General features: G+C 66.5%; 42 protein-coding genes, 1 tRNA gene and 1 pseudogene (1 of these 44 only partly in view). 16 read left to right on the top strand and 28 right to left on the bottom strand.

What is annotated here, in order from left to right:
- Window positions 1–16: 16 nt before the first annotated feature.
- Together D4765_RS07535 and D4765_RS07530 are read right to left on the bottom strand one after the other, a co-directional pair.
- Entirely contained in the window at window positions 17–1,384 is a 1,368-nt protein-coding gene (locus tag D4765_RS07535) for an aldehyde dehydrogenase family protein (RefSeq protein WP_136641673.1), read from the bottom strand.
- Window positions 1,381–2,337 carry a gamma-glutamyl-gamma-aminobutyrate hydrolase family protein gene (locus tag D4765_RS07530; RefSeq protein WP_136641672.1) on the bottom strand — a complete coding sequence of 319 codons (957 nt, stop codon included), beginning with the start codon at window positions 2,335–2,337 and terminating at the stop codon, window positions 1,381–1,383. The genes D4765_RS07535 and D4765_RS07530 overlap by 4 nt, the downstream gene beginning before the upstream one ends.
- Window positions 2,338–2,548: 211 nt before the next feature.
- Between D4765_RS07530 and D4765_RS07525 the strand changes: the two genes are divergently transcribed.
- Complete coding sequence (locus D4765_RS07525) at window positions 2,549–3,073, top strand: hypothetical protein (protein ID WP_136641671.1); 525 nt, start codon at window positions 2,549–2,551, stop codon at window positions 3,071–3,073.
- 99 nt (window positions 3,074–3,172) lie between these two features.
- Here D4765_RS07525 and D4765_RS07520 read toward each other — a convergent pair whose 3' ends face one another.
- The 9 genes from D4765_RS07520 to D4765_RS07485 form a co-directional block, all read right to left on the bottom strand.
- Window positions 3,173–4,546 (bottom strand): glucose-6-phosphate dehydrogenase, encoded by a 1,374-nt coding sequence (locus D4765_RS07520; protein ID WP_136641670.1) that lies wholly within the window; start codon window positions 4,544–4,546, stop codon window positions 3,173–3,175.
- Between the two features lie 9 nt (window positions 4,547–4,555).
- On the bottom strand, window positions 4,556–6,052 hold the full coding sequence (locus D4765_RS07515) for a glycoside hydrolase family 1 protein (RefSeq protein WP_136641669.1): 1,497 nt from the start codon (window positions 6,050–6,052) through the stop codon (window positions 4,556–4,558).
- Window positions 6,049–8,394 carry an alpha-xylosidase gene (yicI, locus tag D4765_RS07510; RefSeq protein WP_136641668.1) on the bottom strand — a complete coding sequence of 782 codons (2,346 nt, stop codon included), beginning with the start codon at window positions 8,392–8,394 and terminating at the stop codon, window positions 6,049–6,051. Before yicI ends, D4765_RS07515 begins: the two co-directional genes overlap by 4 nt.
- Before the next feature lie 29 nt (window positions 8,395–8,423).
- Window positions 8,424–9,305 carry a carbohydrate ABC transporter permease gene (locus D4765_RS07505; protein ID WP_136641667.1) on the bottom strand — a complete coding sequence of 294 codons (882 nt, stop codon included), beginning with the start codon at window positions 9,303–9,305 and terminating at the stop codon, window positions 8,424–8,426.
- A complete protein-coding gene (locus D4765_RS07500) occupies window positions 9,305–10,297 on the bottom strand; it encodes a carbohydrate ABC transporter permease (protein WP_136641666.1) in 993 nt (330 codons plus the stop codon). The genes D4765_RS07505 and D4765_RS07500 overlap by 1 nt, the downstream gene beginning before the upstream one ends.
- Before the next feature lie 87 nt (window positions 10,298–10,384).
- Complete coding sequence (locus D4765_RS07495) at window positions 10,385–11,713, bottom strand: ABC transporter substrate-binding protein (RefSeq protein WP_136641665.1); 1,329 nt, start codon at window positions 11,711–11,713, stop codon at window positions 10,385–10,387.
- A gap of 271 nt (window positions 11,714–11,984) precedes the next feature.
- Entirely contained in the window at window positions 11,985–13,193 is a 1,209-nt protein-coding gene (locus tag D4765_RS07490; protein ID WP_136641664.1) for an ROK family transcriptional regulator, read from the bottom strand.
- A 51-nt stretch (window positions 13,194–13,244) separates the two neighbouring features.
- Complete coding sequence (locus D4765_RS19950; RefSeq protein ID WP_272898614.1) at window positions 13,245–13,373, bottom strand: hypothetical protein; 129 nt, start codon at window positions 13,371–13,373, stop codon at window positions 13,245–13,247.
- Between the two features lie 161 nt (window positions 13,374–13,534).
- Window positions 13,535–13,610: transfer RNA gene (locus D4765_RS07485), tRNA-Lys, on the bottom strand.
- A 95-nt stretch (window positions 13,611–13,705) separates the two neighbouring features.
- On the opposite strand from D4765_RS07485, the gene bcp reads away from it, so the two are divergent.
- Complete coding sequence (bcp, locus tag D4765_RS07480) at window positions 13,706–14,188, top strand: thioredoxin-dependent thiol peroxidase (RefSeq protein ID WP_136641663.1); 483 nt, start codon at window positions 13,706–13,708, stop codon at window positions 14,186–14,188.
- Between the two features lie 69 nt (window positions 14,189–14,257).
- Here the strand turns inward: bcp and D4765_RS07475 are convergent, their stop codons facing one another.
- The gene (locus D4765_RS07475; RefSeq protein ID WP_136641662.1) at window positions 14,258–14,698 is read right to left on the bottom strand and encodes a hypothetical protein; all 441 of its coding nucleotides are present in this window, start codon (window positions 14,696–14,698) and stop codon (window positions 14,258–14,260) included.
- 300 nt (window positions 14,699–14,998) lie between these two features.
- On the opposite strand from D4765_RS07475, the gene D4765_RS07470 reads away from it, so the two are divergent.
- Window positions 14,999–15,247 carry a WhiB family transcriptional regulator gene (locus tag D4765_RS07470; protein ID WP_136641661.1) on the top strand — a complete coding sequence of 83 codons (249 nt, stop codon included), beginning with the start codon at window positions 14,999–15,001 and terminating at the stop codon, window positions 15,245–15,247.
- 50 nt (window positions 15,248–15,297) lie between these two features.
- Here D4765_RS07470 and D4765_RS07465 read toward each other — a convergent pair whose 3' ends face one another.
- A complete protein-coding gene (locus D4765_RS07465; protein ID WP_136641660.1) occupies window positions 15,298–16,791 on the bottom strand; it encodes a sensor histidine kinase in 1,494 nt (497 codons plus the stop codon).
- A 242-nt stretch (window positions 16,792–17,033) separates the two neighbouring features.
- Between D4765_RS07465 and D4765_RS07460 the strand changes: the two genes are divergently transcribed.
- The gene (locus tag D4765_RS07460) at window positions 17,034–17,489 is read left to right on the top strand and encodes an Rv3235 family protein (protein ID WP_136641659.1); all 456 of its coding nucleotides are present in this window, start codon (window positions 17,034–17,036) and stop codon (window positions 17,487–17,489) included.
- A gap of 59 nt (window positions 17,490–17,548) precedes the next feature.
- On the opposite strand, the gene secA is transcribed toward D4765_RS07460, so the two are convergent.
- The 6 genes from secA to mtrA all read right to left on the bottom strand — a co-directional run bounded on the left by secA (window position 17,549) and on the right by mtrA (window position 26,290).
- Window positions 17,549–20,428 carry a preprotein translocase subunit SecA gene (secA, locus tag D4765_RS07455; RefSeq protein ID WP_136641658.1) on the bottom strand — a complete coding sequence of 960 codons (2,880 nt, stop codon included), beginning with the start codon at window positions 20,426–20,428 and terminating at the stop codon, window positions 17,549–17,551.
- 161 nt (window positions 20,429–20,589) lie between these two features.
- The gene (hpf, locus tag D4765_RS07450) at window positions 20,590–21,294 is read right to left on the bottom strand and encodes a ribosome hibernation-promoting factor, HPF/YfiA family (RefSeq protein ID WP_136641657.1); all 705 of its coding nucleotides are present in this window, start codon (window positions 21,292–21,294) and stop codon (window positions 20,590–20,592) included.
- Between the two features lie 103 nt (window positions 21,295–21,397).
- A complete protein-coding gene (locus D4765_RS07445; RefSeq protein ID WP_136641656.1) occupies window positions 21,398–22,126 on the bottom strand; it encodes a ComF family protein in 729 nt (242 codons plus the stop codon).
- Window positions 22,127–22,224: 98 nt separating this feature from the next.
- Window positions 22,225–23,895, bottom strand: a complete 1,671-nt coding sequence (locus D4765_RS07440) for an LpqB family beta-propeller domain-containing protein (protein ID WP_161580383.1) — start codon at window positions 23,893–23,895, stop codon at window positions 22,225–22,227.
- The gene (gene mtrB, locus D4765_RS07435; RefSeq protein ID WP_338054629.1) at window positions 23,888–25,567 is read right to left on the bottom strand and encodes an MtrAB system histidine kinase MtrB; all 1,680 of its coding nucleotides are present in this window, start codon (window positions 25,565–25,567) and stop codon (window positions 23,888–23,890) included. Before mtrB ends, D4765_RS07440 begins: the two co-directional genes overlap by 8 nt.
- Window positions 25,568–25,603: 36 nt before the next feature.
- Window positions 25,604–26,290, bottom strand: a complete 687-nt coding sequence (gene mtrA, locus D4765_RS07430; protein ID WP_136641654.1) for an MtrAB system response regulator MtrA — start codon at window positions 26,288–26,290, stop codon at window positions 25,604–25,606.
- Between the two features lie 77 nt (window positions 26,291–26,367).
- On the opposite strand from mtrA, the gene D4765_RS07425 reads away from it, so the two are divergent.
- The 6 genes from D4765_RS07425 to D4765_RS07390 all read left to right on the top strand — a co-directional run bounded on the left by D4765_RS07425 (window position 26,368) and on the right by D4765_RS07390 (window position 33,095).
- A complete protein-coding gene (locus tag D4765_RS07425; protein ID WP_161580382.1) occupies window positions 26,368–27,327 on the top strand; it encodes an aldo/keto reductase in 960 nt (319 codons plus the stop codon).
- A gap of 112 nt (window positions 27,328–27,439) precedes the next feature.
- Window positions 27,440–28,735, top strand: a complete 1,296-nt coding sequence (locus D4765_RS07420) for a hypothetical protein (RefSeq protein ID WP_136641652.1) — start codon at window positions 27,440–27,442, stop codon at window positions 28,733–28,735.
- Window positions 28,732–29,430 carry a DUF4129 domain-containing protein gene (locus D4765_RS07415; RefSeq protein ID WP_201799255.1) on the top strand — a complete coding sequence of 233 codons (699 nt, stop codon included), beginning with the start codon at window positions 28,732–28,734 and terminating at the stop codon, window positions 29,428–29,430. Before D4765_RS07420 ends, D4765_RS07415 begins: the two co-directional genes overlap by 4 nt.
- Window positions 29,427–30,728, top strand: coding sequence for a DUF4350 domain-containing protein (locus D4765_RS19155; RefSeq protein WP_161580381.1), 1,302 nt, complete (start codon window positions 29,427–29,429; stop codon window positions 30,726–30,728). Before D4765_RS07415 ends, D4765_RS19155 begins: the two co-directional genes overlap by 4 nt.
- A complete protein-coding gene (locus D4765_RS07395) occupies window positions 30,725–31,702 on the top strand; it encodes an AAA family ATPase (RefSeq protein WP_136641651.1) in 978 nt (325 codons plus the stop codon). The genes D4765_RS19155 and D4765_RS07395 overlap by 4 nt, the downstream gene beginning before the upstream one ends.
- Window positions 31,703–31,787: 85 nt before the next feature.
- On the top strand, window positions 31,788–33,095 hold the full coding sequence (locus D4765_RS07390) for a DUF58 domain-containing protein (protein ID WP_136641650.1): 1,308 nt from the start codon (window positions 31,788–31,790) through the stop codon (window positions 33,093–33,095).
- A 33-nt stretch (window positions 33,096–33,128) separates the two neighbouring features.
- On the opposite strand, the gene D4765_RS07385 is transcribed toward D4765_RS07390, so the two are convergent.
- Complete coding sequence (locus D4765_RS07385; RefSeq protein ID WP_136641649.1) at window positions 33,129–34,124, bottom strand: stage II sporulation protein M; 996 nt, start codon at window positions 34,122–34,124, stop codon at window positions 33,129–33,131.
- Between the two features lie 17 nt (window positions 34,125–34,141).
- Here D4765_RS07385 and D4765_RS07380 point away from each other — a divergent pair, with 17 nt between their 5' ends.
- Window positions 34,142–35,014: an RDD family protein gene (locus D4765_RS07380; protein ID WP_201799254.1), complete on the top strand. Its 873-nt coding sequence runs from the start codon at window positions 34,142–34,144 to the stop codon at window positions 35,012–35,014.
- Here D4765_RS07380 and D4765_RS07375 read toward each other — a convergent pair.
- On the bottom strand, window positions 35,011–35,223 hold the full coding sequence (locus tag D4765_RS07375) for a DUF3499 family protein (RefSeq protein WP_136641648.1): 213 nt from the start codon (window positions 35,221–35,223) through the stop codon (window positions 35,011–35,013). The two genes, D4765_RS07380 and D4765_RS07375, sit on opposite strands and share 4 nt — an antisense overlap.
- 61 nt (window positions 35,224–35,284) lie before the next feature.
- Between D4765_RS07375 and D4765_RS07370 the strand changes: the two genes are divergently transcribed.
- The gene (locus tag D4765_RS07370; protein WP_136641647.1) at window positions 35,285–35,725 is read left to right on the top strand and encodes a metallopeptidase family protein; all 441 of its coding nucleotides are present in this window, start codon (window positions 35,285–35,287) and stop codon (window positions 35,723–35,725) included.
- A gap of 32 nt (window positions 35,726–35,757) precedes the next feature.
- On the opposite strand, the gene D4765_RS07365 is transcribed toward D4765_RS07370, so the two are convergent.
- The 3 genes from D4765_RS07365 to D4765_RS07355 all read right to left on the bottom strand — a co-directional run bounded on the left by D4765_RS07365 (window position 35,758) and on the right by D4765_RS07355 (window position 41,209).
- The gene (locus tag D4765_RS07365) at window positions 35,758–37,359 is read right to left on the bottom strand and encodes a DUF5719 family protein (protein WP_136641646.1); all 1,602 of its coding nucleotides are present in this window, start codon (window positions 37,357–37,359) and stop codon (window positions 35,758–35,760) included.
- On the bottom strand, window positions 37,334–40,813 hold the full coding sequence (locus tag D4765_RS19445) for a glycosyltransferase family 2 protein (RefSeq protein WP_136641645.1): 3,480 nt from the start codon (window positions 40,811–40,813) through the stop codon (window positions 37,334–37,336). The genes D4765_RS07365 and D4765_RS19445 overlap by 26 nt, the downstream gene beginning before the upstream one ends.
- Window positions 40,814–40,891: 78 nt before the next feature.
- Window positions 40,892–41,209, bottom strand: a complete 318-nt coding sequence (locus tag D4765_RS07355; protein WP_136641644.1) for a WhiB family transcriptional regulator — start codon at window positions 41,207–41,209, stop codon at window positions 40,892–40,894.
- Window positions 41,210–41,403: 194 nt separating this feature from the next.
- On the opposite strand from D4765_RS07355, the gene D4765_RS07350 reads away from it, so the two are divergent.
- The gene (locus D4765_RS07350; RefSeq protein WP_136641643.1) at window positions 41,404–42,357 is read left to right on the top strand and encodes a GlxA family transcriptional regulator; all 954 of its coding nucleotides are present in this window, start codon (window positions 41,404–41,406) and stop codon (window positions 42,355–42,357) included.
- Window positions 42,358–42,415: 58 nt separating this feature from the next.
- On the opposite strand, the gene D4765_RS07345 is transcribed toward D4765_RS07350, so the two are convergent.
- Window positions 42,416–43,690, bottom strand: coding sequence for a type I phosphomannose isomerase catalytic subunit (locus D4765_RS07345; RefSeq protein ID WP_136641642.1), 1,275 nt, complete (start codon window positions 43,688–43,690; stop codon window positions 42,416–42,418).
- Between the two features lie 125 nt (window positions 43,691–43,815).
- Between D4765_RS07345 and D4765_RS07340 the strand changes: the two genes are divergently transcribed.
- The 3 genes from D4765_RS07340 to D4765_RS07330 all read left to right on the top strand — a co-directional run bounded on the left by D4765_RS07340 (window position 43,816) and on the right by D4765_RS07330 (window position 47,476).
- Complete coding sequence (locus D4765_RS07340) at window positions 43,816–45,018, top strand: acyl-CoA dehydrogenase family protein (protein ID WP_136641641.1); 1,203 nt, start codon at window positions 43,816–43,818, stop codon at window positions 45,016–45,018.
- Window positions 45,019–45,083: 65 nt separating this feature from the next.
- On the top strand, window positions 45,084–46,472 hold the full coding sequence (locus tag D4765_RS07335; RefSeq protein WP_136641640.1) for an O-antigen ligase family protein: 1,389 nt from the start codon (window positions 45,084–45,086) through the stop codon (window positions 46,470–46,472).
- Window positions 46,473–46,519: 47 nt separating this feature from the next.
- Window positions 46,520–47,476, top strand: a complete 957-nt coding sequence (locus tag D4765_RS07330; protein ID WP_161580380.1) for an FkbM family methyltransferase — start codon at window positions 46,520–46,522, stop codon at window positions 47,474–47,476.
- 51 nt (window positions 47,477–47,527) lie between these two features.
- On the opposite strand, the pseudogene D4765_RS07325 reads toward D4765_RS07330, so the two are convergent.
- From D4765_RS07325 to D4765_RS07315, 3 genes and pseudogenes are all read right to left on the bottom strand, one after another.
- Window positions 47,528–48,271, bottom strand: a pseudogene (locus D4765_RS07325) (ABC transporter ATP-binding protein); the annotation flags it as partial.
- Window positions 48,271–49,215: an ABC transporter permease gene (locus tag D4765_RS07320; RefSeq protein WP_136641637.1), complete on the bottom strand. Its 945-nt coding sequence runs from the start codon at window positions 49,213–49,215 to the stop codon at window positions 48,271–48,273. The pseudogene D4765_RS07325 and the gene D4765_RS07320, both read right to left, overlap by 1 nt.
- Before the next feature lie 67 nt (window positions 49,216–49,282).
- Window positions 49,283–50,309, bottom strand: partial view of a glycosyltransferase gene (locus D4765_RS07315; protein ID WP_161580379.1) — the 3' portion only. Its footprint extends 443 nt past the window's final position; 1,027 of the gene's 1,470 nt are visible here — the last part of the coding sequence; its start codon lies off the right edge, out of view; the stop codon is at window positions 49,283–49,285.

Here is a 50,309-nt window from a genome sequence, read left to right as displayed (position 1 = left end):
GGAGGCGGGGGTGGGATCAGGAGGTGGGCGGCAGGGAGATGAAGACGTTCTTGGTGTCGGTGAAGGCGAGCGGAGCATCCGGGCCCAACTCACGACCGAACCCCGACTGCTTGAACCCGCCGAAGGGGGTCGAGTAGCGCACCGAAGAATGCGAGTTCACCGACAGGGTGCCCGATTCGACCGCACGGGAGACACGCAGGGCGCGGGCGAGGTCGGTGGTGAAGATCGATCCGCTGAGGCCGTAGTCGCCGCTGTTCGCGAACGCGATGGCGTCGGCTTCGTCGTCGAACGGGAACACCGAGACGACCGGGCCGAAGATCTCCTCGGTGGCTGCGCGGCTGGCGCGGTCGGGGGTGAGCACGGTGGGGGCGAACCAGAATCCGGGGCCGCCTGGCGCCGTGCCGCGAAACGCGAGGGTGTGGTCGTCGGGCACGTAGCTCTGAACCTTCGCTCGGTGCGCGGCCGAGATGAGCGGGCCCATATCGGTCTTCTCGCTCACCGGGTCGCCCACGGTGAACGCCTTCACGGCCGGTTCGAGCAGCTCGAGAAAGCGGTCGTACACGCTCCGTTCGACGAGGATGCGGCTGCGCGCGCAGCAGTCCTGGCCGGCGTTCTCGAACACGGCCGAGGGCGCCGAGGCGGCTGCCAGCTCGAGGTCGCTGTCGGCGAAGACGATATTGGCGCTCTTGCCACCGAGTTCGAGCGTGAGGCGTTTCACCTGGTCGGCGCAGCCCGCCATGACGGCTTTGCCCGTTCGAGTGGAGCCGGTGAAGACCACCTTCCGCACGTCGGGGTGCGACACGAACCGCGCGCCCACCACGGGGCCGGCACCCGGCAGTACCTGCAACAGCCCGTCGGGCAGCCCCGCCGCCAGCCCCAATTCTGCGAGGCGCAGCGACGTGCGCGGGGTGTACTCGGCCGGTTTCAACACCACCGCGTTCCCGGCGGCGAGCGCGGGCGCGAAACCCCACGAGGCGATGGTCATGGGGTAGTTCCAGGGCGTGATGATGCCCACCACGCCGAGAGGCTCGTGAAAGGTCAGGTCGATGCCGTTCGCCACGGGAATCTGCCGGCCGAGCATCCGTTCAGGGGCCGCGGAGTAGTACGTGAGCACGTCGCGCACGTGGCCGGCCTCCCAACGCGACTGGGTGATCGGATGCCCGGAGTTCTGCGTCTCGAGCCGGGCCAGATACTCGGAGTCGGCGTCGACTGCCGCGGCGAACGCGCGCAGGTGGGCCGCGCGCTCAGCCGGCGCCAGCCGTGCCCACCGCCGCTGGGCCTGCCGCGCGCGCTCGATGGCGTCGTCGACCTGCTCGAGCTCCAGGTGCTCAATCTGCTGCACCAGTGTCTCGTCGGCTGGGTTGATAATGCTGAAGCGGCTCATCCGTGCCCTCGTTCTGCGCTGTCGACCACTGCTGTGGAGTCGTTTTTTGCTGCAGAATCGGCTTTGTGCAGCAAATTTCGACTCCACGATGGGGCGGGGGCGGTGGGCGGTCGATTCGTGGGTGAGGCTGCGGCGCGGTCGGCGGCGAAGGTGCGAGCTGCCGAAACGAGGCCGGCGAAGAGGCGCAGGTCGTCGGGTGACTCTTCGGGGTGCCACTGTACGGCGAGCGCGAAGGCCGCGCCGTCGAGTTCGATGGCCTCGACGATTCCGTCGTCGGTGGCGGCGGTGACGCGGAGTCCGCGGCCGAGGCGGTCGATCGCCTGGTGGTGGTACACCGGCACGTCGAGGGTGAGGTGGTGGGCTGCAGTGGGATGGGCCAGGAGACCGGCCAGTCTCGAGGTGGGGTCGATGTCGACGCCGACGCGCGAGAAGGTGCCACCGCCGGCCTGGTAGCGGCGACTGCCCGCGAGGTCGGGGAGGTGCTGGTGCAGGGTGCCGCCGAGGGTCACGTTCAGCAGTTGGGCTCCGCGGCAGATGCCGAGAAACGGCAGCGAGCGTTCGAGCGCGGCCGTGAGCAGCGACTGCTCCCACGCGTCACGGTCGGGGCGCGGCTGGTCTGTAGCACTGTGGGCCGCCTGGCCGTAGCTTTCGGGCGCAATGTCTGTGCCGCCGGTGATGATGAGCCCGTCGAGACGGTCGAGCACGCACCGGGCGATTTCGTGCGAGGCCGGCTGCGGGGGCAGCAGCACGGCGATGCCGCCAGCACGGTTCACCGCGTCGAAGTACACCTTCGGCAAGAAGGCGGCCTGAACATCCCAGACCCCCGACTGCGCCTGCTCGAGGTACGTGGTGAGGCCGATCAGCGGGCGTGCGCCGCTGCCGCCGCCATTGCTGTCGTTGTTGCGGCTACCGTCGTTGTCGTTGTCGCTGTTGCGGCTACCGTCGTTGCACATCTCGCTCACAATCGCACAACGGGACGGTTCACGCGCAGCTCATTTCTAAAGGTAGCGCGAGCATACCTATAAACGCAGCGCCGCCGGGCACGTTGTGCACTGCGATTCTGCGATTCTGCGGGATGTTGGGGTGCGCATCGGCGTGTCAGACCGCCAAATTCGCGGCACAGCGCACACTGTAGCTAAGTAAGCGGCGTGAGAGGTGCTCAACATGATGGGATGGCGGCGGAAGGCGAAAGCCGAGCGCGAGAAATCGATCAGTTCGGAACGACTGTACGACCTCGTCAACCAGACCCTTCTGAGCAATTTCGGGCCTCTGGGCTCCTATGCGATCACTCGCCGCGAGGCATCTGACAGTGACGATATCTTTCACACCATGCTGGCATCCTCTGTTGCGCACAACATTGTGACGAGCCTCATCGAGCACAATGCCGTCGTGGTGACCATGCCGTCGGCGGTGCCGGTCTCACTGGCTCCGGTCGATGCTGTGCCCGTGTCGGCCGAACTCGCCGCCGCCGTCAACGCACCCTCGTATCTCCGGCCTGCCACGACGGAGGAGACCGTAGCTCCGGCGTGGGCGCCTGCCGCCGAGCTCGCCCTGGCCCACGCACACCACGCGGTAGCCGAGCACGCCTTCACCCATGCCGATCTCGCGGTCGCCGAACTCGCTCGCGCCGAAGCGGCCGCCGCCCAGCTCAGCCCGGCCACGTGGGCAGAACCCGCTCGCTCGGCCTGACGCCTGCACCGCTCCGCACCACCGCCACGCACCTCGCCCGCGCCAGCGCCCGCGAGCAGTGTGCGCAGGGCGCGCGCGGAGGCACCAGCGCAAAGCGCCTTAGATGCGCGGCCAGAACGTGGGGCCCTCAGAACCGGCAGGGTAGCCGTCGATGGGAACCTGGTCGTCGTGCCACGCCTTCACGACGGGGGCGACGATGCGCCAGCCCTCGACAGCCGAGTCGCCGCGCACCGAGAGCGACGAGTCGCCATCGAGGATGCCCGCCAGCACTTCGCGGTACGCCAACAGCTGCCCGTCGCCGAAGTGCGCGTCGAGGCTGATGCGTTCGAGTTCGTAGGGGTCGCCGGGCCCGTTGATGTTGATCTCGAGCGACATCTCGTCAGGAGCCAGGAACACCCGCAGCACCGTGGGGTCGTTGTGCCCCTTGAGCCCCACCGGCAGCTGCCGGGCGGCCCTGAACGTGATGACGATCTCGCGCCGTCGCTCGGCGAGCGCTTTGCCCGAGCGCAGGGTGAACGGGATGCCCGCCCAGCGCCAGGTGTTGATCTCGAAGGTGACCTCAGCGAGGGTCTCTGTCTCCCGCGACGGGTCGACACCGGCCTCGTCGACGTACGACGGGAGCTGGCGGCCCTGCACCTCGCCCGCGGTGTAGCGCGCACGACGGCTGGCCGCAATGGCGTCGCCCTGCCACACCTGGGTCGCCCGCAGCACGAGCTGCTTGGCGTCGCGCAGGTCTTTCGCGTCGAGGGTCGACGGCGGTTCCATGGCGACAACGGCCATGACCTGCAGCAAGTGGCTCTGGATCATGTCGACCAGCGCCCCCGCGCCGTCGTAGTAGCGCGCCCGCCCTTCGAGCGCGAGCTGCTCGTCGTAGATGATCTCGACCTTCTCGATGTGCTCGGCGTTCCACACCGGCTCGAAGATGCGGTTCGCGAACCGCAGGCCGAGCAGGTTGAGTACGGTCGAGCGGCCGAGAAAGTGGTCGACGCGGTGAATCTGCTCTTCGGGCACGAGCTTCAGCAGCAGTGCGTTGAGGTCGATGGCGCTCTGCTCGTCGGTGCCGAACGGCTTCTCGAGCGCGAGCGTCGTGCCCTCGGGCAGCTTCACCTTCTGCAGCGCGGCACAGGCTGCAGCGGCGATGGCGGGGGGCAGGGCGAAGTAGATCGCCGGCACCCCGTCGCACGCGTCGATGATCTTCTGCAGGTCGGCCGGCTTCGTGACGTCGGCCTGAAAGTAGTGTGAACCCTTCAGGATGCCCGCGACGGTGTCGCCCGTGGCATGCACCTCGGCGAATGAAGACGTGATGACCTCGTGCCACTTCGCGTCATCCCAGCTCTCGAACCCCGCGCCCACGAGCGTCAGGGCGCGCTCGGGCTCCGAGGTGAGGAGCTGCGCGAGCCCTGGGAGAAGCAGGCGCGACGAGAGGTCTCCGCTCGCTCCGAGAATGACGAGGGTGCCGATCAACTGACTCATGACATCACCCTAGGGCAGTCGGTTGGTGGCGGCCAGCCGGCTGTACCAGTGCGCGCTGTCTTTGGGCAGGCGCTCGAGCGTCTCGTAGTCGACCCGAACGATTCCGAAGCGTTTGGAGTAGCCGTAGCTCCACTCGAAGTTGTCCATCAGCGACCACACGAAGTACCCGCGCAGGTCGACTCCCTGCGAAAGCGCCCGGTGGGCCGCGGTGAGGTGCCGGCGCAGGTAGTCGATGCGCGGGGCGTCGTGCACGGCAGCAACGCGCGCACCCGCCGCACCCGCCGCGCTCCCGCCAACGTCAGACGAGACCCCGTCAGACGAGACCGCATCGTACGAGACAACATCGTCGAACGCCGCCCCGTTCTCGGTGATCATCAACGGCTGCGCCGGAAACTCGTCACGAACCGCGAGCAGCAGCTCTTCGAGCCCCGACGGCTCGATGTTCCACCCCATGTCGGTGTACGGGCCGGGTTGCTGCACGAACTCGACCCGGTCGGCGCCCGGCCACGGCGAACCGAGAGCGTCTCGGTGGCCGTCTGCGCTCTCGCGGGGGCTCACCCCATCCCACACGCGTACGAGGTTCGTCGCGTAGTAGTTCACCCCGAGCACGTCGATGGGCTGGTTGATGATGTGCAGGTCGTTGCTGAACACGAACGACCAGTCGGTGACGTCTTTCGTGTCTTCGAAGAGGTCGGCCGGGTACGCCCCGTGCAGCAGCGGCCCGGTGAATGCGCGATTGCCCAGGGCGTCGATCTGGCGAACGGCGTCAGCGTCGGCGGCGCTGTCGCTGGCCGGGCGCACCACGTGCAGGTTCAGCGTGATCGAGTACTCGGGGTCGTTCGTCGCCACTTCGCGCAGCGCCATGATGGCCAGCCCGTGCGCGAGGTTCAGGTGATGAACCGCCTTCAAAGCACCCTCCGGCGAAGCGAGCCCCGGCGCGTGGGCCCCCGAACCGTACCCGAGGTACGCCGAGCACCACGGCTCGTTCAGCGTCGTCCACGTGTGCACGCGGTCGCCGAACGCTGTGCCCACGATGGTGGCGTAGTCGCCGAAGGCTTCGGCTGTCGAGCGCACGCGCCAGCCGCCCTCGTCTTCGAGGGCCTGTGGCAGATCCCAGTGGTAGAGCGTCGCGACCGGTTTGATGCCGCGCGCGATGAGCCCGTCGATGAGCCGCGAGTAGAAGTCGAGCCCGGCCTGGTTCGCCTCGCCGCGACCGGTCGGCTGAATGCGCGGCCACGCGATGGAGAACCGGTAGGCCTGCAGGTTCAGCGACTTCATCAGATCGAGGTCTTCTTCGAGCCGGTGGTAGTGGTCGTCGGCCACGTCTCCCGTGTCGCCGTTGACGACGAGGCCGGGCGTGTGGCTGAACGTATCCCAGATGGAGGGGCCGCGCCCGTCTTCGTTCGCAGCCCCTTCGATCTGGTACGAGGCCGTGGCAGAACCGAACGTGAAGTCGGCCGGAAACTCAAGGCCGCTGTCTCTGTAGTCGGGCGAATTCGTACTCACAGTGTGAAAACTGCCTCTCCGTTTGTCGCAACAATCAGACGATCGTGTTCGACGACCCTAATGCTGAACGGCTGTGACGACGATGACGTCACGCGAACCTGTGAACTTTCGCGCTCGATCGTGAACTGTGCAGAACTCCCGTCGGGGTTCGTCACCGTCACTTCCTTCACGCGATCTGCGGATGCCCCACTCGGGTACACCAGCAGGGTCAGCCCCTCGAGGTAGTCGTAATCGGGCCTGTCGGTGCGAGCCCCCAGCGGCAGCACAGCGCCCTCCCGCACGTACAGCGGAACCGTGAGATACCCGTGCTGTTCGGTACGCCAGCCGCCGCCCACGACACTCTCTCCGGTGAAGTAGTTGGTCCAGAGCCCTGCCGGCAGGTAGAACGAAACCGAACCGTCGGCGGTGAAGACCGGCGCGACCAGAAGGTCAGCCCCGAGCAGGTACTGCGCGTCGAGATGAGCGGCGCCCCGGTCATCCGGAAACTCCAATTGGGTGGGCCGGAGAACGGGCACGCCCGTCGCCGAAGCCGCGAGGCCGGCGGAGTAGAGGTAGGGCATCAGCGAGAGCTTCAGCTTGGTGAAGACGCGAGTGACATCGACGGCCTCCTCATCGAAGACCCACGGCACGCGGTACGAGTCTGAGCCGTGAAAACGGCTGTGCGACGACAGCAGGCCGAAGGCGGTCCAGCGCTTGAATACCCCAGCGTCGGGCGTACCCTCGAAGCCGCCGATGTCGTGGCTCCAGAAGCCGAAGCCGCTGAAGGCGAGCGAGAGGCCGCCGCGGAGGGTCTCGGCCATCGAGTCGTAGGTCGAGGTCGAATCGCCACCCCAGTGCACGGGCAGCTGCTGGCCGCCGGCGGTGGCCGAGCGGGCGAAGAGCACGGCGTCGCCGACCCCGCGGGCTTCTTCGAGCACCTCGAACACGGCCTGGTTGTAGAGGTGCGTGTAGTAGTTGTGCATGCGCTCGGGCGATGAACCGTCGAAGTAGTCGACCTCGAGCGGGATGCGCTCACCGAAGTCGGTCTTGAATGCGTCGACGCCCTGGTCGAGCAGCACGCGGAGCTTCGACTGGTACCACTTCGTGGCGGCCGGGTTCGTGAAGTCGACGAGGGCCATGCCGGCCTGCCAGAGATCCCACTGCCACACGCTGCCGTCGGGGCGCTTCACGAGAAAGCCGAGGGCCGCCCCTTCGGCGAAGAGCTGCGAGCGCTGGGCGATGTAGGGGTTGATCCAGACGCAGACGTGAAGGTTCTTGTCGTGCAGGCGTTGCAACATGCCGGTGGGGTCGGGAAAGACCCGTGCATCCCACTCGAAGTCGCTCCAGTTGAATTCGCGCATCCAGAAGCAGTCGAAGTGAAACACGCTGAGCGGCAGGTCTCGTTCGGCCATCGCGTCGATGAAACCGTTGACGGTCTCTTCGTCGTAGTCGGTGGTGAACGAGGTGGTCAGCCAGAGGCCGTACGACCACGCGGGAACATGCGCAGGGCGGCCCGTGAGCGCCGTGTAGCGTTCGAGAATCTCTTTCGGCGTGTCGCCGTAGATCAGAAAGTATTCGAGCGATTCTCCGGGCACAGAGAACTGCACGCGCTCGACGTTCTCAGAGCCGATCTCGTACGAGACGTGCCCCGGGTGGTTCACCAGAACTCCGTAGCCGCGGTTCGTCAGGTAGAACGGCACGTTCTTGTAGGCCTGCTCGCTCGAGGTGCCGCCGTCGGCGTTCCACACATCGACCACCTGGCCGTTCTTGACGACCGGCCCGAACCGCTCGCCCAACCCGTAGACGAGCTCACCGACGCCGAGCGACAGCTGGGCGAGAGTGAAGGTGAGCGGATGCCCCTGCGCACTGATCGGGGTATGAGCGCTCGCTGCGGCCCGGGCGTTACCCACAATGCCGCTCGGTACCTCGGCATCCGCGGTGAGCTCCATGTGCGCGAGCGACTTGTCGCCGCTGGTCGTGAGCACACGCCCGCCGGCCGAGAATTCGAGGGCGAAGGGCGCCCCCTTCGACACCGTGGCGGTGAGGGCTCCCGAGGTGAGGGTTCCCCGGTCGCCGGTCACCTGCACTTCGCCGTGCCCCGCCTCAGCACCGACCAGGTCGAAGCCGAACTGGGGCAATCCACCCGTGAAATGTTCCACCTTCAGGCCGACGATGTTCGGCAACGGCGACGTGAGCGTCACCGTCAGCAGCGCCCGGTTCAGGGTGTCACCACGGGTCTGGATGACCTTGGTGGGCGCCGAGACGACAAGGGAGTTCTCGCCCGCTTCGAGGTCGTACACTTCGGCCGCGTACAGAGGGGTGACACCTGGCCGAAGCTGCCAGAAACCGTCGGTGAATTTCATGAAAGTCCTTTGCGTTGGTGCGTTTGCTGCTACTTGACCGCGCCGGCAGTGATGCCGCGGGTCAGCGTGCGCTGGAAGATGAGGAAGAAGACGAGGGTCGGAATCAGGCCGAGCAGTGCTGAGGCGCTCGTGGTCGTGACATCCATCAGCCGGTCGCCCTGCAGCACAGCGATGGCGACGGGCACGGTCTGGTTCGCATTGCTCACCAAGAAGGTGAGCGGGATGAGGAACTCGTTCCAGGTCCAGATGAAGAAGAAGATCACGATGACGGCAAGCGTCGGGCGGCTGATGGGAACAATGACGCGCCAGAGAATGGTCCAGCGGCTGGCGCCGTCGAGTGCGGCGGCCTCGAGGATCTCCTTCGGAAAGGTGCCGTACACGCTCGAAAGCAGGTAGGTGCCGAAAGCGCTCTGAATCACCGTGAAGATGATGATCACCGACCACACGTTGTCGTAGAGGCCCACCTGCTTGAACATGAAGTAGAGCGGGTAGAGCAGGGCCTCCTGCGGCAGAACGTTCGCCAGCAGAAACAGCACGACGATCCAGGTGCGCCCCCGAACGCGACCGATACCGATGGCGTAAGCGTTCAGCACCGAGATGACCACGGCGAAGATGGCGACCAGGCCCGAGATGAAGAACGAGTTCCAGAGCTTCTGGGGGAAAGCGACGCGGTTCCAGAAGTTGATGATGCCGTCGAAGTTGAGCGCTGCGGGCCACTGCAGCGGGCCGCCACTGGCGTAGTCAGAGGGCGACTTGAACGAGTTGATGAGAATGAGGTAGAACGGCACCGCAATGGCGAGGCCGACCACAATAGCGCCGGTGAGCAGCAGCCAATCGGCCACGGTGCGCTTGGATTTCTTCTTACGCGGAACGAACTTCGTGGTTCGCCCGATGCTGTCGATGGTGGCCATCAGCGCCCACTCTCCGCTCGTTCTGCCCGGTTCTGGACTTTGATGAAGAACACAGCCACGACGATGGTCACGATCGTGAGCGCCGTCGCGATGGTGGCGCCGTAGCCGACTTGCTGGCTCTGGAAGAACTCGCTGTACGAGTAGTAGCTGGGCACGATGGTCGCCGTGCCGGGGCCGCCACGGGTCAGCGTGTAGATGGGGCCGAACACCTTGAGCGCGGCGATGGTGCTGGTGAGCGTGACGACGAAGATCTCTGGCCGGATGATCGTGACGGTGATCGAGCGGAACCGCTGGAACCAGTTCGCCCCGTCGAGCTCTGCTGCCTCGTACAGCTCGGGGTCGACCCGCTGCAGTGCTGCCATGAAGATGACGACCGGGTAGCCCAGCTGCACCCACACCATGACGAACATGATGCTGAGAAGCGCCGTGTCGGGGCTGCCGAGCCAGTTGTGCTGCAGGCCCCCCAGCCCGACGGCGGAGAGCACGTCGTTGAGGGCGCCGTTGTCAGGGCGCAGGATCCAGCCGATCACGACGGCCGCGATGGCCACGGGCAGAATCTGCGGCAGATAGTAGGTGGCCCGCAGAAAGCTGGCCACACGGCCGCCGAACTTCTTACCGACCAGGTCGAACAGCATGGCGGCGAGAACCAGGCCGAGCAGCGTGGGAACGATCACCATCGCCACAATCATGGCGATGCTGTTGCCGAAACTGGTCCAGAACTTGGCGTCGCCCATGAGCTCGACCCAGTTGTCGAGACCGATGAACTTGGGCGGCTTGATACCGCGGTACGACGTGAAGCTGAGGTAGATGTTCCAGATCAGCGGGATGACCACGATGACGGTGAGCAGAACGAAGCCGGGAATCAGGTAGAGCCAGAAGCCGCCCCCGCCTTTTCCGCTGTTGGGCAACAACGACTCTTCATGCACCCGGGTCTTCTTCACTCGGGTGGTGCTGACTGTCGACGGCTTCGTCGACGTCTCTATCGTCGCCATGGCTCTGCCTTTCAAAATGACAACTGGATGATGAACAGAGGGCTCGGGGGAAGAACCGCCGATGAGCGGCGCCTCCCCCGAGTTCTGCTAACCCTTTTTGATGGTGTCGACGCCGGTCTGGTACTGGCCGCCGATTTCGGTGAGGAAGTCAGCGGGCGTCTTCGATCCGTTCACGAGCTCCTGCAGGCCGCCGTTCAGCTGGTCGTAGAAGGTCGGGGTGGGCCAGTCGGGGTAGAACGCCAGACCGTCGCGAGCCGTGAGCGTGTTGAAGTTGTCGATCAGCTCTTTGCTCTTCGGGTCGGTGATGTCACTGGCCGTCGCGGCGACAGGAATGCCACCGTTGTTGCCGATCAGGGCCTGGATGGGCGCGCTCATCGTGATGTCGATGAACTTGTAGGCCAGGTCTTTGTTCTTCGAGTTCTCAGGCACGACCCAGAGGTTTCCGCTCGAGCCCGGCGCCATTGTTGAACCGGGGAACAGGAACGATGACCACTGGAAGTTCGTGATCTCCTTCGTGAAGCGGCCGTACCACCACGAACCCGAGTAGAAGATCGGGTTCGTTCCCGCCTCGAACGCGGTACCGGCGTCTTCGGCCTTCAGGCCGGTGACACTGCTCGAGATGTAGCCCTTGTCGACCCAGTCTTTGATCGTGTTGGCTGCGAAGGTGAAGTCGGCGTCGTGGAAGTCGACGGTGCCGGTGTACGTCTGGTAGTCGGTGACCCACTTGCGCGTCGCGTTCGACAGGGCGAGCTGGTAGAACAGCTGGCCGAGCGGGTACTCGGCGGCCGATTCGGCCAGCGGCGTGATGCCGTTGTCTTTGAACGTCTTCAGCGCAGCCTCGAACTGGTCGAAGGTGGTGGGAACCGTGATGTTGTACTTGGCGAACATGTCTTTGTTGTAGTACACGTCGACGAACTCACCGTAGTTGGGAATGCCGTAGTAACTGCCAGAGCCCATGATGCCCTTCTCGTCGTACTTGGCGGTGGTCTGCAGCGACGGGGCGAGTTTCTTGTCCCAGCCGTAGGCCGCAACAGCGGAGTCGAGGTTTGACAGCAGGCCCTGGCTGGCCAGCAGGCCGGCCGTCGCGTTGCCCTTGTTGTACTCGAGAATGTCGGGGGCCGCATCCGAGTTCAGCACCTGGCTGGCGGTCGAACGGATCCCCTCGAAGCTCTTCGCTTCGAACTTCACAGTCGCGCCGGTCTCTTTCTCGAATTCGGCGATCGACGCCTTCCAAGCGATGCCCATTGCGCTGGTGTCGTCTTCGTAGTCCCACAGGGTGATCGACTTGCCCTTTCCGTCGGGGCTGGTGTTCACACTGTCGGTGCTGCTCGAACTGCTCGAACCGGCCGAGCAGCCAGCGAGCAGTAGTGCGCTGGCAGCCATGATGGCTCCCGCGGCGAGAAGTCTCGTGCGCATCAAATACCTCCTTGTAAGTGAAGCGGAGGCCCATGGTGCTGGGCAGCCACTCCGATGCCATTTGTTTACATCCACAACATACGCAATGTCCAGGTCATTTTGCAAGAGCGATTCCGGATGCCCGCGACACCTTCACGCGGCTTGACCCCGGTAATCGCAGCGAACGCGCGAATTTTCGCCGACATGGTGTCGCGTATCGAGATTAGTTTGTTACAAACACAAACAACCCGAAGCGGGCTCGACGAAGGCTCGGTGACGGCTCGGCGCGAGACTAGACCGACAGAATTGCGGCCGGATCGAACAGGAGTTCAGAGAACACGAGCTCACCCGCCCCGATCAGAAGCTGCTCCGCACCGAGCACAGCCGGTGCGATGACGAGATGCTCCCGCGACGCCGCGATCGACTCGTTGGCGACGGTCGCGATCGCATTCTCACCCTCACCGACCAGGGCCGACAGAAATCCACCCACGATCACGAGGCTCGGATTGAACAGGTTCACGGCGTTGCGCACGGCGATGCGAAGCAGTGCGCGGTCGTGTTCGACGAGGGCTGCCACCCGAGCGTCGGTCGACGACGCGACCGCCTCGACCAGCAGGTCGGCCTGCGAGGGGTGAAGGCCCACCGACTCGAGCAGTGCCGCCTGCGTGACCTCGGCTTCGAAGCATCCGGTGGCCCCACACGGGCAGAGAGCACCGTTTGAGGCGACGAAGGTGTGGCCGAATTCAGAGGCGTACCCCTCGGCGCCCACCAGCAGCTGGCCCCCGATGATGACGCCACCGCCGATGCCGCTGGCCCCTCCGATGAAATAGACCAGATCGTCGACTCCCCTGCCGGCACCGAAGACGCCCTCGGCGCGCATGCCCAGCTGGGCTCCGTTGGCCGCGACCGTGCGGTATCCCGTTGCCTGGGCCATCATCTCGGTGAGCGGTTCGTCTACCCAGCCGAGGTGGTCGGCGCTTCGCACCTGGCCGTCGCTGAGGCGCACCAGGCCCGGAACAGCGAGCCCGATGCCGACAACCCGCAGTTGGCCCTCTTCGCCCGCCAGCAGCCCGGCAACGGCCGCGCGAGTGATCTCCACGACCTCGTGAGACGACGGTCCCCCGCCTGTCTCGATGCGTACGCGCTTGATCAGCAGCCCGCCCAGACTCACGAGGCCCACGTGAATGGCGTCGACCTCCGGGTTGACGGCGATGGCGACGACCGAGCGCGACGGATGCACGATGGGGCTCGGGCGACCTGCGCGGTTGCCCGGGCCGATCGCGGGCATGCTCTCGTAGACGAGTTCGAGGTCACGCAGTTCACCGACCAGCACGCCCACCGTCGAGCGGTTGAGGCCGGTCAGCCGGGTCAGCTCCGCCCGCGAGAGATGGCCTTCGCGGTGCACAAGACCCAGGATTCGGGCGAGGTTGGTGCGCCTGAGTTCTTCTGTCGTGCCGCTCGCTACGCCGGGCCGTTGCGGGAGGTCGGCTGGCTGGGACATGTCACGACCCTACCGGGCCGCCGAAGCTCTCGGAGCTGACAGAGCGCGAGGTCAGTGCAGTACAGCGACGATGACCAGCACCGCGGTCACTGCGGTGAGCAGAGAAAGGCCCGTTGCCGTGAGTGCGCGCTTCGCCGCAGCGTTCGGGTCAATGGAGCGCGAAACTTCGGTTTGTGTCATGACGATCTCCTTCGACCAGTCTGTCGGCTTGCCCACAGAATATCAGCCGTGCCTGCTCTGGGCAGGTGAATCACCGCCCCAGAGCAGGGGGTGGGCCCGCAATCGTCGGCCCTTCAAACGAAGAAATCCCGCCGTCGGCATTTCTGCAGGCGGCGGGAGGGTGGTGCACCCCCCGGGACTTGAACCCGGAACCCACTGATTAAGAGTCAGTTGCTCTGCCAATTGAGCTAGAGGTGCTTGGCGGCTCAGTGAACAACCCGAGCCGACGACAAACATTACCATGAGTCTGACGGGCCGTTCGACCCGCACCGCAAACCCCGAGGAGTACGACCGTGCCCGATGTTTCGAACCGCCTCACCGCGGGCCAGGCTGCGCCTGATTTCACGCTGAAGAACGAAAGCGGTACCGACGTTTCGCTGTCGCAGTTTCGCGGACAGAAAGTTGTCGTGTACTTCTACCCGGCAGCGAACACGCCGGGTTGCACCACTGAAGCGTGCGATTTTCGCGACAACATCAATTCGTTGAAGGGCGCCGGCTACCAGGTGCTCGGCATTTCGAAAGACTCCCCGAGCGTGCTGGCCGGGTTTGCCGAGGCGCAGGGGTTGAACTTTCCGCTGTTGTCAGACACCGACCTCGAGGTGCACAAGGCGTACGGCGCGTACGGCGAGAAGTCGCTCTACGGCAAGACGGTCACCGGGGTTCTGCGTTCGACCTTCGTCGTCGACGAAGAGGGCGCCATCACGTTGCCGCTCTACAATGTGAAGGCCACCGGCCACGTGGCGTCGCTGCGCAAGAAGCTGAAGATCGACGCGTAGCAGGCGCACGCCCGGTCACGCCGCGACCACGCCTGCCGGCAACCGGGGCTGGCGCCAGGGCTGGTGTTCTCACACGTCGCGACGCGTGACCGCCACAACAGGGGGCGACAGCAGCAGGGCGACACCCAGAAGCGCGACGACCAGTAACGGCCATCCGTCTGCCGGCTCGGCGAACAGACCCTGAAAGCAGCAGATGGCGATGACGATCTGCAGTGCCTGCCAGGTGAGCGCTGCGCCACGGGTCCAGCTGCGCATGCGAAAGGTTCCGATGGCCACAACCAGCACCCACAGCCCCGCCGCGAAGACGAGAACGATGAGGGCCACGGCCGTGGCGACGGAGTCGGCGGTAGCGAGGGTGAGCTCGGCCACCAACCAGGCCCCTGTGCCGAGCAGCCCGATGGCCTCGATGAGCAGCACGACGCCCAGCAGCACAAGCAGCACGGGCCGACGAAAAGGGGCGACCGGATGCCCGGATTCAGGGCTGGCGGCCCCATCGGATCGATCGCTCATCAGTGCCCGCCTTCAGAAAAACCTTGATTTGCCACTACCAGTATGCGACCATATTTGAGGTCGATTGTTGCTCACAATGTCGTGGGGGTGCGACGTGAGATTAATCCCAAGCACCCAAATGCTGGTCTGTACACTACCCGTGCGTCAACGCACAGGTATGTGAGGCACTGACATCGAACCGGTGAATACCCACGCCGGTTCGACTCGTTGTGTGCAGTGAAGCAGAAGAGCGGTCGAACTGAAAACCCGAATCTTAGGTCGTTCGACCGAAGCATCCGCAACACCCAAGGAGTACCCCCAATGGATTGGCGCGACAAGGCCGCCTGCTTGACAGCAGACCCCGAACTATTCTTCCCCGTCGGCAACACCGGCCCGGCCGTCGACCAGATCGACAAGGCGAAAGCTGTCTGCTCTCGCTGTTCCGTCACCGAGATCTGCCTGCAGTACGCCCTCGAAACCGGTCAAGACTCCGGCGTCTGGGGTGGCCTCAGCGAAGACGAGCGCCGCGCCCTGAAGCGCCGCGCCGCACGCGCCCGCCGCGCTTCCTGATCGATCCGCCGGCTTCCCTGAAGGGCGAGCCGGCGGTGTTCAGCCTTTCGCTAGCGCTTCTTGAGCCAGCGGAACGGAATCTCGATCGTCACGACTGTTCCGCTGCCCACCATGGTGTGCCAGTCGATGATTCCGCCCAGTTCGCCCTGGATGAGGGTGCGCACGATCTGCGTACCCAGCCCCGAACCGACCTTGCCCTCTGGCAGGCCTGAACCGGTGTCACGCACCTCGACAGTGAGCGTCTCTTCTGAGCGGCTCGCCACAATCGCGACCTCGCCCTCCTGTCCGGCCAAGCCGTGCTCTACCGCATTCGTGACGAGTTCGGTGAGCGCCAGGGCCAGAGGCGTGGCGTATTCGCTCGGCAGCACGCCGAAACTACCGCTGAACTTGGGGTGCACCGTCGTATTGTGCGCCGACGCGACCTCGGTCACGAGCATGAGCACGCGCTCGAAGACCACGTCGAAGTCGACCTTCTGGCTGAGGCCCTCTGACAGGGTGTCGTGTACGACCGCGATGGCAGCCACCCGTCGCATCGCCTGCGACAACGCGTCTTTGGCATCGTCGGAGTGAGTGCGCCGCGCCTGAATGCGCAGCAGTGACGCCACCGTCTGCAGGTTGTTCTTCACCCGGTGGTGAATCTCGCGGATCGTCGCGTCTTTCGTGATCAGCTCACGTTCGTCGTGACGCAGTTCGGTCACGTCTCGGCAGAGCACAATGGCGCCGAATCGCTGGCCCCGCGTGCGGAGCGGAATGGCGCGCAACGACACCGTGACACCCTTGGCCTCGATGTCGGTTCGCCACGGCGCACGACCGGTGACCACCAGGGGCAGCGATTCGTCGACCACGAGCGTGCCATTGAGCAGCTGAGTGGTGACCTCGGCCAGCGACTGGCCTTCGAGTTCTTCGACGAAACCCATTCGATTGAAGGCCGAGAGGCCGTTCGGGCTCGCGAACGTGACTATTCCGTCGGTATCGAGCCGGATGAGACCGTCGGATGCCCGGGGGGCGCCCCTGCGCGGCCCTGTAGGTGCACCCAGGTCGGGAAAGTCGCCTGCCGCAATCATCGCGAACAGGTCGTTGGCGCACTCGTTGAAAGTGAGTTCCTGACGGCTCGGAGTGCGGGCCTCGCTCAGGTTGGTGTGGCGCGTCACGACGGCGATGGGCTTGTCAGTGGTCTTCATGTCGCTCTGCGAGATTCGACGCAGCACCGGTACCGCACGAACACGCGTAGGCGTCTCTTCGTACCAATCGGGGGCGGCGGTGTCGACGATCTGCGAACTCTCGTACGCATCGGTGACCTGCTTGCGCCACTCGGCCTTCACGTTCTGGCCCACGAAGTCGCGGTAGAACAGCGTCGCCGAGCTGGATGGCCGGGCGTGGGCCACGGCGACGAAGCTGCCATCGCTCGAAGGCACCCACAGCACGATGTCGGCGAACGCCAAGTCGGCCAGCAGCTGCCAGTCACCGACCAGGAGGTGCAGCCATTCGATATCGGCTTCGGTGGAATTGCCCTGCGCCAGGACGAGATCGCTCAGAGTGGACACGCGCTCTAGCCTACGGCGAAACGAGACGGCCCTCTCTCCACGCGGGTAGGGCTCCACCCCAACCCGCAGCCACAGCGTCTTATCCACAGAGCAGTCCAGATGCTTTACACCCTCGTGCGCACCTGCTTTAGTTACAGCACCCGAGTTTTCTGAGAACCTCTCACATCTATCCAGCCAGTTCTTCGACGGCCACACACCCAGCGGCCACCGGGCAATTCGGCGTCGTCACCGGAAGTCACACAATGAGCCAACCCCTGACCATCACTGCCACTGCATCGGTCACCGCCACCGCATCAGCTACAGCCCCCGCACAAGCCACCGAGCAGGCCCACCAGCTGTACGCGGTCGACACACCGGTGCCAGTGGCGGTCGAGCAGTTTCTCGAAAGCCTGACCCGCTGTGTGCTCGAAGTTCTGGCCGGAGTTCGAGACCTCGACCAACTCGCCCGATGGGTTTCAGACGACGTCTACCAGAACCTCACGCGAAGGGTGGTTCTCTCTTCGCGGGCGAGGCAGGTCAAGGGCCAACGGCTTATTCGCCCGACCTTCAGCATCGGCCGAACGGTGGTCAGCGAACCGTCGCCCGGCATCATCGAGGGCGTCGTCATCGTGCACGGTAAAGCCCGAACTAGAGCGGTGGCTCTGCGGCTGGAGCGCCTCGGCGCCAGGTGGCGCGCCAGCGCCGTCACCGTGCTGTGACGGCGCATCAGCGAGACAACGAACTAGAACTCGAAGTCGACGTCGACGTCGAACTCGAACTACTTCTTCTTGGTCTGCGAGCGACGGTCGGCGCGATTCACAGGCGCGGCACCGGCCGGTGTCTTCTGCCCGAAGGCTCCCGTGACGGTGGCTGCGGGCGGTGTCGGCGCTCCCGAACGGGGTGACGAACCGCCAGAGCGACCATTCTGAGCCGCGGGCGGCACCGAACCGGCTCCGGGGGCACCGGGGCCCTGTTCGTCGGCCTGCTGCGCACGCTGGGCGCGGGCGGTGGCAGCCTGCTCGAGTTGGCCTCGCTGGTTGCGAACCTCGACTCCGCCGGAGTCGCTCGGTGCGGTGTAGCTGAGCTCTTCGACCTCGGCGCTGCCGGTTTCGAGCCCTTTCGCCTGAACGGTAGGAGCATCGACTGAGCCGGCCGGAGTGTTGACCTCGACCTCGAGGTTGAAGAGAAAACCGACAGCCTCTTCGCGAATCTGACCCATCATCTGCTGGAAGAGAGCGAAACCCTCGCGCTGGTATTCGACGAGTGGGTCACGCTGGGCCATTGCTCGCAGCCCGATGCCGTCTTTGAGGTAGTCCATTTCGTAGAGGTGGTCGCGCCAGCGACGGTCGATCACGGTCAGCACGACACGACGCTCGAGTTCGCGCATGGCCGACTCCCCGAGGGTGTCTTCGCGCGCCTGATAGGCGATCTGGGCGTCGGAGAGCACTTCGCGCGCTACGAAGTCGCGGCTGATCTTGCCGCGGCTGCCGGCCTCAGCGATGACCTCATCGATGCTGATCGAGATGGGGTAGAGGGTTTTCAGCTCAGTCCACATCGCGTCGAAGTCCCAGTCGTCGCCGTTGCCTTCGCCCGCATGGGTCTCGAGCACGTCTTCGATGACGTCGTGCAAGAACTTCTGTGCGCGCTCGTGAAGATCGTCGCCTTCGAGAATGTGACGACGGTCGCTGTAGATGGCCTCGCGCTGGCGGTTCAGAACGTCGTCGTACTTCAGAACGTTCTTGCGAATCTCGGCGTTGCGCCCCTCGACCTGCGACTGGGCGCTGCGAATGGCACGGGAGACGACCTTCGACTCGATGGCCAGATCGTCGGGCACATTGCCCCGGCCCATGAGGCTTTCGGCTGCCCCCGCGTTGAAGAGGCGCATGAGGTCGTCGGTGAGTGACAGGTAGAAGCGGCTCTCGCCCGGGTCGCCCTGTCGGCCACTTCGACCGCGCAGCTGGTTGTCGATGCGGCGGGACTCGTGGCGCTCGGTGCCGAGCACGTAGAGGCCACCGGCCTCGACCACCTTCTCTGCCTCTTCTTCGACACTGCTCTTCACCCCGGCGAACACGTCATCCCACGCCGCTTCGTACTCGTCGGGTGTGTCGTTGGGGTTCAGGCCACGGGAGTTCATCTCGGCGACGGCCAGAAACTCTGTGTTGCCGCCGAGCATGATGTCAGTGCCTCGGCCGGCCATGTTGGTGGCCACGGTGACCGCACTGAGTCGGCCCGCCTGCGCGATGATGGCGGCTTCGCGTGCGTGGTTCTTGGCGTTCAGAACCTCGTGGCGCACGCCCTTCTTCGCCAGCAGGCGTGAGAGGTACTCGCTCTTCTCGACGCTGGTGGTGCCGACCAGAACCGGCTGCCCGGTGGCGTGGCGCTCGGCGATGTCTTCGACGACCTGCTCGAACTTCGACTGCTCGTTCTTGTACACGAGGTCGCTCTGGTCTTTGCGCTGCATGGGCCGGTTGGTGGGTATGGCAACCACACCGAGGCGATAGGTGCTCATGAACTCGGCGGCCTCGGTCTCGGCCGTACCCGTCATGCCGGCGAGCTTCTCGTAGAGACGGAAGTAGTTCTGCAGGGTGACCGTGGCGAGGGTCTGGTTCTCGGCCTTGACCGTGACACCCTCTTTCGCCTCGATGGCCTGATGGATACCCTCGTTGTAACGGCGCCCGGCGAGGATGCGGCCAGTGTGCTCGTCGACGATCAGAACCTCGCCGTTCATCACGACGTAGTCTTTGTCTTTCTTGAACAGCGCCGAGGCCTTCAGCGAGTTGTTCAGGAACGAGATGAGCGGGGTGTTGGCCGACTCGTAGAGGTTGTCGATGCCGAGGTAGTCTTCGACCTTCTCGATGCCGGGTTCGAGAATACCGACCGTGCGCTTCTTCTCGTCGATCTCGTAGTCTTCTTCGGGCACGAGGCGCGTGGCGATCGAAGCGAACTCGGTGAACCAGCGGTTCGCCTCACCCGACGCGGGGCCCGAGATGATGAGCGGGGTGCGAGCCTCGTCGATGAGAATGCTGTCGACCTCGTCGACGATGGCGAAGTTGTGGCCGCGCTGCACCATGTCGGAGGCCTGCCAGGCCATGTTGTCGCGCAGATAGTCGAACCCGAACTCGTTGTTGGTGCCGTATGTGATATCGGCGGCATACTGCTCGCGGCGCTCTGGCGGGGTCTGGCCGCTCAGGATGACGCCCGTGGTCATGCCGAGGGCGCGGAACACGCGGCCCATCAGCTCGCTCTGGTAGTTCGCGAGGTAGTCGTTCACCGTGACAATGTGCACGCCGGTGCCCGCAATGGCATTGAGGTAGGCCGGCAGCGTGGCGACCAGCGTTTTTCCCTCTCCGGTCTTCATCTCGGCGATGTTGCCGAGGTGAAGGGCGGCGCCACCCATGAGCTGTACGTCGAAGTGACGGAGGCCGAGGGTGCGGCGAGACGCTTCGCGCACCGCCGCGAAAGCCTCTGGCAGCAGGTGGTCGAGACTCTCGCCCTCGTCGAAGCGTTCTCTGAGGCGAGGAGTCTCGTCTTTGAGCTCGTCGTCGGTGAGGTGGGTGAAGTCTTCTTCTAGTGCATTGATTGCCTTCGCGTAGTTCTCGAGACGACGAAGAACGCGGCCCTCGCCTACACGAAGAACCTTTTCTAGAACTGAAGCCACAGCGAATCTCCTACAACAGTCGCGGCCATGATCCAGCCGGTGATCGTAGTAATACTAGTTCTCATTTCTGAATGTCTTCAGAACACATACTGTGCCCGAAACAGAAGCGGGGGCGCGATGCGCCTTCGCGCACCGCACCCCCGCTTCTGAAGAAGCCTCCGTTACGAGAACGCCCGTTCCGGCTCCCGGCTGACGGCAGCCATCGGTGAGGCGTGCTCGTCGAGGCCGATGACTCCGTAGTCCCACCCCTTGCGCCGATAGACGACACTCGGGCGCAGGGTCTCCTGGTCGATGAAGAGGTAGAAGTCGTGACCCACGAGCTCCATCAGGTAGAGCGCGTCGTCGACCGTCATCGGCGATGCCGCGAACACCTTCTTGCGAATGACCACGGGCGACCACTCTTCTTCTGCGAGTTCGGCTGCCGTTTCGACCTCGGCATCGGCGAGAACGGGAACAGCACCGGTCGTCGCACGGGCGAGCACGTCGGCCTCTGCCGGCACGACATCGATCACGGTGAAACCGTCTGAACTCGCCTCGCGCAGCGAAACAGGCCGGTGCTGCCCGCGGTGCACCTTCTTGCGGTCTTTCGCGCGGCGCACCCGCTCCATCAGTTTGGCCAGCGCCAGATCGAACGCGACGTACTTGTCACTGCCCGCACTCTCGGCACGCACGATCGGGCCTGGCCCGATGAGGGTGAGCTCGACACGGTCGTCTCCCGAGGTGCCCTGCGAACTGTGTCGGCACACCTTGATCTCGAGCGCCAGGGCCCGGTCGGCGAGGTGGGAGACCTTTTCGCTCTTCTCGGTGGCGTAGCTCCGAAAACGATCGGTGATCCCTAGGTTTCGGCCTGTGATGTTGATCTCCATGGCAATCTCCTAGTCTCAAAAAGACGCGCCGCCGTGGGGTCAGGGCGAGTTCTTCCGCGCCTTTTCCCCGAGCGTAGTCCCCTCACCCGGGTCTGTCACGGCGCTACCCTGAATGCTCCCCCGGATCAGCTGAACGCTCGACGGCAGAGACACCCGCACGCCGCTCGGCGAACGCGAGGGTGGCCGCCCCGCGCACCCGCACTCCCCCGTGTTCGAGGGCCCGGCGGCACTCGAGCAGGGTCGCTCCGGTCGTGACGACATCGTCGATGAGCAGTACGTCGCGGCAGGAAAACCCTGCTGTGACTTTCGTGCGAAGTCGCACCGAGCCGGCTAGGTTCGCCTGTCGAGCCGCGACGCCGAGACCCGCCTGGTCTGCGACGCGGCGCCCCACAGAGAGGGCCGCAACGCTCGAGCGCCCACCACCGGCACGCTCTGCCAGGAGAGACACCGGGTTGTACCCGCGCAGACGGTTGGCGGCCCGCGACGACGGGGCCGGTACCAGAACGGCGTCTGCGGGCAGACCGAGCGCGAGGGTTGCGGCCATGACGGCTTCGGCGAGAGGCCGCGCGAGCGCCCGTGTTGCATCAGTGCGGCCGTGCTCTTTGAAGGCGGAGAGTGCCTCTTTCACCACCCCGTCGTAGGCAAGGGCCGACCACACGAGCAGCGGCGGCCTGGCGGCTTGGCGCACCCGCAGTGCCACCGCGCCGCCCCTGCCAAGGCTCAACCCTGGCAGGCAGACGTCACAGACCGCCCGGTCGGCTCGGTGGCACGCCACGCACTCGGTGGGAAACAGCACGCCGAGCGCGTCGGCCAGCGGAGAGAGGATGTTCATGCGCCCATGCTGCCCCGGGCATCCGGAACCGCACCGAGAGACAGAGAACTCTGTGGAGAAGTGAGCGCACGGAGAGCCTGTGCACAAGCGCGCAGAAGCTACATCTGCGTGGCGATGAACCCGATGTTCTTCGCGGTGGTCTGCCAGCCGCTGCCTCGCTGCTGCTGCAGTTCGCCGTCTTTTGTGAGCAGCCAGAGACCCGACACATCGTTGCCGCCGACGATCGACACCGCATTGTCGGGAACCGCGAGCGGCGCACTGCTGCCGCCGATCTGCTGCAGCACCAGATGTTCGCCGCTCGGCGAGACGGTCAGCGACGCCACATTCGACTGATCGACCCAGGTTGCGTCGACCGGGGTTCCGGCCCCTGTGGCGAGGGTGACCGGGCTGCCGAGCCGCACCGGGGCACCGTTCTTATCGCGGAGAATCGCAGCGACCAGCAGGCGCGGCACCCCGTCGGCGACGGTGAAGGCGAGCACCCGGGTTCCGTCGCGCGAGACGTTCAGCGAGGTGATGCCCGTCGCGCCGTCCCAACTGGCAGCGACCGGATGCACGGTGCCATCGCTCCCGTACGCCTGGATGTCTCCGGGCGAGGCTCTGGGAACCGTCCACACGAAGCCCGACGAATCAAGTGACGGCGGTACGAGGCCCGGCCGAGTGTCGACCAGCACGGGCGCGTTCGACCCGGGCTGCACGGCATACACACCCGCAGCGGTGCCCACCGCCGACACCGTGGCCGACGAGGTCGCCGACACCGGCGAGAGCGCCTGTACCTTGTCACTCACCGAGGGCACGGGAATCAGCGAGCCACTCGAGAGATTGCCGAACTGGTTCGCCGTCTCGACGAGCGGCCGTGAATCGACGCGCGGATTCGTGACCGGCGCGAACCCCGGCGCGATCGTGACCGGGTTCTGGTTGACGGTGATCGCCACACTCGCCACACTCGCCACGGTGCCGAGGCTCTCGTCGAGCTGCGCCTGCATGCGCTGCAGGGTCTGCTGCGACTGGGAGAGCACCTGGTTCGACAGGGGCACGTTCGCCGTGCCAGAGCTCACGACCACAGAGGTGGTCTCGGTGCCGTCGGGGAAGGCCGTGACCACCGCGCCCTGGCCGAGCCACGGCGTGGGGCCGACGAGCAGCGCCCGCACCACCCGGGTACTCGTGGTTTCATCTTTGGGAAACCAGCGAATGTCGGGCACCAGAAAGCTGTAGGTCGGGTCGAAGAAATACAGCGCGTGCGAGCTGAACACCTGCTCGAAGCGCAGCTGCTGCAGGATGATTCCCGGGTTGGCCAGGCTGATGCGCCACTGGCCACCCTCCTGGCTGAAGGTGAACGGCAGGGTGACCGACGACGACGACGCGCTCTCCTGGTACTCGCCCGTTGCATCGATTTCGGCCTGGGGCGTGACGCCCACCGTCATGGTGGTGTCGGAGGTGACCGTGAGCGCGGGCTGGCCGGCGTCGATCAGCACGCCTGCATTCGGATCCCACTGCTTCGAGAAGTCGCGCGTCAAGAACTGCCGGGCGACCTTGTAGTCGTTCTGCGGGCTGGCGGCGGCCTGCAGAAACCCGCTCAGAATCTCGGCCTGGCTCGCGTTTGTGACGGGGCCCGACGGCAGCAGAATGAAGTCGCCGTCATTGGGCGTGGCGCTCACGGTCTGCGAGTGAACGTCGCCGGTGTCGGGGATGCCCGTGCAGCCGGCGATCGCGAGAACGACGAGAGCGGCGGCGGCCAGGGCAGGGCCGAGGCGGCGTGAGCGGTCAGCCACGGGCATCCGGCACCCCCGCATGGCCGGAATCGGCGTCTCCCTCGGCATCGAGCGGCGGCAGCGGAAGCGGCGACGTACCGGCCCGCTGCCCGTGCACCCGCGGGAGGGTGAGCCGGAAGCAGCTCCCCGCCCCGCTCTCAGACCACACTTCGAGTGCGCCGCTGTGCAGCGCAGCGTCTTCGAGGGAGATGGCGAGGCCGAGGCCCGTACCGCCGATGGTGCGTTTGCGCGACGGATCGGCCCGCCAGAACCGCTCGAATACGCGCTCAGCCTCGAGGGCGCTCATACCGATGCCGTAGTCACGCACCGAAAGGGCGATGGCCGAGACGTTGCTGTCGATCGAGACCACGATGGGGCGGCCCTCGCCGTGCTCGATGGCGTTGCCGAGAAGGTTGCCCACGATGCGACGGATACGCCGGGCGTCGATCTCGACCTCGACGTGCCCGCCCGGTGCGTCGATGAGCAGCTCAGACCCGGCCGAGTCGGCCAGGGGGCGCATCTGGTCGATGGTGTCTTCGGCGAGACGCACGAGATTGGTGGCCTCGACGTTGAGGTCGGCCGAGCCCGCGTCGAAGCGGCTGATCTCGAGCAGGTCGTTCAGTAGCAGCTCGAATCGCACGGTCTGGGTGTGCAGCAGCTCGGCGGTGCGACCAATGGCCGGCTCGAAGCTGTCGCGCTGGTCGAAGAGAACGTCGCCTGCCAGACGAATGGTCGTGAGCGGGGTTCGCAGTTCGTGCGATACGTCAGAGACAAATCGCTGTTGCAGCTGCGAGAGGTCTGCCAGCTGCGTGATCTGCCCCTGCATGCTGTCGGCCATGCCGTTGAACGAGCGGGCCAGGGTTGCGATGATGTCGTCGCCCTTCTCTGGTATTCGAACCTCCAACTCGCCGCTTGCGAGCTTCTGGCTGGTCTCGGCGGCCACCCGAATGGGTTCGATGACGAGCCGAACGATCACCCACGCGACCATGGCGATGAGCAGGGTGAGCAGCAGGCCCGCCACCCAGAGGGTCTGCTGCACGAACTGCAGCGTCTGGTCTGAGTCAGAGAGGTTGTAGCCGAGGTAGAGCAGATACTGCCCCGAACTCGGAATGGTGAGCGGTGTGCCCACGATGATGCCCGGGTCGGTGCCGCCGTCACCGTTGCTCAGCGGGCGCGACTGCCAGTACTGCGTCTGCGTGCCCGAACCCGCTGCCACTTCGTCGCGCAGCTGGGTCGAGATGACGCCCGTCGTCAGTTCGGGGCTCGCGAAGGGCAGAAACGACGTGGCACCCTGGTCTTGGCCGGGGGCCGCATAGATGGCGATCAACCGCGACGACGAGGATGCCCGAATGCTGGTCTGCGCCGAATCGAGCAGTGTGCTCGCCGATGCCTCGCTCGACGCGTCAGATGCGTCGAAGATGTTCTGCGCCGCCGTGGCCGCACGGTTCGCGTCGAGCAGCACCTGGTTCAGCCGCGAGTGGAACAGGTCGTTGCCGATGCTGACCGACGTGTAGATTCCCGCGCCGAGCAGAGCCACCATGGTGAGCGCGATCGTGATGGTGATGGTGCGAAACTGCAGCGACCGGCGCCACCAGCCCGCGAGTTGGCGCGGCCACGCGCGCCACTCCTGCGCCAGAAAGGGACCGATGCGCGTGTGGCCGGGCGGGCCGAGCGGCGCGACCGAACTCACCACAGCACACCGTCACTCACAACTTCACCGCGCAACACCTCAGACCACGGCGCCGGCCCGGTAGCCCACACCGCGCACCGTCATCACGATGCTCGGGTTGTCGGGATCTTCCTCGACTTTGGCCCGCAGTCGCTGCACGTGCACATTGACGAGTCGGGTGTCTGCCTTGTAGTGGTAGCCCCACACCTGCTCGAGCAGCATCTCGCGGGTGAAGACCTGCTGCGGCTTCGACGCGAGCGCGTGCAACAGGTCGAATTCGAGCGGCGTGAGGTTGATGCGGGCTGCGCCCCGACGCACCTCGTGCCCGGCAACATCGAGCTCGAGGTCACCGATGCGCAGGTGCTCCGAGGCCGATGTGGCCGCAGCCGCCGGCCGCAGCCGGGTGCGGATGCGCGCCACCAGCTCCTTCGGATTGAACGGCTTCACGATGTAGTCGTCGGCGCCCGACTCGAGCCCCTTCACCACATCGGTGGTGTCTGACTTTGCCGTCAGCATGATGATGGGAACGCCCGATTCGGCGCGGATCAGCGCACACACCTCGATGCCGTCGATGCCCGGCAGCATGAGGTCGAGCAGTACCAGGTCGGGCTTGGTCGCCTGAAAGACGCCGAACGCCTCAGAGCCGTCGGCACAGAAGATCGGTTCGAAATTCTCGGTGCGCAAGACGATGCCGATCATTTCAGCGAGCGCCGGATCGTCATCGACCACGAGTATGCGAGCATCCATAGCTCATAGGGTAGTCGAGGGTGCACTCTGCCCGCCGCTGGCCGACTACGAACATGCTCGAAGAAGAGGAACAAACGATGCAGTCACGGCTGTTGGCCGGCAGAGCGGTGTCGGCCGTGCTGTTCGGCGGGGCGTCGCTCAGTTTTCGAACCGAGCTGAGCGAAGACGAGCGCCGGGCCGGCCTGCGACTCGCGCTCGATTGCGGGCTGACGTTCGTCGACACCGCGCTGGCGTACTCGACGACCGATGAACCGCATTCGAGCGAGCGGATGATCGGCGAGGTGCTGCGCGAACGCGGGTGGGTCGGGGGTGTGGCTGGCGCTGGTTCTGGTGCTGCCGAACCGGGCTTCGCTGGTGCTGCCGAACCGGGCCTCACGGTCGCGACGAAGGGCGGCCACTACCGCGACGGAGAGCGTTTTCCTATCGACAACCGCCCGGAGAAGCTCGAGCGCGATGTGCACGGCAGCCTCGAGGCGCTGGGCGTCGACCGCCTCGACCTCTACTATCTGCACCGGCACGACGAGAACGTGCCCATCGAACACAGTATCGAGGCGCTGGCCGCGATGCAGGTCCAGGGGCTCATCCACCGCATCGGAGTGTCGAATGTCGACCTCGCCGAGCTGAGGCGCGCGCAGAGCGTGGCAGCGATCGCCGCGGTGCAGAATCCGCTACGGCACGCAGCCGACTCTGGTCAGCGCGAAGTGGTGGCCGCTGCAGAAGCGGAGGGGCTGCTCGTACTGTTCTATTCGCCGCTGTCGGTGATGAACTCGTCGGCAAACCCGTCGTCTGCAGTCGATTCGTCTGCCGCGACGGGCGCAATGGGCTTTGCGAACGCGCCGCGAATTCGCGAACTCGGCGAGCGCCTCGGCGCCACGCCCCAGCAGCTGGTGCTCGCGTGGGCGTTGGGCATCAGCCCCGCCGCGGCGGTTGTCAGCGGCGCAATGTCGGCGACGAGCATCCGGGAGTCTGCCGCGGCGGCCTCGCTGAGTCTGAGTCCGGATGACCGGCTGAGCATCGAGCGGGCGCTGCCGGAGTGAATACTGCTCAACTTCTCGCCGGGTGCCACCGCAGTGTGCGAACATGGTGGCGTGAAAGTGCCGCGAGGCACGGCGTGGGTGGGCACGCTTCGAAACGGAATGAGGAACACCGTTGAGTGACGATCACAGCGAGCAGGGTGCTTCGGCGAGCGCGGGGGGTGCGCCGGGAGCCGCAGCGGATGTGCCGCGGTACGGCGAGTACGCGCAGGCTCCGCCGTCTGCCGCTGCACCGGGGTATGAGGGGTATCCGCCGCCGGCGCAGCCGGGGTACGGGGCGCCGCAGTATGCGTACGCGCCAGGCGCGACGCCGACCGGTGCGACGCCGACCGGTGCGAGCAGCGAGCAGTGGGCGCCGCCGCCGAAGCCCGGGCTGATTCCGCTGCGGCCGCTGGGGTTCGGAACACTGCTCGGCACCCCTTTTCGAGTGCTGCGACGCAATGCTGGGCCCACGTTCGGAAGCGCCCTGATCATCCAGTTCGTGATCGTGCTGATCACGGCGCTCTTCGTGGGGGGCGCGACGTTCTTCGCGATCACCCGGGTGTCGTCGGCGAGCGCTGCCGATCGCAACTCGATCGTGGCCGGGTCTGTGGCGATCGTCGCCCTCTCGACCATCATTCCGCTCGCGTTCGCACTCGTGTCGAGCGCGCTGCTGCAGGGCATCCTGGTGTTGGAGGTGTCGCGCGAGGTTCTCGGCGAGAAGCGCCGCATGGGCGAACTCTGGAAGGCCGCCGCCAAACGGCTCTGGCCGCTGGTGCTGTGGATTCTGCTGCAGGCCGTGGTCGCGGTTGTTGCGCTCAGCATTGCCGTGGGCATCGTGGTGCTGTTGACATTCATCGGGCCCGTGGGTGTCGCGCTTGCCGTTGTCGCGGGCATCCTGTTCGGGCTGGGCCTCGTGGTGCTGGCAGCGTGGCTCACCACGAAGCTCTCGCTGGTGTCGTGCGCCATCGTGCTCGAGGGGCTCGGCGTGCGGGCGGGCATTGTGCGGTCGTGGCGGCTGACGAACCGTTCGTTCTGGAAGACGCTCGGAACCGAGTGGCTGGTCAACGCCATCGTCTACATTGCAGCGCAGGTGGTCACGCAGCCGATCTCATTCATCTTCGGCATCGTCATCGGCGTGGTGTTTCCGAACGGTGTCGGTGGGTCGAACGGGTCGGGAGGGTCGGTGAACACCGGCTCCATCGGGCTCGCGGTGGCGCTGTACGCGCTGGTCGTCGTGGTGCAACTGGTGTTCGGCGCGATCGCAGCGGTCGTTCAGGCCGCAACCGTCGCTGTCATCTACATCGACCTGCGTATGCGCACGGAGGGTCTCGACATCGAACTCGTTCGGTTCGTCGAGGCTCGCCAGGCCGGTCTGAGTACACCCGACGACGACCCGTTCAGGGTCAGCGTTCCCGCTGGGCGGGCATGATCGCAACCGGCCTCGGGGTTCTGACCGACATTCCCCTCGATCCCTCTGCTCCGGATGCCCGGCAGTGGCTGATCGACGAGCTCGCCAAACCCGAATACCAGGCCGCCAAACCCACGTGGCTCGACCAGGCCGCGTCGGCCGTGCGCGACTGGCTCGGCTCGCTGTTCGTTCCGTCGAGCGGAAATCTCGGCGGGCTGCTGCCGGTCGTCATCGTCACCATCGCGGTGGGGCTCGTCGTGGCGGCGTTCATCGTGTTCGGTCGCCCGCGGCGCAATCGATCGGCGGCCGAGCCGCTCGAGGCCCTGTTCGGGGTGGATGACCGGCGCAGCTCATCGCAACTGAGAGCATCCGCTGCCGCGGCCGCCGCGTCGGGCGACTACCGTACCGCGGTCGAGGAGCTGTACCGGTCGATCGCCCGGCGGCAGTCGGAGCGCACGGTGGTTCGGGTCTCCCCCGGCACCACGGCGCAGGAATTCGCTGCCCGCGCAGCGCTGTCGTACCCCGCAGAGGCGGGAGCCCTCGTCGCGGCAGCCCGCGTGTTCGACGAGGTCAGATACCTCGGCGCCACGGCCACGAAGGCGGCCTATGAGCAGCTGGCCGCGCTTGAACGCCAGCTTCGCGACCTCGCGCCGGTCTCGCGCGAACCGGTCGGAGTCGGCACTCCGGGTGGCCCCGGGGCAGGGCTCCGCGCGTGAGCCAGCTCGCAGTAGCCTCAACGCCGACCGTGCGGCAGTTCTTTCGGCGCTCGGCGTTCTGGATCGGCGCCGCGGTCTTCGTGCTCGCCGCCAGCCTGGTGCTGGTCGTGGTGAACGGCGGGGGCCAAAGCGTCGACAGCGGAGCGCTCTCGATCACGAATGCGGGCCCGGGCGGAAGCAAGGCTCTCGCCGAGGTGCTGCGGCAGCAGGGCGTGAGTGTGTCGGCGGCAACGACCCTCGACGAAGCAGTGGCGGCCGCCCGTGACGGCTCGAGCGCTGGCCCGGGCACAGGCACAGGCACCGGCACCGGCACCGGCACCACGCTCGTCGTCTACGACCCCAACGGCTACCTCCCGACCGACCGCCAGACAGAGCTGGTCGGCGTCTCGGATCGGCTCGTATTGATCGACCCCGGAGTGTTCGAACTGGGCGACCTCGCCCCCGGTGTCGGCGCGGCCGGCAGCGTAGACGCATCGGCACCGCTCACCGCCGGCTGCAGCCTGCCCGCGGCCCAGCGCGCCGAAACCATCACGGCAGCGGGCTCCACCTATCGCGTCACCGGCGCGGGCCAGATCAGCTCGAGCGGGTGCTTCGAGTCGTACGGCGATGCGTACTCGGTGGTGCGGGTGACGGAGGCCGGGCATCCGGTGACCGTCGTCGGGTCGACAGAGGTGTTCGACAACGAACACATCGTCGACGCCGGCAATGCCGCGCTGGCGCTCGGGGTGCTCGGCGAGGGCAGCCGCGTGGTCTGGTACGTGGCGAGTGCGGCCGACGTGACGGCCGACGGAGCTCCGAGCCTGGGGCAGCTGACGCCCGACTGGGTCACCCCGCTGATTCTGCTGCTCATAGCCGTGTTCGTGGCGGCCGCCGTGTGGCGTGGGCGGCGGCTCGGGCCGGTCGTCGTCGAGAACCTGCCCGTGATCGTGCGGGGAAGCGAGACGGTCGACGGCCGCGCGCGCCTCTATGCACGGTCGGGTGCCCGCAGCCGCGCGCTCGACGCGCTTCGCATCGGAACCCTCTCCCGTCTCGCCGGTCTGCTCGGCCTGCCGCGCAGAGCGTCGGTCGACGACATCGTGGCCGCCGTCGGCGAGGCGACCGGGCAGAAGGCCGATGGCATCGCCGCAACGCTGCTCAGAACGGTTCCCTCCTCCGAAGCTCAACTCGTCGAACTGTCGACGCGGCTCACCGAGCTCGAGAACGCCGTACGGCTCGCACTGGGCCGGCCGGCGACTCCCGCCTCGCCCCGACACACCTCCGCCCCCACCCCACCCCCTCCGAACGAAGGCATCAGATGACCGACCCCGCCCAGCCGAGAACGAACGACGAGCTGCGCCTCGCCCTCTCCCGCGTGCGCACCGAAGTCGGCAAGGCCGTCGTCGGGCAAGACGGCGCCGTGACCGGGCTCATGGTGGCGCTGCTCGCGCGCGGGCATGTGCTGCTCGAGGGTGTTCCGGGCGTCGCCAAGACCCTGCTCGTGCGCTCGCTCTCGGCTGCCCTCAGCCTCGACACGAAACGCGTGCAGTTCACGCCCGACCTGATGCCGGGCGACGTGACGGGTTCGCTTGTGTACGACGCCCGCGCCGGCGAGTTCGAGTTTCGGGCCGGGCCGGTGTTCACGAACATCCTGCTGGCCGACGAAATCAACCGCACACCCCCGAAGACCCAGTCGGCGCTGCTCGAGGCGATGGAAGAACGCCAGGTCAGCGTCGACGGCGTCAGTCGCCCGCTGCCCGACCCGTTTCTGGTGGCCGCCACCATGAACCCCATCGAATACGAGGGCACGTACACGCTGCCCGAGGCGCAGCTCGACCGCTTTCTGCTGAAGCTGACGCTCGAGATTCCCGAGCGCGACGCCGAGATCGCGGTGCTGGCCCGACACGCCGCCGGCTTCAACCCGCGCGACCTGGCCGGCGCCGGTGTCACGGCCGTGCTGGGTGCCGACGAGTTGCACCAGGCGCAGGCCGCTGTGGCGCGCGTCGGTGCGGCCCCGGATGTTCTCGCGTACGCCGTCGACCTCTCGCGTGCCACGCGGCAGAGCCCCTCGGTGAAACTCGGGGTGAGCCCGCGCGGCAGCACAGCGCTGCTCGCCGCGGCCAAGGCGTGGGCCTGGCTGAACGGATTCGACTCCATCACCCCCGACCACGTGCAGGCGATGGTGCTGCCCGTGCTGCGGCACCGAATCCAGCTGCGGCCAGAGGCCGAACTCGAAGGGGTGTCGGTCGACACGATTCTGCGCGGCATTCTCGCGCAGGTGCAGGTGCCGATCTAGTGGCGCTGCCGCTTGCGCTGATCTCGTCGCTCGCACCGCGAGCACGCTTCGCACCGCTCACCGTCATCGACGCTGGGCCGCGCTGATGGCCGTCTCGGGCCGTTTCGTGCTGCTCGTCGCGCTCGGCGCGGTGCCCATCGTGCTGTTCGGGCAGCTCTACGGCCTCGCGCTGCCAGCGCTCGGCTGGTGGCTGGCGCTCGTCGTTGTGCTGGGCATCGTCGACCTCATCGCGGCAGGCTCGCCGCGGGCCCTCGCCCTCGAACGCGCGCTCCCGGCCCGGGTGCGACTCGGAGAGACGACCGCGGGCGAGCTGTACCTCACCAATACGGGCCGTCGCCCGGTGAACGGCACGGTTCGGGATGCCTGGCAGCCGTCAGCCGGTGCCCTCACGACACGGTTCGCGGTTCGGGTTCCCCGCGGCGAGCGGCGCATGGTCACCGTCGTTCTCCGGCCGTTCAGGCGGGGTGAGCGCCGGGTAGAAGAGGTGGGCATCCGGTCATTCGGGCCGCTCGGGCTCTGGGCGAGGCAGGCCACCCTGCGGGCACCCGGGCGCATTCGGGTGCTGCCGCCGTTCACCTCGCGCAAGCACCTGCCGTCACGGCTCGCACGGCTCCGCGAACTCGACGGTCGCACCAGCATCATGATCAGGGGGCAGGGCACCGAGTTCGACAGCCTGCGCGAATACGTTCGGGGCGACGATGTGCGTTCGATCGACTGGCGTGCGACGGCCCGGCACAACGACGTGGTTGTTCGCACGTGGCGGCCCGAGCGAGATCGCCGCGTCGTGATTGTCATCGACTCAGGCCGTACGAGTGCCGCCCGCATCGACAACGAACCGCGGCTCGACACCGCGTTCGAGGCGGCGCTGCTGCTCTCGGCACTCGCCACGCGCGCCGGCGACCGGGTCGACGTCATCGCCTACGACCGCCGCGTTCGCGCCCGCGTGAAGGGTGCGACCGGCGCTGCACTGTTGTCGGGACTCGTCGACGCGCTGGCCCCGGTTGACCCTGAGCTGCTCGAGACCGACTGGGCGGCCATCCCGGCCCAGGTGCGCCAGGTGACGAACCAGCGGGCGCTCGTCGTGCTGCTCACGTCGCTCGAGACACCCGGGTCATCGCGCGGGCTACTGGCGGTGCTTCCGCAGCTCACCCAGCGCCACCTCGTGCTCGTAGCGTCGGTGACCGACCCCGAGACGTTTGCGCGGGTCAGCCGGAGATCCGACCGCGAGGAGACCTACACGGCGGCCGCCGCTGAACGCGCGCTGCTCGATGTGGCACGCGTGGCCGCTGCTGCCCGCCAACAGGGTGCGGATGTCGTCACGGGCGCCCCTGCCGACCTGCCGCCCGCGGTGGCCGACCGGTACCTGGCTCTGAAGGCAGCCGGTCGGCTCTGACCCGCCGCACGCGCGAGCTGGGCGAGCGGGCTCTCAGACCGCGACGAGCTGCCGCGCGCCGGCGTCGAACTCCGCCAGGTCGCCCGTCTGGCCGGCCCGAAAGGCCCGGCCGCCCACGAACACCATGTAGAAGACGAACGCGCCCACCGCAACGGCACCGATGGCGATCTTCACCGGCCACGGCCACGTCTGCGGCGTGACGAACCCCTCGAGCACACCCGACACGAGCAGCACGAACACGAGACCCACGGCGACCGTGAACAGGGCCCGCCCGTCGTCGGCGAGCGCCTGGCCACGGGTGCGGGCGCCCGGCGCGATCCACGCCCAGAAGATGCGCAAGCCCGCGGCCGCGGCCACGAAGATGGCGGTCAGTTCGAGCATCCCGTGCGGAAGGATGTACTGAAAGAACACGTCGCCCTGCCCGTAGTGAAAGAGCACCGCCGCGTCGACGCCGATGTTCTGGGCGTTCTGCAGCAGCAGGTACGGCACGTAGACACCCACAATGCCGAAGGCGACGCACTGCGCGGCGAGCCAAGCGTTGTTTGTCCAGACCTGCCCGGTGAACGAGGCGGCGGGGTTGTTCGAGTAGTAGTCGACGAAGTCATGCTGAGCGACCTGGCGGAGCTCGGCATCGGTGCCGAAGTTGGCGAGCACCTGAGGGTCGTTCAGCGCCCACACGGCGAACAGTGTGCTGACAACCACCGTGGCCAGCGCGACCACCAGCACAATCCACCGGAGCCGGTACAGCGCCGCCGGCAGCTGCAGTTGGAAGAAGGCGGGAATCTGGCTGAGCACATTGCTGCTCGCCCCGGTGAACCGCAGGCGTGCCCGCGACAGCGACACCGAAAGGCGGTCGCCGGCGACACTCGAGCCGACCGAGGTGCTGATGGCCGAGAGGTCGGTGGCTCCCGACTGGTAACGGTCGATCAGTTCGTCGGCTTCGGCACCCGAGAAAGTGCGGCGTCGCCCGAGAGCATCGAGACGACTCCATTCGTCTCGATGGGCGGCAGTGTAGGCGTCGAGATCCATCTGCTTAGATGATAGCCATGGCAGCGCCCCTTCTCGCCCCCACACAGGCGACACACTCCCTCGAGTACAGCGGCGACATGCTCGTCACGGGCGAGGCGGTCGCGCTAGACCTGCGCCCCGCGAGTTTCATTCTGCGGGGGGCAGGCGCCATGATCGACGTGCTGTTCTCTGTGGGGTTGTTTCTCGCGGCCCTCTACCTGCTGGGGGTCTGGCAGCAGGCGACCGGCGCAGACGACGCCCTTCTGCGCGCGTTCACTGTGGCCAGCGTTGCGTTCTGTCTCGTCGTGGTGCCCACCGCCGTCGAGACCTTCACGCACGGGCGCTCTCTCGGCAAGCTCGCGGTCGGCGCTCGCATCGTGCGCGACGACGGCGGGTCGATCTCGCTCCGCCACGCACTCATCCGCTCGCTCACCGGAGTGCTCGAGCTCTACTTCACTCTCGGCGGCCTGGCCGTGTTCGTGTCGCTGCTGAACCCGCGCTCGAAGCGCCTGGGCGACCTCGTGGCAGGAACCTTCTCGCAGTACGAAAGAGTTCCTCGCCTCGTCTCGCATGCCCAGCCCCTGCCGCCGGTTCTGTTCGGCTGGGCCCAGGTGGCCGACGTCGCGCGGCTGCCTGACCGCCTGGCCCGGCGCATCGCCCAGTTTCTGGCCGAGGCACCGCAGATGACTCCGGATGCCCGGGGCCGGCTTTCTGCGGCTCTGCTGGCCGAAGCGGCACCCTTCGTCTCACCGCTGCCCTCGTCGCCGCCGTTTCACCCCGAGACGGTGTTGCTCGGCGTGGCCGCACTGCGGCGCGATCGCGAGGCTGCCGCCCTCGCCCTCGAGGCCGCACGGCTCGCCCGCCTGGCCCCTACCCTCGCCGCGCTGCCGCACGGCTTCCCGAACCGTTAGAAGTCGTTGCCCACAGCGACGTACCGTACGACTTGCCAGCCCTGCGGGGCACTGAGGCTCTCGGAGTGCTTGGCGCACAGGTCGTAGCTGTGCGGCTCGTGCTGGGTGCTCAACGGGCCGAGCACCGCCATGGAGTCGGCGTACACATAGGTGAACGTGGAGACCGCGACGTTGTGGCACGTGATTCTCGAGCAGGTTCTGGTGGTCATCCGTTTCAGAGTAAGCGCCCCGGGCGCCCAGAAGCTCCGTGCCGCGCCGTAAGCTGGGTTCATGCCACGTTCACGGCGAACCAGTTCAGCGAGAACCTCCAGCGAGAGGTACCGCAACCGTCACGGGCGCACCCTGCGTTCGTCGGTCACGGGCCCTCATCTGCCACCGCTGCGCACTCGCATCGACTCGTTCGAGATGACCGTGGCGTCAACAGCCGACTACCTGAAAAGCGTGTGGCCCGATGAGCTGGCAGACGTGAAGTTCGAGATCGGCGCGGTTCCGCTCGGGCTCCCCGAAGCGGGCGCACCCGTTGCCCGTTGGAGCGTCATCGGCCACCGCGTGATTCTGTACCGGCTGCCCATCCAGCGCCTGTCGAAGCTGCACCGCGACGACGAACTGCACAAGCGCATGATCATCGAGAGCTGCGTTTTTCGCGCGGTCGCAGAGCTGCTCGGCAAAGACCCATGGGATCTGGCGCCCGATCGCTTTCGCCACTTCTAGAAGCGGGGCCGCGGCTCTGCAGCCGCAGAACGTCAGTTGCCCGGGTACAGGGTGAGCGGGCTGGCGAGCGGGCTCGGCGGGCTGATCGTGAACGACGAGATGAGTCCGTCGCCGAGGTACCCGATCGCTGCTGTGATGGGCGCGGTCGTGGTCACCGTGTACGTCGTGTTCGGCTGCAGAGACACACCGGCCGCCGAATTCGCAGCCACGGTCAGCGACACCGTGTCGCTTGCCTGCGGAGAAGCGACAGCCTGAGTCACCGTCACCGCAGCGTCTGCCACGCCCGAATTGGCCAGCATGAGCCGTGGGTTCGGCCCGGTGGCGCTCGAAACCAGGAACGAACCGTTCAGGCTGGGCGCCGAACCCGTCCACGCGAAGTCGACACCGCCGCTCACGACGGCGGAGCGTACACCGACCACGACCGGCTTGTCTGACACGACGCTCACGCTGTAGCTGTCGTCGGTGAGGGAGGGCAACGGAAAGTCGGTGACGAGCCCCCCGGTCGCCGTGTAGTTCACCGAGATGTCGGCGACTCCGAGGGTCTCGCTCTTGAACGTCACGGCGAGGGTGGCTCCCTCTGCGCTCGGCACGTAGACACGCAGCGCCGCTGGGAGGTCGCTCGACGCGGGGTCAGCGGCCCGTTCGGCGATGGCGCTGGTGCTGACGATCTGAACGCCCGCGATGGTCTGTGTGGTGGCGGGGGCCTGCGTCGGGCCTGCGACATCGACCCCGCCCGGGGTCAAGCTCCGAACGACGCTCTGCTGCAGTGACGCGAGTACATTGCCGCCCGTGCTGACGACGTGGATGACCGGCGACACCACGTTCGGTGCGAACCCTGCCAACGACAACACCCGCTGCGATCGCGGTGCCACGGTGATGCCGCTTGTACCGGGTGCGGTGACGAGCCCGGTCTCGCCGAAGATCGTGAGGTTCACCGTCGACGCCACCTCGGTGGGGTTCGTGAGCACGACGAAGCTGGTGCGGCCCGTGGTTGTCGACCCGGCTGCCAGCCAGCTGTCGGCCGAGGTCTCGGCGCAGGCAGAACTCGCGAGCCCGACCAGATCGCCGTTGGAGACCTGCTGCGACTGGCTGCCCGAGACCAGGATTCCCGTGGCGCCCGCGGCAGTGATGCCCGTCGGCTGGGAGGCTCCGGATGCAGCACCGGCCGCATCGGTCTGAGTGAGGTTCGCAGAACTGAGTGGGGTGCCGAACGGAGTAGCCCCGGCCACGAGCGTGGTGGTGCCCACCGAAGCGACCTTGGTCGCGCTCTGCCCCGAACTGTCGGCAAGCGAGACGAGAGGGCCGGGGCACGCCAGAGTCTGCGGCGAGGCATCGGGAACGACGGTGACGCTCGGCACGCCGTGCGACACCTGCGGCAGGGCAAGGGCACTGGCCGCGGTAACGGTGGCGACACCGATGGCGAGCACCACCACACCCGTCACAAGCCGTGCGCCCGTTTTCGCGTACCGGGTGCGAGTCGATGGCGAACCGGTCGATGATCCGGTCGCGTTTTCGGCCCTGCCTGCTTTCGCGGCTGCTTTCGCGGCTGCCTTGGCTTTCGCATTCGCGGCGGCATTCGCCCGCACGGCCGCCTTCACGGTGCCGGCGTCAGCGTTCTTCGGTATTCGTGCCACGGTGCACCTCCTCGCCTGGGGTCGGGTTCATGCCGTCAGCGGCATGTTCGTCGGACTCGTTTGGCACTGCGGCGTCGTCAGCCGGTGCGGTCTCGTCGGGCACTGCGGCCGAGCTAGCAGGTGCGGCGTCGGTGTTGACGGCGTCGGCGTCGGTGTTGACGGCGTCGGCGTCGGCGTCGGTGTTGGTGTCGGTGTCGGCGTCGGAGTTGGGGACGGTGTCGGGCACTGCTCTCACGTCGACCTGTGTGGCATCGGGCGCGACATCCACGGCGGGCTCGGCGAGTTCGCCAGAGTCGACCGGTTCGGCCGGATTGGCCGGCTCGACGACGGCATCAACAGGCACAGGCACCGGCACCCGCTTCGGTTTGCGCGCGAAGATTTTGCGACGTTTGGCCCCCGCAGTGGCCGCGGTAGCGACCGACGCGGCCGCGGGCGTCACGGCCTCGCCGACGGCTGCGACACCGGCGGAAACCGGGAGGCCGCTGGCGTCGTCGGCGGTGGCGACCGTGCCGATGGTCGGCGGGGCGTCGAGCCCGCCCGTCTCGTCGACGGCCGCACCCCCCGCGTCACCGCTCTGATCGTCTCGCACGCTGTCATCGGGCTCGAGCGGTTCAACCGGCTCGCCGGGCTGGTCGAGCACGTCTACTGTGCTGGCCGCCCGCAGGCCATGGGCCTCGAGGCGCCCGGCTGGCAGCGCGAGAAGCAGCAGCAGCCCGAACACGATCGCCTGCACCAGAAGAATGACGAAGCCGATGGGAGTGCCCGTGTTGGTGGGGGTGGGCGCGGGAAGCGCCGAGAACCCGGGGGTGCCGGTGATCTGCCACAACTCGCCTGCGAAGGTCTGCCCGATGGCGGTGAGGGAGGCATTGCTGTCGAAGGCGCTCGTGGCGCGCGCAACGACGGCCTGGGCATCCGGTGTCGCCGACGACGTGGTCGGCGAGAGAACGATGAACTCGACGCCGAGGTTCGCGAGCGCGACACTCGCGTCGGTACCACTGCGGGAGGCGAGGTTGCCGACGAGGGTCGAGAGGTTCTGCTCTGCTGCAGTGGGCTCGCCCGTCGTGGCAGCCAGGGTCGACTGGGTTTCGAGGGTCGCACCGACGCCGTGCACGACGGATGCGGTGAGGCCCCCGTTCGCCTCGGCGCCGAGCACGAGCGTGCCGACCCGCGGGTTCGAGGCGGCCTCGGCCGTGACGAAAGCGGGCAGCGAAGCGCCAGTCGATGACCGAACGTCGCTTGTGGCGGTGAGAGTCGATGCGGCGACCGGAACCGCGAGTACCGCGACAGCGAGGGCCGCGATGACGGCGGGCAGGGCAGCGAGCCGGGTGAACGTGGCGAGGCCCATCGTGGCCGCCCCCACCAGCCCGAGCCAGTAGAGGCTGAGGCCGGCGCCCGGCCAGATGGTGACCTCGAACGAGCCGGAGGCCGACACCTGGATGAGAGTCGCGCCCACCGCAGTGGCGAAACCGAGGATGGCGAAGCCGATGGCCGCCGAAGCGCGCCACGACCGCGGCAGAAACAGTGCGGCGACCGCGATGAGGGCGAGCGGCACCAGGAGGAGCAGCGCGATGAACTGCAGCGTCTGCGAGTCGATGCCGAGCGTGCCACCGATGCCCGACCATCCGCCGAGCCCCTGCTCAGGAAGCCCGAGCAGCAGATCGGTGACGCTCACGGTGCCGTGTGCGTTCGGCAACCCCGGGTCGGCGAAGATACCCCAGAGGTTGCCGCGCATGAACTGCTCGTACGCCAGCGGCGCCACCAGCAGCAATGCCGGAATCGGCAGGCCGACGTACCGCATCACCGCCCGGCGGGCGAAGATCACCGACGCGAGCCAGAGCACCAGCAGGGCAGGCCAGAGCGAGGGTGCAGCAGCTGTCACCGCGGCGAACAGAAGCGAGGCGATGGCCGACGCCGACCACGACCGAGCTGCCGAAAGAGCCGCGAGTACGAGCCAGGGCAGCAGCAGATGCGCCACGATGGCGCCCACCTGCCCGGCGTCGAGTGCCGACAGCAGGGGCGGCGCGATGGCCCACAGCACCGCGCCGAAGATGCGAAGGCCCGAGCGGTTCGTGAGCTTGGCGGCAGCGAACCACCCCGCCAGCGCGGCCAGCGGCAGCGAAACCAGGTAGAGCACGACGAGCGAGACAGAGGGCGACCAGAAGGTGATCGACCCGAACACCGCGAGAATGTAGCTGAAGGGGTCGGATGCCCCCACAAAGCCGAGCCCGAGATCACGCCAGCCGTAGCCGATGTTCGCCCATAGCCCGCCCACATCGGCGCTCAGCGGCAGAAACGAACCACCGGCGAGGGCTTTGCCGCCGAACAGCGGAAAGAACAGGGCGAACCCCACGACGAGCGCAGCGAGCACAATGGCCGCGCCGCCGGTGGAGAAGAAGTTAAGTTCTTCGCGGGAGCCGCGCGCCTGTGACAGCGCCAGCTCACGAACCAGCGCGTTGCGGCGCCTCACTTCGGCGCCCGGGATGCGCAACGGTGCGACCGCACCCCAGCCGACTTTTCTGGTCGTCTTGATCGATCGCCGCGCAGCGCCGACCCGGCCGCTGAATGCCGTTCTGAACGCGGCAGCGAACTCACCCGCAACGGCGCCGGGCTGCTTGCGCAGAACCTGGAACAGCGTGCGGAGCACCGCGAGCGGCACGAGTGACAGCCAGTGGAAGAACACGGTGAAGGCCGGGGCATAGACCAGGCGGCGATGCAGTTGCGCCGCACGACGAACCGACTGTCGACGCCGGCGCTGCGAGCCCTTGATGGAGGTGCCGGGGCCGGAGAGCCCGTCTCCGGCGGTGACGACCTTGGCCGCCGGCACCGCGATGACCCGGTGCCCCGCGAGGCGGGCACGAATAGAGAAGTCGAGGCCGTTGTCAGCCGTGGGCAATGCCGGGTCGAACCCGCCGAGGGCGTTCCAGACCGAGTGCCGAACCAGCATTCCGGCCGCGCCGACACCGAGCACATCGCTCAGCCGGTCGTGCTGCGCCTGGTCGAGTTCGCGTTCGACGAGGGGAACGCTCGCCCCGAAACGGGTGACCGACTCACCGAAACCCGCGATGAAGCCGCTGTCGTTCCATTCCATCTGCTTGGGCCCGGCAACCGCGACCGAGGGGTTCACCTCGACGGCGGCCAGAAGCGCGGCAAGTGCGTCGGGCTCGGGCGCCGTGTCGTGGGCGAGCAACCAGAGCCACTCGTCGTCTGACGCCGGCGGGCTGACCACACCGAGCGCGTGGTTCACGGCCACACCGAACGAGAGGCGGCTCGATGCCGACAGAAAACCCGTGGGCTGAGCCTCAGAGAGCAGCTTGGCGGTGCCGTCGGTTGATGACACGTCGACGACGACGAGGGATTCGGGTTGGCGTGTCTGGGCACGAAGAGCGTCGAGCGTACGTGAGAGTCGCTCGGCACCATTCTGGGCGACCAGTACAGCAGTTACTCGGGCTTGCATCCATTCGACTTTAGGCGCACACCCCTGTTACGGGGGGCCGTGTTGTCGGCGCGCCGAGAACTGGCGGCAGTTTTACGCTCAGCCGGCCTGTTTGCGGAGCTTGCGACGCTCGCGCTCAGAGAGCCCGCCCCAGATACCGAACCGCTCATCGTTACTCAGCGCGTACTCGAGGCACTTGCTCTTCACTTCGCAGGTCTGGCAGATGCGCTTGGCATCTCGGGTCGAACCACCTTTTTCGGGAAAGAATGCTTCGGGGTCGGTCTGCGCACAGAGCGAGTCGGTCTGCCAGGCCAGCGGATTGTCGTCGGTCTGACGCACACCCGGTACGCCCAGTTCGACGGGGTCGACGAACCAGTTGTCAGGCACGCCTCCCGAGCGGAACTCTGCTGGCGACATATCACGCTCTCCCTTCTGACAGACTGCGACGTGCCGAGCCTGACTGATAACCCCTTATGACTAATTACACCGGTGTAGTTCCGATCAGTCAAGTCGCAGATCGTAAACCCTCAACCGCGCATGCAAGGTTCAGACACGACGCTATTTTGCAAATGCTGTGTCAGTTATCCGCCTGTCGTCGATAAACTGCCAGCATGCTGAAGAAAATCGTCTTGATCGCCCTGCCGAACGTGGCCCCGTTCGAGTTCGGAGTGGTCTGCGAGGTCTTCGGCGTCGATCGCACTGATATGGGCGGCCCCGCCTTCGATTTTCACATCGCGACAGCCGAGCCCGGCCCCGTCACCACGAGCCTCGGGTTCGACATGGTCATCACCGAAGGGTTGGCGGCGGCAGCCGATGCCGACCTCATCGCCGTGCCGGCCCACATCATCGACGACCCGGTGCATCCGGAGGTCGTGCGCGTGCTCCGCGAAGCCGAAGCCCGCGGCGCCTGGATTCTCAGCGTCTGCAGCGGCGCCTTCACGCTGGCAGCCAGCGGTATTCTCGACGGCCGTCGTGCGACGACGCACTGGATGCACGCCGAACGCCTCGCGAACGACTACCCCCTCACCGTCGTCGACCCCGACGTGCTGTTCGTCGAAGACCGTCGCGTCATCTCGAGCGCCGGCACCGCCGCGGGAATCGACGCCTGCCTGCACCTGGTGCGCACCGAACTCGGAGCCGCTGCCGCCAATGTCATCGCGCGCCGCATGGTCATCCCGCCGCAGCGCTCGGGCGGCCAGGCGCAGTACATCGCCGCGCCGGTGCCGGTGGAGGTCGGCGACTCCTTCGCGGCCGTCACGGCCTGGATGGTCGACAACCTCGGCCACGAACTCTCTGTCGACCAGCTGGCCCGGCGCGCGCTGATGTCGCCCCGCACCTTCGCCCGCCGGTTTCGGGCCGACCTCGGCACCACCCCCGCAGCGTGGCTCACCCGCCAGCGGCTGCTGCGCGCGCAGGTACTGCTCGAAGAGGGGGGCCTGGCGCTCGACCGGGTCGCCGCCGAGGCGGGCTTCGGGTCGGCGGCGGTCATGCGCCACCACTTCGCGAAAGTTCTCGGCACCACACCGGCGGCGTACCGGCGCACCTTCTCGTTGACGCCCGCCTGAGCGGCAGCCCGCGCTCGGCCGGCTGCCGTCACCGGTGCGGGTACCGGTTGGCCTGGTTCTAGGCGCCGGGCGCGGCGAGAAAGAGCTCACCCGTGCCGCTGAACGTGAGCGCACCCTCGTCAGGGGTGACGAAGAACGACTCCCCGCGCCGGGCGACAACACTGCCGGTCGCCGACGACACCGTCACCGAGCCAGCCGTGACGATCACGATCGCAGCACCCTGGGGGCTGTAACGGGCATCCAGCCCGGCCGTGGGCGTGATGCGCACGAGCACGAAGTCAGTGATGTCGGGCTGGTACTCCTGAACCCCGGGCACCGGATGCCCGGCCTCGAGATACGGCACGGGTGACGACTCGAACACCAGCACCGAGAGCAGTTCTGGCACATCGATGTACTTGGGCGTGAGGCCGCCGCGCAGCACATTGTCGCTGGCCGCCATCAGCTCGACGCCGAGACCCTTGAGGTAGGCATGGATGTTGCCGGCCGGCAGAAACAGCGCCTCGCCCTGCTTCAGCGTGACGCGGTTCAGCAACAGCGACAGCACAACACCGGCATCGCCCGGGTACTCGGCCGAGAGATCGCGCACCGTGGCGAACGCGGCACCGAACGGGCCCGACAGCAGCGCGGCCGTGGCCGCCGGCTCGCCGACGACCTCGGAGTCGGAGGAGGCACCCGGCCCGACGACAACACCGCCGACCAACACGGTGACCTGCTCGACCAGCGTCGCAACCTGAGCTCCACCGGAGAGCAGCCACTCGACGGCCGTCTTCAGCGCCTCGGCGGGTTCGCCGCGCAACTGGCTCGCGAGCGCCGCGAGGGGCTCGGGTTCGGGAAGGCTCTGTCGGGCATCCGCCTCGGTGAGGGCGGCGATGATGGCGCGAATCTCTGTGACGTCGCGAAACCCGCAGAGGGCTTCGAAGGTGTCGCTGAGCGCGTAGATGACCTCGGGCTTGTGCAGCGGGTCTTTGTAGTTGCGGTTCGGGGCGTCGAGGGCGAGCCCCGCGGCGTTCTCGCGGGCGAAACCCTCTCTCGCCGCAGCCAGGGTGGGATGCGCCTGCAGCGACAGCGGGCGCTCGGCCGCGAGGATCTTCAGCAGGTACGGCAGGTGTGTGCCACCAGTGGCGCGGGCGGGGTCAGCCGCGATCCAGGCCGTCAGCGTGTCGAATCCGCCCGTCTCTGCCGGGTCGACGATGCGGCTCGGTGAGCCGGGGTGCGCGCCCAGCCAGAGCTCGGCCTCCGGTTCGCCCGTGGGCTGGGACCCGAGAAGGTCGCTGATCGCGCTCGGCGACCCCCAGGCGTAGTTGCGCGGGGTATTGGCGATCTGTACAAACATGGGCTACCTTCCGAAAAGTCTCTTGGACCAAACTACCAATGGGGTTTGTGCCGCTTCGCCCGGCGCTTAGGCTGACGGCCTAACTGCACGCAGTCGTGCACGAGTGCGAATGGATGATGCCCACAATGACAATGGTTTCGACAACGGCTTTCGAGCCACTGACCAGCGACTTCTTCGGCTACTCGAACCTGCTCACCGAGCGGGAGAAAGAGTCACTCGCGGCACTGCGCGAATACCTCGAATCCGAGGTCAAGCCGATCGTCAACGATCTGTGGGAGAAGGCAGAGTTTCCGCACCAGGTGGTCAAACGCCTCGCAGAGCTCGACCTCTACCGTTTCGCGTGGGAGGAGACCCGCACCTTTGCAAACTCGGCCGTCTTCCGCGGCTTCGTGGCACTGGAGCTCGCTCGCATCGACGCGTCGATCGCCACCCACGTGGGCGTTCACAACGGTCTCGCCATGGGCTCGATCAGCGTCGCCGGCTCGGCCGAGCAGCGTGCCGAATGGCTGCCGCAGATGGCGTCGGGCGACGTGGTGGGCGCCTTCGGCCTCACCGAACCCGACTCGGGCTCAGACTCGGCCCAGGGCCTTCGCACCGTCGCGACCCGCGACGAGGCAACCGGCGACTGGATTCTGAACGGCTCGAAGCGCTGGATCGGCAACGCCACCTTCAGCGACATCACCATCATCTGGGCCATGAGCGCCGACGATGGCCAGGTGAAGGGCTTCATCGTGAAGACCGACACCCCCGGCTACACCGCCACCAAGATCGAGGGCAAGCAGAGCCTGCGCATCGTGCAGAACGCCGACATCACCCTCGAGAACGTTCGGGTTCCCGAGGCAATGCGGCTGCAGAACGGAAACAGCTTCCGCGACACCGCCGCGGTGCTCCGCCTGACCCGGGCAGAGGTGGCGTGGGCCGCCGTCGGCAACTCCATCGGTGCCTACGAAGCCGCCGTTCGCTACACCAAGCAGCGGGTGCAGTTCGGCAAGCCGATCGCCTCGCACCAGCTGATTCAAGACCTGCTGGTGAAGAGCCTCGGCAACATCACCGCGAGCCTCGCCATGGTGGTGCGCGTGTCGCAGATGCTCGACGAGGGCACCCAGCGCGACGAACACTCCGCCCTCGCGAAGGCCTTTGCCACGGCGCGCATGCGCGAGACGGTGGCCTGGTGCCGCGAGGCACTCGGCGGCAACGGCATCGTGCTCGAGTACGACGTGGCCCGGCACTTCGCCGACGCCGAGGCGCTCTATTCGTATGAAGGCACCCGCGAGATGAATACCCTCATCGTGGGCCGCAAGATCACGGGGTTTGCTGCCTTCGTATAACGATTGGCGTGCGGGGGTGCCCACGAACAGAGGGCACCCACCGCGTGCTCGTACCCTTGAGGCAGATGAGCCTCACACCCACCCCCGCACCCCTGCCCCCGTTCGATTCGGCTCAGCACCGCCGAGCGACGATGACCGCCCCCGACGGCAGCCCGGCCGGCCGCATCCGCCTGGCGGGCTTCGTGCTCTTCACCGCTCTGGGCGGAGACGCCTGGCAGAGCCTCTTCGGCTGGCCCGCGTTCGTGGTGCTGGTGGTCGGGCTCACCGTTGCCTGTGCAGTGTCGCTCGCCCAGAGCGGCCGGCGCATCGCGCTACCGCGCTACTCCAAACCCCTTGTGGCCTTCGTGGTGCTCTGTGCGGTATCCCTGCTGTGGTCGCAGTACCCGGGTGCCACCGTGCTCGGCATCGCCGCGCAGTGGCTGGCCGCCCTCGCGGGTTTCTTCATGGCTCTCACCCTTACCTGGCTCGAGATTCTGCGCGCTCTCGGCACGGCTCTCCGATGGATGCTCGGTCTCTCGCTGCTCTTCGAACTCGCCGTGGCGATCTGGGTTCGCCAGCCCCTGCCTGCACTGTGGCTGCTTGCGCCCGGCCAGACCCCACCGGCCGACTACCAGTGGAGCACCGCGTCGCTGCTGAACGGCGGGCCCATCCAGGGCATCGTCGGCAACCGCAATCTGCTCGCCTTTCTCGTTCTGCTCGCGCTGATCGTGTTCGCCATCGAGTGGGTCGAGAAGACCCGCAGCACCTTCTCGAGCATCGCCTGGCTCGCGGTGGCGGTACTCGAACACGCCCTCACCCGTTCGGCTACCGTCTTGATGGCCACGGTGGCCGTGGCGTTCGTGCTGGCCATTGCCCTGGCCATTCGCCGGGTGGCGGTGAACCGGCGGCTGGTCATCTACCCGTTCGGCATCGCCGGGCTCGTGGGCCTGGCGTTCGCCATTCCGAACCTCTCCGACCGCCTGTTTCCGCTGCTCGGTCGCAGCAACGACCTCACCGGCCGTTTCGACATCTGGAACACGGTGCTCAGCCTGGCGTGGCAGCATCCGGTTCTCGGCTGGGGCTGGGTGAGCTACTGGGCGCCGTGGGTGGCGCCGTTCAAGGGCCTCGTCGTCATCGACGGCACAGAGTACCTGCAGGCCCACAACGCCTGGGTCGACATCTTTCTGCAGCTCGGTTTCGTGGGGCTCTTCGTGTTTGGCTGTCTGATCGCCGCGACCGGGGTGCGGTCATGGTGGATGGCGGTCGACCCGCCCGGGCCGCTGGTGGGCGTGCCGACGCCCTATCAGGCCATCGCCCTGCTGCCGCTGCTGCTGCTCGCGGCCCTCGTCATTCAGAGCCTCACCGAGAGCCGCCTGCTTCTCGAGGGCAACTTTCTGCTGCTCGTGCTGCTCGCCACCAAGGTGAAACTCGACCCGCTGCCACTCGGGCCGCCCCCGAGGTCGCTCGCAAGATAGGGTCGAGACACCCCGATACTCAGGCGACGGCGCCGGAAAGGTTCAGCGTGACCGACCGAAACATCTCTTTCGCCCAGAACGGCGAAGACATCGTGCTGTGGCGTGCCCTCAAAGACATCCAGGGTGGCACCTACATCGACGTCGGCGCCAACCACCCGACCATCGATTCGGTTTCGCGTAAGTTCTACGACGCTGGCTGGCGCGGGGTGGCCATCGAGCCGAACCCCGAGTACGCCTCGCTGTACCGAGTCGAACGCCCGGGAGACGCGGTGTACGAGGCGATCGCGAGCGACGTCGATGCCCCGAGCGCCCAGATCCACCTCATCGACGGCACCGGTCTTTCGACGATGATCGACGAGTACGGCGAGGAGGCGGCAGCTGCCGGCTGGGCCGTGCACGACGAGACGGTACCGGTGGTCACCCTGAACCAGACCATTGAAGAGTCGGGGCTGGCCGACCGCGACATCCACTTTCTGTCGGTCGACACCGAGGGGGCTGAAGCGTTTGTGCTTGGCTCGATCGATTTCAGCCGTTACCGCCCGTGGATCCTCGTGATCGAAGCCACCGCACCCAATTCGACCCGCCAGGTGCACGAGTCGTGGCAAGACACTGTCGAGCGCGCCGGCTACACCTTCCAGATGTTCGACGGCCTCTCACGCTATTACCTGGCCGACGAACGGGCCGAGCAGATCGGCACGGCACTCACCTACGCGGCGAGCTTCGTCGACAACTTCGTACGCCTCGACCAGCTGAGTCTCGACGATCGATGCCAGTCCGCCGAGCGAGCCCTGACCGCTGCCACACTGCGCGAGCAGCAGCTCGCTGCCGAATTGGAACAAGCGCACCAGAAGGTGGCGCTGCTCGACCAAGCGGAGGCCACAGCCGCCCGATCAGCGGCACGCGCGGCCGAACTCGGCGCTCTTGTCGCCGAACTGCAGAAGACGCTCTCGTGGCGCATCACAAAACCGCTCCGCGGCATCCGGAGCCTGCTTCCCAAGCGCTGAGCACGTGACCCGGGCCTCACTGTTCACCGAGCAGGGCAGCGTGGGTCAGTGTTCGAACGACTCGCGAAGCGCGAGGATTCCATCGGCGGCGCCGCCGTCGAAGACCACGTTTCCGTGCGAGAGCACGACGACCCGGTCGCAGAGCTCTTCGACCTGGCCGGCCGAGTGGCTCACCAGAATGATGGTGCGGCCCTCGGCCTGAAACTCTTTGATCTTGTTCATGCACTTCTCTTGGAACGGCTCATCACCCACGGCGAGAACTTCGTCGACCAGAAGAATGTCAGGATCGACGTGCACCGCGATGGCGAAGGCCAGCCGCACGTACATGCCTGAGGAGTAGAACTTCACCTGTGTGTCGATGAACTCTTCGATCTCGCTGAAGTCGACGATCGACTGAAAGTACTCGTCAGTCTGCTTGCGGGTGAGGCCGAGAATGGCGCTGTTCAGGTACACGTTCTCGCGCCCCGTGAGGTCGGGGTGAAACCCCGCGCCGAGTTCGAGCAGTGCGGCCAGCCGGCCGCGACGCTCGACCGTACCGTCGTTGGGCTGAATGATGCCACCCAACACCTTCAGCAGCGTGCTCTTGCCCGAGCCATTGGCCCCGACGAGGCCGATAGTGGTGCCGGCCTTGATCTCGAACGACACGTTTCGCAGCGCCCAGAAGTCGTCTTTGTGCTTCTGCGAGCGCCCGAAGTTGACGATGCGCTCTTTCAGCGATTTCTCTTTGCGAATGACGAAACGTTTCGACACGTCGGTCACGCGCACCACGGTAGGTGCGTTTCTCAAGGCGGGCATTAGATCTCCTGCGCGAAGTTGCCCTGAAGACGGGCGAAAATGCGCTGTGCAATGAACAGAACGACGAGGCCGGCGATCGCGGCGAACGCGAGCCGAACATCCATGTAGGCCGGCCACTGCTGCGGTTGAATGGTGTTGGTGCCGATGACGTTCACTTGGCTGCCGGCCTGCCAAAGCCCTCGTTGGAACGCGAGCATCGCAAGGGAGACGGGGTTGAGCAGGTAGATCTCGAGCAGCCACGAGTGCGCCTTGGCTGCATCGACGACGAGGTTCCACGAGTAGACGATGGGCGAGGCCCAGAAGAGCAGCAGCATGGCTACCTCGACCAGGTACTGGATGTCGCGGAGGTACACGTTCAGCGCCGAGAGCAGCACGGCGAACGCTACTCCCCAGATGAGCACGATCACCACGGCGGCTGGCACGTAGAGCAGGTTGAGCGAGATGGGAAACTGCCCCAGCAGCAGGATCGCTGCGAGCAACACGATCATCTGGATCAGGAAGTTGAAGATGGCAGAACCCGTTGACGCCAGCGGGAAGATCTCGCGGGGAAGGTAGACCTTCTTGATGAGCCCGGCATTCGTGACGATCGACGAGGTGCCCGACGCGATGATCTCGCTGTAGAGGCCCCAGAGCGTGAGCCCCGAGAACACGAAGATGGCGAACTGGGGCACGCCGCGCGCAGCACCCAGCACGGTTCCGATGAACACGTAGTAGATGAGCAACTGAACGAGGGGCTTGATCAGGCTCCACACGAAACCGAGGGTCGAGTCTTTGTAGCGCGACTTCAGTTCGCGCCGAATAAGCAGGTCGAGCAGTTCGCGGTGCGAGAAGATCTCCTGCACCGACGCGATGAACCCGCCAACCGATTTGGGGCCCGCGTTCGCCGACGCTTCGAAAGGAAGCTGGGCCAATCGCTCGGCTCGTACTTCGGCTTGGGTCGCCATGTGTCTCCGTTACGTGAAAGATGTCGGGTGCATCCACCGCCAAATACTACGCGGTGTGTGCTGGTAATTAGCTTGTGGCGCTGGCGTTTGCGAGGCGGGTGTCGAGTTCGAAGTACCGCCACAGCTCATCGGCGTAGTCAGACCAGCCGCGGGTCGACAATCCGGCCGATTCGGCCACGAGCTTCGCGTGCAGCTCGTCGTCGAGCAGACCGGCCTTCATTCCCCGGTACACGTCGTCGTCGTCGCGCGGGTCGACCAAGATGGCGCCGCCTGCCACCGCGATCTCTTTCATGCTGCCGAAGTTCGAGGTGACAACCGGGGTTCGGGCCGAGAGCGACTCGCCGACGGGCAGCCCGAAGCCCTCGTTCAGTGACGGGAAGACACTGACCCGGGCGAGCCGATAAGCACTCCAGAGCAGAGCGTCGGAGAGGGCCGAGATGGCCCGCACCGGCCATCCGTCGCCCTGCAGTCGTTTCAGCTGTGCGCGGAACTCGTCGCCGTGCCAGCCGTTGCCGCCAATGAAAACCATCTGAAACTCGATGCCGTCGCGCCAGAGCCGCTCGGCGGCATACAGCACGGCAAGGTGATTCTTGCGGGGTTCGTGGCTGCCGACCACCAGCATCATGGGCGCGTCTCCGGTCAGCAGAGCGGCACGGGCCGCCTCGAAGTCGGCCGCCGAGACCACTTCGGCAACACTCGGCAGCAGCAGCGGCTCGATGGCCGGGCCAGTGAGGCCGGCACCGGAGAGCATGCCGCGCCAGCCGCGGTACTCGGTGGCAGCGGCCTCGGAGATGGTCGAGACGCGGTCGAAGTGCGCGAGAGCTGCGAGATTCTTCGAGAACGCCGCCGACATACCGGCACCCACGGTCTCTGACGAGGTGAGGGGCACACAGTCGAAACCGATGACGTTGGTGCGGTTGCCCGAGAATTCGGCCAGGCACGAGATGCGCGCCGTACGATCGTCTTCGATGGCGAGCTCTGGCAGCACGTAGATGCTCTTGAACGGAATGGTGAGAACCCACGTCTTCGGCCGCGCGAGGTGCGGTGCCGAGCCGTAGAGCGCGTTCTGCTGCTCGGGTTCGGTGAGGTGACGA

Source organism: Subtercola vilae, assembly GCF_004923255.1.
In the GTDB taxonomy this organism is placed as follows: domain Bacteria; phylum Actinomycetota; class Actinomycetes; order Actinomycetales; family Microbacteriaceae; genus Subtercola; species Subtercola vilae.
Note: the sequence above shows the minus strand (reverse complement) of the source record. Positions and strands in the feature narration are given on the sequence as shown.

Bases quoted from the DNA above. Each gene is read 5' to 3' on its own strand.
- yicI (WP_136641668.1), bottom strand. From the start codon at position 8,394: ATGAAATTCACCGACGGTTTCTGGCAGCTTCGGCCAGGTGTCACCCCT.
- D4765_RS07475 (WP_136641662.1), bottom strand. From the start codon at position 14,698: ATGAGCGATCGATCCGATGGGGCCGCCAGCCCTGAATCCGGGCATCCG.
- D4765_RS07380 (WP_201799254.1), top strand. From the start codon at position 34,142: ATGGCAGCGCCCCTTCTCGCCCCCACACAGGCGACACACTCCCTCGAG.
- D4765_RS07340 (WP_136641641.1), top strand. From the start codon at position 43,816: ATGACAATGGTTTCGACAACGGCTTTCGAGCCACTGACCAGCGACTTC.
- D4765_RS07415 (WP_201799255.1), top strand. From the start codon at position 28,732: ATGATCGCAACCGGCCTCGGGGTTCTGACCGACATTCCCCTCGATCCC.
- D4765_RS19445 (WP_136641645.1), bottom strand. From the start codon at position 40,813: ATGCAAGCCCGAGTAACTGCTGTACTGGTCGCCCAGAATGGTGCCGAG.
- D4765_RS07445 (WP_136641656.1), bottom strand. From the start codon at position 22,126: ATGAACATCCTCTCTCCGCTGGCCGACGCGCTCGGCGTGCTGTTTCCC.
- D4765_RS07370 (WP_136641647.1), top strand. From the start codon at position 35,285: ATGCCACGTTCACGGCGAACCAGTTCAGCGAGAACCTCCAGCGAGAGG.
- D4765_RS07495 (WP_136641665.1), bottom strand. From the start codon at position 11,713: ATGCGCACGAGACTTCTCGCCGCGGGAGCCATCATGGCTGCCAGCGCA.
- D4765_RS07490 (WP_136641664.1), bottom strand. From the start codon at position 13,193: ATGTCCCAGCCAGCCGACCTCCCGCAACGGCCCGGCGTAGCGAGCGGC.
- D4765_RS07375 (WP_136641648.1), bottom strand. From the start codon at position 35,223: ATGACCACCAGAACCTGCTCGAGAATCACGTGCCACAACGTCGCGGTC.
- D4765_RS07320 (WP_136641637.1), bottom strand. From the start codon at position 49,215: ATGGCGACCCAAGCCGAAGTACGAGCCGAGCGATTGGCCCAGCTTCCT.
- D4765_RS07395 (WP_136641651.1), top strand. From the start codon at position 30,725: ATGACCGACCCCGCCCAGCCGAGAACGAACGACGAGCTGCGCCTCGCC.
- D4765_RS07355 (WP_136641644.1), bottom strand. From the start codon at position 41,209: ATGTCGCCAGCAGAGTTCCGCTCGGGAGGCGTGCCTGACAACTGGTTC.
- D4765_RS07535 (WP_136641673.1), bottom strand. From the start codon at position 1,384: ATGAGCCGCTTCAGCATTATCAACCCAGCCGACGAGACACTGGTGCAG.
- D4765_RS19950 (WP_272898614.1), bottom strand. From the start codon at position 13,373: ATGACACAAACCGAAGTTTCGCGCTCCATTGACCCGAACGCTGCGGCG.
- hpf (WP_136641657.1), bottom strand. From the start codon at position 21,294: ATGGAGATCAACATCACAGGCCGAAACCTAGGGATCACCGATCGTTTT.
- D4765_RS07335 (WP_136641640.1), top strand. From the start codon at position 45,084: ATGAGCCTCACACCCACCCCCGCACCCCTGCCCCCGTTCGATTCGGCT.
- D4765_RS07525 (WP_136641671.1), top strand. From the start codon at position 2,549: ATGATGGGATGGCGGCGGAAGGCGAAAGCCGAGCGCGAGAAATCGATC.
- D4765_RS07425 (WP_161580382.1), top strand. From the start codon at position 26,368: ATGCAGTCACGGCTGTTGGCCGGCAGAGCGGTGTCGGCCGTGCTGTTC.
- mtrA (WP_136641654.1), bottom strand. From the start codon at position 26,290: ATGGATGCTCGCATACTCGTGGTCGATGACGATCCGGCGCTCGCTGAA.
- D4765_RS07470 (WP_136641661.1), top strand. From the start codon at position 14,999: ATGGATTGGCGCGACAAGGCCGCCTGCTTGACAGCAGACCCCGAACTA.
- D4765_RS07505 (WP_136641667.1), bottom strand. From the start codon at position 9,305: ATGGCCACCATCGACAGCATCGGGCGAACCACGAAGTTCGTTCCGCGT.
- D4765_RS07460 (WP_136641659.1), top strand. From the start codon at position 17,034: ATGAGCCAACCCCTGACCATCACTGCCACTGCATCGGTCACCGCCACC.
- D4765_RS07520 (WP_136641670.1), bottom strand. From the start codon at position 4,546: ATGAGTCAGTTGATCGGCACCCTCGTCATTCTCGGAGCGAGCGGAGAC.
- D4765_RS07530 (WP_136641672.1), bottom strand. From the start codon at position 2,337: ATGTGCAACGACGGTAGCCGCAACAGCGACAACGACAACGACGGTAGC.
- D4765_RS07350 (WP_136641643.1), top strand. From the start codon at position 41,404: ATGCTGAAGAAAATCGTCTTGATCGCCCTGCCGAACGTGGCCCCGTTC.
- D4765_RS07385 (WP_136641649.1), bottom strand. From the start codon at position 34,124: ATGGATCTCGACGCCTACACTGCCGCCCATCGAGACGAATGGAGTCGT.
- D4765_RS07390 (WP_136641650.1), top strand. From the start codon at position 31,788: ATGGCCGTCTCGGGCCGTTTCGTGCTGCTCGTCGCGCTCGGCGCGGTG.
- D4765_RS07345 (WP_136641642.1), bottom strand. From the start codon at position 43,690: ATGTTTGTACAGATCGCCAATACCCCGCGCAACTACGCCTGGGGGTCG.
- D4765_RS07500 (WP_136641666.1), bottom strand. From the start codon at position 10,297: ATGGCGACGATAGAGACGTCGACGAAGCCGTCGACAGTCAGCACCACC.